This window comes from Agrobacterium sp. DE0009, from assembly GCF_007680755.1.
Classification (GTDB): domain Bacteria; phylum Pseudomonadota; class Alphaproteobacteria; order Rhizobiales; family Rhizobiaceae; genus Agrobacterium; species Agrobacterium tumefaciens_B.
In genome coordinates this window covers 1-53,873 of the sequence record NZ_VEIU01000001.1, presented here as the reverse complement: position 1 = coordinate 53,873, position 53,873 = coordinate 1, and the positions used below count along the sequence as shown (strand labels likewise).

The 53,873-nt window shown below is 59.3% G+C and carries 65 protein-coding genes, 1 pseudogene and 1 riboswitch (1 of these 67 running past the window's edge); of the genes and pseudogenes, 12 read left to right on the top strand and 54 right to left on the bottom strand.

Annotated elements, in window-relative coordinates; translation table 11 throughout:
- Nucleotides 1-394: the 3' portion of a class I SAM-dependent methyltransferase gene (locus tag FS804_RS00330; protein ID WP_144573937.1), read on the top strand. Its footprint begins 431 nt before the window's first position; 394 of the gene's 825 nt are visible here — the last part of the coding sequence; the start codon falls outside the window, past its left edge; its stop codon occupies nt 392-394.
- Nucleotides 395-635: 241 nt separating this feature from the next.
- On the opposite strand, the gene FS804_RS00325 is transcribed toward FS804_RS00330, so the two are convergent.
- The 4 genes from FS804_RS00325 to FS804_RS00310 form a co-directional block, all read right to left on the bottom strand.
- Entirely contained in the window at nt 636-1,601 is a 966-nt protein-coding gene (locus FS804_RS00325; RefSeq protein WP_144573936.1) for an aliphatic sulfonate ABC transporter substrate-binding protein, read from the bottom strand.
- A 285-nt stretch (nt 1,602-1,886) separates the two neighbouring features.
- Complete coding sequence (locus FS804_RS00320; protein WP_003507846.1) at nt 1,887-2,375, bottom strand: Lrp/AsnC family transcriptional regulator; 489 nt, start codon at nt 2,373-2,375, stop codon at nt 1,887-1,889.
- 70 nt (nt 2,376-2,445) lie between these two features.
- Nucleotides 2,446-3,099, bottom strand: coding sequence for a uracil-DNA glycosylase family protein (locus FS804_RS00315; protein WP_186376617.1), 654 nt, complete (start codon nt 3,097-3,099; stop codon nt 2,446-2,448).
- Nucleotides 3,092-3,685 (bottom strand): thermonuclease family protein, encoded by a 594-nt coding sequence (locus FS804_RS00310; RefSeq protein WP_186376616.1) that lies wholly within the window; start codon nt 3,683-3,685, stop codon nt 3,092-3,094. The genes FS804_RS00315 and FS804_RS00310 overlap by 8 nt, the downstream gene beginning before the upstream one ends.
- A gap of 109 nt (nt 3,686-3,794) precedes the next feature.
- Between FS804_RS00310 and FS804_RS00305 the strand changes: the two genes are divergently transcribed.
- Nucleotides 3,795-5,330 carry a HAMP domain-containing sensor histidine kinase gene (locus FS804_RS00305; RefSeq protein WP_144573935.1) on the top strand — a complete coding sequence of 512 codons (1,536 nt, stop codon included), beginning with the start codon at nt 3,795-3,797 and terminating at the stop codon, nt 5,328-5,330.
- 13 nt (nt 5,331-5,343) lie between these two features.
- Here FS804_RS00305 and FS804_RS00300 read toward each other — a convergent pair whose 3' ends face one another.
- Together FS804_RS00300 and cobT are read right to left on the bottom strand one after the other, a co-directional pair.
- On the bottom strand, nt 5,344-5,748 hold the full coding sequence (locus FS804_RS00300; RefSeq protein WP_063948651.1) for a diacylglycerol kinase: 405 nt from the start codon (nt 5,746-5,748) through the stop codon (nt 5,344-5,346).
- Between the two features lie 8 nt (nt 5,749-5,756).
- On the bottom strand, nt 5,757-6,791 hold the full coding sequence (gene cobT / locus FS804_RS00295; protein ID WP_063948649.1) for a nicotinate-nucleotide--dimethylbenzimidazole phosphoribosyltransferase: 1,035 nt from the start codon (nt 6,789-6,791) through the stop codon (nt 5,757-5,759).
- Nucleotides 6,792-6,943: 152 nt separating this feature from the next.
- Between cobT and FS804_RS00290 the strand changes: the two genes are divergently transcribed.
- From FS804_RS00290 to ribB, 4 genes are all read left to right on the top strand, one after another.
- Nucleotides 6,944-7,729, top strand: a complete 786-nt coding sequence (locus FS804_RS00290; RefSeq protein WP_144573934.1) for an adenosylcobinamide-GDP ribazoletransferase — start codon at nt 6,944-6,946, stop codon at nt 7,727-7,729.
- An 18-nt stretch (nt 7,730-7,747) separates the two neighbouring features.
- Nucleotides 7,748-7,939: a DUF1289 domain-containing protein gene (locus FS804_RS00285; protein WP_063948646.1), complete on the top strand. Its 192-nt coding sequence runs from the start codon at nt 7,748-7,750 to the stop codon at nt 7,937-7,939.
- Complete coding sequence (locus FS804_RS00280) at nt 7,936-8,643, top strand: TIGR02281 family clan AA aspartic protease (protein ID WP_144573933.1); 708 nt, start codon at nt 7,936-7,938, stop codon at nt 8,641-8,643. Before FS804_RS00285 ends, FS804_RS00280 begins: the two co-directional genes overlap by 4 nt.
- 151 nt (nt 8,644-8,794) lie before the next feature.
- Nucleotides 8,795-8,944, top strand: a riboswitch (FMN riboswitch).
- A gap of 120 nt (nt 8,945-9,064) precedes the next feature.
- A complete protein-coding gene (ribB, locus tag FS804_RS00275) occupies nt 9,065-9,706 on the top strand; it encodes a 3,4-dihydroxy-2-butanone-4-phosphate synthase (protein WP_144573932.1) in 642 nt (213 codons plus the stop codon).
- A gap of 78 nt (nt 9,707-9,784) precedes the next feature.
- On the opposite strand, the gene FS804_RS00270 is transcribed toward ribB, so the two are convergent.
- From FS804_RS00270 to FS804_RS00255, 4 genes are all read right to left on the bottom strand, one after another.
- Nucleotides 9,785-10,546, bottom strand: a complete 762-nt coding sequence (locus FS804_RS00270) for an ABC transporter permease (protein ID WP_063948640.1) — start codon at nt 10,544-10,546, stop codon at nt 9,785-9,787.
- A complete protein-coding gene (locus FS804_RS00265) occupies nt 10,543-11,469 on the bottom strand; it encodes an ABC transporter ATP-binding protein (RefSeq protein ID WP_144573931.1) in 927 nt (308 codons plus the stop codon). The genes FS804_RS00270 and FS804_RS00265 overlap by 4 nt, the downstream gene beginning before the upstream one ends.
- 105 nt (nt 11,470-11,574) lie before the next feature.
- Entirely contained in the window at nt 11,575-12,396 is an 822-nt protein-coding gene (locus tag FS804_RS00260; RefSeq protein WP_063948638.1) for a sulfite exporter TauE/SafE family protein, read from the bottom strand.
- Nucleotides 12,397-12,534: 138 nt separating this feature from the next.
- Nucleotides 12,535-13,056 carry a DUF2244 domain-containing protein gene (locus tag FS804_RS00255; RefSeq protein ID WP_063948636.1) on the bottom strand — a complete coding sequence of 174 codons (522 nt, stop codon included), beginning with the start codon at nt 13,054-13,056 and terminating at the stop codon, nt 12,535-12,537.
- Between FS804_RS00255 and nth the strand changes: the two genes are divergently transcribed.
- Nucleotides 13,055-13,837, top strand: coding sequence for an endonuclease III (gene nth / locus FS804_RS00250; protein ID WP_144573930.1), 783 nt, complete (start codon nt 13,055-13,057; stop codon nt 13,835-13,837). The two genes, FS804_RS00255 and nth, sit on opposite strands and share 2 nt — an antisense overlap.
- Here nth and FS804_RS00245 read toward each other — a convergent pair.
- Nucleotides 13,799-14,536 carry a sulfate transporter family protein gene (locus tag FS804_RS00245; RefSeq protein ID WP_144573929.1) on the bottom strand — a complete coding sequence of 246 codons (738 nt, stop codon included), beginning with the start codon at nt 14,534-14,536 and terminating at the stop codon, nt 13,799-13,801. The genes nth and FS804_RS00245 overlap by 39 nt on opposite strands.
- A gap of 293 nt (nt 14,537-14,829) precedes the next feature.
- On the opposite strand from FS804_RS00245, the gene FS804_RS00240 reads away from it, so the two are divergent.
- Nucleotides 14,830-15,663, top strand: coding sequence for a MurR/RpiR family transcriptional regulator (locus tag FS804_RS00240; protein ID WP_144573928.1), 834 nt, complete (start codon nt 14,830-14,832; stop codon nt 15,661-15,663).
- A 63-nt stretch (nt 15,664-15,726) separates the two neighbouring features.
- Here FS804_RS00240 and FS804_RS00235 read toward each other — a convergent pair whose 3' ends face one another.
- The 10 genes from FS804_RS00235 to FS804_RS00185 all read right to left on the bottom strand — a co-directional run bounded on the left by FS804_RS00235 (nt 15,727) and on the right by FS804_RS00185 (nt 28,653).
- Nucleotides 15,727-17,301 (bottom strand): FGGY-family carbohydrate kinase, encoded by a 1,575-nt coding sequence (locus FS804_RS00235; protein WP_186376718.1) that lies wholly within the window; start codon nt 17,299-17,301, stop codon nt 15,727-15,729.
- A gap of 60 nt (nt 17,302-17,361) precedes the next feature.
- A complete protein-coding gene (locus FS804_RS00230; protein ID WP_144573926.1) occupies nt 17,362-18,081 on the bottom strand; it encodes an HAD family hydrolase in 720 nt (239 codons plus the stop codon).
- A gap of 7 nt (nt 18,082-18,088) precedes the next feature.
- Nucleotides 18,089-19,573, bottom strand: a complete 1,485-nt coding sequence (locus FS804_RS00225) for a mannitol dehydrogenase family protein (RefSeq protein WP_144573925.1) — start codon at nt 19,571-19,573, stop codon at nt 18,089-18,091.
- Between the two features lie 118 nt (nt 19,574-19,691).
- The gene (locus FS804_RS00220) at nt 19,692-20,690 is read right to left on the bottom strand and encodes an ABC transporter ATP-binding protein (RefSeq protein ID WP_063948622.1); all 999 of its coding nucleotides are present in this window, start codon (nt 20,688-20,690) and stop codon (nt 19,692-19,694) included.
- A 12-nt stretch (nt 20,691-20,702) separates the two neighbouring features.
- A complete protein-coding gene (locus tag FS804_RS00215; RefSeq protein WP_004445255.1) occupies nt 20,703-21,527 on the bottom strand; it encodes a carbohydrate ABC transporter permease in 825 nt (274 codons plus the stop codon).
- An 11-nt stretch (nt 21,528-21,538) separates the two neighbouring features.
- The gene (locus tag FS804_RS00210) at nt 21,539-22,411 is read right to left on the bottom strand and encodes a carbohydrate ABC transporter permease (RefSeq protein WP_063948620.1); all 873 of its coding nucleotides are present in this window, start codon (nt 22,409-22,411) and stop codon (nt 21,539-21,541) included.
- Nucleotides 22,412-22,653: 242 nt separating this feature from the next.
- Complete coding sequence (locus FS804_RS00205; protein ID WP_144573924.1) at nt 22,654-23,967, bottom strand: sugar ABC transporter substrate-binding protein; 1,314 nt, start codon at nt 23,965-23,967, stop codon at nt 22,654-22,656.
- Between the two features lie 144 nt (nt 23,968-24,111).
- Entirely contained in the window at nt 24,112-25,065 is a 954-nt protein-coding gene (locus tag FS804_RS00200) for a sugar-binding transcriptional regulator (RefSeq protein WP_144573923.1), read from the bottom strand.
- An 82-nt stretch (nt 25,066-25,147) separates the two neighbouring features.
- Nucleotides 25,148-26,431: an extensin family protein gene (locus FS804_RS00195; protein WP_144573922.1), complete on the bottom strand. Its 1,284-nt coding sequence runs from the start codon at nt 26,429-26,431 to the stop codon at nt 25,148-25,150.
- A gap of 407 nt (nt 26,432-26,838) precedes the next feature.
- Nucleotides 26,839-28,653 (bottom strand): methyl-accepting chemotaxis protein, encoded by a 1,815-nt coding sequence (locus FS804_RS00185; RefSeq protein ID WP_144573920.1) that lies wholly within the window; start codon nt 28,651-28,653, stop codon nt 26,839-26,841.
- A gap of 238 nt (nt 28,654-28,891) precedes the next feature.
- On the opposite strand from FS804_RS00185, the gene FS804_RS00180 reads away from it, so the two are divergent.
- Nucleotides 28,892-29,203: a DUF1883 domain-containing protein gene (locus tag FS804_RS00180; protein WP_063948611.1), complete on the top strand. Its 312-nt coding sequence runs from the start codon at nt 28,892-28,894 to the stop codon at nt 29,201-29,203.
- 112 nt (nt 29,204-29,315) lie between these two features.
- Here FS804_RS00180 and FS804_RS00175 read toward each other — a convergent pair whose 3' ends face one another.
- A complete protein-coding gene (locus tag FS804_RS00175; RefSeq protein ID WP_063948609.1) occupies nt 29,316-30,632 on the bottom strand; it encodes a replication-associated recombination protein A in 1,317 nt (438 codons plus the stop codon).
- Nucleotides 30,629-32,035 (bottom strand): DegQ family serine endoprotease, encoded by a 1,407-nt coding sequence (locus FS804_RS00170; protein ID WP_144573919.1) that lies wholly within the window; start codon nt 32,033-32,035, stop codon nt 30,629-30,631. The genes FS804_RS00175 and FS804_RS00170 overlap by 4 nt, the downstream gene beginning before the upstream one ends.
- Before the next feature lie 214 nt (nt 32,036-32,249).
- Between FS804_RS00170 and FS804_RS00165 the strand changes: the two genes are divergently transcribed.
- A complete protein-coding gene (locus FS804_RS00165; protein WP_144573918.1) occupies nt 32,250-32,600 on the top strand; it encodes a lysozyme inhibitor LprI family protein in 351 nt (116 codons plus the stop codon).
- Between the two features lie 12 nt (nt 32,601-32,612).
- Here the strand turns inward: FS804_RS00165 and FS804_RS00160 are convergent, their stop codons facing one another.
- Together FS804_RS00160 and ilvD are read right to left on the bottom strand one after the other, a co-directional pair.
- On the bottom strand, nt 32,613-33,614 hold the full coding sequence (locus FS804_RS00160) for a serine hydrolase (RefSeq protein WP_144576270.1): 1,002 nt from the start codon (nt 33,612-33,614) through the stop codon (nt 32,613-32,615).
- 427 nt (nt 33,615-34,041) lie between these two features.
- A complete protein-coding gene (gene ilvD / locus FS804_RS00155) occupies nt 34,042-35,877 on the bottom strand; it encodes a dihydroxy-acid dehydratase (RefSeq protein WP_063949084.1) in 1,836 nt (611 codons plus the stop codon).
- A 307-nt stretch (nt 35,878-36,184) separates the two neighbouring features.
- Here ilvD and msrP point away from each other — a divergent pair, with 307 nt between their 5' ends.
- Both msrP and msrQ read left to right on the top strand, forming a co-directional pair.
- On the top strand, nt 36,185-37,126 hold the full coding sequence (gene msrP / locus FS804_RS00150; RefSeq protein WP_144573917.1) for a protein-methionine-sulfoxide reductase catalytic subunit MsrP: 942 nt from the start codon (nt 36,185-36,187) through the stop codon (nt 37,124-37,126).
- A 2-nt stretch (nt 37,127-37,128) separates the two neighbouring features.
- Nucleotides 37,129-37,794 carry a protein-methionine-sulfoxide reductase heme-binding subunit MsrQ gene (gene msrQ / locus FS804_RS00145; protein ID WP_063948604.1) on the top strand — a complete coding sequence of 222 codons (666 nt, stop codon included), beginning with the start codon at nt 37,129-37,131 and terminating at the stop codon, nt 37,792-37,794.
- Nucleotides 37,795-38,220: 426 nt separating this feature from the next.
- Here the strand turns inward: msrQ and rplQ are convergent, their stop codons facing one another.
- From rplQ to tuf, 29 genes and pseudogenes are all read right to left on the bottom strand, one after another.
- A complete protein-coding gene (gene rplQ, locus FS804_RS00140; protein ID WP_003521014.1) occupies nt 38,221-38,646 on the bottom strand; it encodes a 50S ribosomal protein L17 in 426 nt (141 codons plus the stop codon).
- Nucleotides 38,647-38,764: 118 nt separating this feature from the next.
- Nucleotides 38,765-39,775, bottom strand: a complete 1,011-nt coding sequence (locus FS804_RS00135) for a DNA-directed RNA polymerase subunit alpha (RefSeq protein WP_003495228.1) — start codon at nt 39,773-39,775, stop codon at nt 38,765-38,767.
- A 195-nt stretch (nt 39,776-39,970) separates the two neighbouring features.
- Entirely contained in the window at nt 39,971-40,360 is a 390-nt protein-coding gene (gene rpsK / locus FS804_RS00130) for a 30S ribosomal protein S11 (RefSeq protein ID WP_003495225.1), read from the bottom strand.
- 138 nt (nt 40,361-40,498) lie between these two features.
- Nucleotides 40,499-40,867 (bottom strand): 30S ribosomal protein S13, encoded by a 369-nt coding sequence (rpsM, locus tag FS804_RS00125; RefSeq protein ID WP_003516122.1) that lies wholly within the window; start codon nt 40,865-40,867, stop codon nt 40,499-40,501.
- A gap of 302 nt (nt 40,868-41,169) precedes the next feature.
- On the bottom strand, nt 41,170-41,760 hold the full coding sequence (locus FS804_RS00120) for an adenylate kinase (protein WP_003507790.1): 591 nt from the start codon (nt 41,758-41,760) through the stop codon (nt 41,170-41,172).
- Nucleotides 41,757-43,097 (bottom strand): preprotein translocase subunit SecY, encoded by a 1,341-nt coding sequence (gene secY / locus FS804_RS00115; protein WP_063948602.1) that lies wholly within the window; start codon nt 43,095-43,097, stop codon nt 41,757-41,759. The genes FS804_RS00120 and secY overlap by 4 nt, the downstream gene beginning before the upstream one ends.
- Entirely contained in the window at nt 43,042-43,209 is a 168-nt protein-coding gene (locus FS804_RS24840; protein WP_155737506.1) for a hypothetical protein, read from the bottom strand. The genes secY and FS804_RS24840 overlap by 56 nt, the downstream gene beginning before the upstream one ends.
- A 218-nt stretch (nt 43,210-43,427) precedes the next feature.
- The gene (gene rplO / locus FS804_RS00110; RefSeq protein WP_063948600.1) at nt 43,428-43,907 is read right to left on the bottom strand and encodes a 50S ribosomal protein L15; all 480 of its coding nucleotides are present in this window, start codon (nt 43,905-43,907) and stop codon (nt 43,428-43,430) included.
- Between the two features lie 16 nt (nt 43,908-43,923).
- Nucleotides 43,924-44,130, bottom strand: a complete 207-nt coding sequence (gene rpmD, locus FS804_RS00105) for a 50S ribosomal protein L30 (protein ID WP_003495212.1) — start codon at nt 44,128-44,130, stop codon at nt 43,924-43,926.
- An 11-nt stretch (nt 44,131-44,141) separates the two neighbouring features.
- The gene (rpsE, locus tag FS804_RS00100) at nt 44,142-44,711 is read right to left on the bottom strand and encodes a 30S ribosomal protein S5 (RefSeq protein ID WP_003495208.1); all 570 of its coding nucleotides are present in this window, start codon (nt 44,709-44,711) and stop codon (nt 44,142-44,144) included.
- 119 nt (nt 44,712-44,830) lie between these two features.
- The gene (rplR, locus tag FS804_RS00095) at nt 44,831-45,193 is read right to left on the bottom strand and encodes a 50S ribosomal protein L18 (protein WP_003521008.1); all 363 of its coding nucleotides are present in this window, start codon (nt 45,191-45,193) and stop codon (nt 44,831-44,833) included.
- Nucleotides 45,194-45,205: 12 nt separating this feature from the next.
- Nucleotides 45,206-45,739 carry a 50S ribosomal protein L6 gene (rplF, locus tag FS804_RS00090; protein WP_063948598.1) on the bottom strand — a complete coding sequence of 178 codons (534 nt, stop codon included), beginning with the start codon at nt 45,737-45,739 and terminating at the stop codon, nt 45,206-45,208.
- A 43-nt stretch (nt 45,740-45,782) separates the two neighbouring features.
- Nucleotides 45,783-46,181 carry a 30S ribosomal protein S8 gene (gene rpsH, locus FS804_RS00085; protein WP_003521007.1) on the bottom strand — a complete coding sequence of 133 codons (399 nt, stop codon included), beginning with the start codon at nt 46,179-46,181 and terminating at the stop codon, nt 45,783-45,785.
- A gap of 12 nt (nt 46,182-46,193) precedes the next feature.
- Nucleotides 46,194-46,499: a 30S ribosomal protein S14 gene (gene rpsN / locus FS804_RS00080; protein ID WP_063948596.1), complete on the bottom strand. Its 306-nt coding sequence runs from the start codon at nt 46,497-46,499 to the stop codon at nt 46,194-46,196.
- A gap of 33 nt (nt 46,500-46,532) precedes the next feature.
- Complete coding sequence (gene rplE / locus FS804_RS00075; protein ID WP_003495201.1) at nt 46,533-47,087, bottom strand: 50S ribosomal protein L5; 555 nt, start codon at nt 47,085-47,087, stop codon at nt 46,533-46,535.
- A complete protein-coding gene (gene rplX / locus FS804_RS00070; RefSeq protein ID WP_003495200.1) occupies nt 47,080-47,388 on the bottom strand; it encodes a 50S ribosomal protein L24 in 309 nt (102 codons plus the stop codon). The genes rplE and rplX overlap by 8 nt, the downstream gene beginning before the upstream one ends.
- Nucleotides 47,389-47,400: 12 nt before the next feature.
- Nucleotides 47,401-47,769, bottom strand: coding sequence for a 50S ribosomal protein L14 (rplN, locus tag FS804_RS00065; protein WP_003495199.1), 369 nt, complete (start codon nt 47,767-47,769; stop codon nt 47,401-47,403).
- Between the two features lie 234 nt (nt 47,770-48,003).
- A complete protein-coding gene (gene rpsQ / locus FS804_RS00060) occupies nt 48,004-48,240 on the bottom strand; it encodes a 30S ribosomal protein S17 (RefSeq protein ID WP_003495195.1) in 237 nt (78 codons plus the stop codon).
- 11 nt (nt 48,241-48,251) lie between these two features.
- Nucleotides 48,252-48,452, bottom strand: a complete 201-nt coding sequence (gene rpmC / locus FS804_RS00055; protein ID WP_003495193.1) for a 50S ribosomal protein L29 — start codon at nt 48,450-48,452, stop codon at nt 48,252-48,254.
- A 12-nt stretch (nt 48,453-48,464) separates the two neighbouring features.
- Nucleotides 48,465-48,878, bottom strand: a complete 414-nt coding sequence (rplP, locus tag FS804_RS00050) for a 50S ribosomal protein L16 (RefSeq protein ID WP_003495190.1) — start codon at nt 48,876-48,878, stop codon at nt 48,465-48,467.
- Nucleotides 48,879-48,916: 38 nt separating this feature from the next.
- Entirely contained in the window at nt 48,917-49,648 is a 732-nt protein-coding gene (rpsC, locus tag FS804_RS00045) for a 30S ribosomal protein S3 (protein ID WP_004442600.1), read from the bottom strand.
- A complete protein-coding gene (gene rplV / locus FS804_RS00040; protein ID WP_006313972.1) occupies nt 49,648-50,037 on the bottom strand; it encodes a 50S ribosomal protein L22 in 390 nt (129 codons plus the stop codon). Before rplV ends, rpsC begins: the two co-directional genes overlap by 1 nt.
- A gap of 2 nt (nt 50,038-50,039) precedes the next feature.
- On the bottom strand, nt 50,040-50,318 hold the full coding sequence (gene rpsS, locus FS804_RS00035; RefSeq protein WP_003507772.1) for a 30S ribosomal protein S19: 279 nt from the start codon (nt 50,316-50,318) through the stop codon (nt 50,040-50,042).
- 15 nt (nt 50,319-50,333) lie between these two features.
- Nucleotides 50,334-51,170: a 50S ribosomal protein L2 gene (rplB, locus tag FS804_RS00030; protein WP_063948594.1), complete on the bottom strand. Its 837-nt coding sequence runs from the start codon at nt 51,168-51,170 to the stop codon at nt 50,334-50,336.
- Between the two features lie 43 nt (nt 51,171-51,213).
- A complete protein-coding gene (locus FS804_RS00025; RefSeq protein WP_063948592.1) occupies nt 51,214-51,507 on the bottom strand; it encodes a 50S ribosomal protein L23 in 294 nt (97 codons plus the stop codon).
- Nucleotides 51,504-52,124, bottom strand: coding sequence for a 50S ribosomal protein L4 (gene rplD / locus FS804_RS00020; RefSeq protein WP_063948590.1), 621 nt, complete (start codon nt 52,122-52,124; stop codon nt 51,504-51,506). The genes FS804_RS00025 and rplD overlap by 4 nt, the downstream gene beginning before the upstream one ends.
- A 12-nt stretch (nt 52,125-52,136) precedes the next feature.
- Nucleotides 52,137-52,778 carry a 50S ribosomal protein L3 gene (gene rplC, locus FS804_RS00015; protein ID WP_003507769.1) on the bottom strand — a complete coding sequence of 214 codons (642 nt, stop codon included), beginning with the start codon at nt 52,776-52,778 and terminating at the stop codon, nt 52,137-52,139.
- 204 nt (nt 52,779-52,982) lie between these two features.
- Nucleotides 52,983-53,291, bottom strand: coding sequence for a 30S ribosomal protein S10 (rpsJ, locus tag FS804_RS00010; protein WP_003507767.1), 309 nt, complete (start codon nt 53,289-53,291; stop codon nt 52,983-52,985).
- 312 nt (nt 53,292-53,603) lie between these two features.
- A pseudogene (gene tuf / locus FS804_RS00005) lies at nt 53,604-53,873 on the bottom strand (elongation factor Tu); the annotation flags it as partial.

Genomic DNA, 53,873 nt, shown 5'->3' with positions numbered 1-53,873 from the left:
GATCGCCCATGAGAAGGACCTCTACGAGACGCTTTACGTCGCCGAAGTCGAGGATTTCCTTGAGGACAATGACGACGAGTCCTTCGACATCATCACCGCCACCGATGTGCTCCCCTATCTCGGCGCGCTGGAGCCGCTGTTTTTCGGCGCCGCCGAAAACCTCAATGCCGGCGGCCTGCTGATCTTCTCCTCGGAAACCCTGCCCGACGAGATCATGGCCGGGCGTCCCTACATGGTCGGCCCGCACCAGCGTTTCGCCCATTCCGAAACCTATGTCCGCGAAAGACTGGCGGCGACCGGCTTCGAGGTCGTTGAAGTCACCGACATCAATGTGCGCATGCAGGACGGCAATCCGACACCCGGTCATCTCGTGATTGCGAAGTTCAAGGGCTGAGCCTCCGTCATGGCGGCAGATTTCTTCTCCCCGCCGGGGAGAAGGTGGCCCGAAGGGTCGGATGAGGGGGCAAGCTCTCGGTTTATCTTGACCCTTGCCCCCTCATCCCGCTGCCGCGGACTTCTCCCCGGCGGGGAGAAGAAACAAGGGGCACCGGCTCGCCCCACTGTTTAGAAACATGCCTGAATCAACCTCTGAGCAACATCCGCCAGCCGGTTGAAGAGACTCCACTTTCCGCCCATCAAATCGCCTTCGGCCGCCAGACGATATCCGCCACCTTGAGCTTCTTAGGAACGATCTTCAGATCGTAAAACTCGTCGGCAAGCGCCTGTTGATAGGCAATGGCTTCATCCGAAACCACTGACACGCGACCGAGATCGGCACCCGGACGGGTCAGCGAGACTTTCGTAACATCCTCGGGAACACCGGTGATGGCGGCGAGCGACTTTGCAGTCGCCTCGATGTTCGCCTGCGCCTTTGCGCCTACATTGGCCAGTTCTTTCAGGATCAGCGGCACGAGATCGGGATTGGCCTCGACGAAATCACCATTGCCGAGGAAGTAGCTCCACGGATCGACGATGCCTTCGGCTGTCGAGAGCACCCGGGTCGTTGGCTCCTTTTCCGCCACCGCAAAGTAGGGATCCCAGATCGACCAGGCATCGATATTGCCGCTTCGGAAGGCGGCCGCCGCATCCGGTGGGGCGAGATCGACGGGCGCGATGTCGGCCAACGTCAGCCCCGCCTTTCGCAGCGCCTTGACGGTGACATTATGGGCGCTGGAGCCGCGCTTGAAGGCGACCTTTTTGCCCTTCAGGTCTTCGAGCGTCTTCAGCGGCGAATCCTTCTGCACGAGAATGGCCGATCCGCCCGCCGCCGCCTTATAGGTGCCGACATAACGCAGATTACCACCGGCGGCCTGCGCGAAAAGTGGCGGCACATCGCCGGTCGGGCCGATATCCAGCGCACCAGCACCCAGCGCTTCAAGAAGCGGCGGCCCGGAGGAAAACTCCGACCACTTCACCTCAATGCCGCGATCCTTCAGCAAAGCTTCAAGCGCACCCTGGCTTTTCGCGAGCGCAACCACGCCGTTTTTCTGCCAGCCGATGCGCAGCGTCGTCGTTGCGGCACTTGCCCGCCGGATATGCGGCAGAAACAACGCTCCCGTCGCACCTGCGATCAGCCCCAATGTTCCGCGTCTTGTGATCATATCGGTATCCTCGCTGTTGCCATCACCAGATACCAAAAGCGTAGATATTCGACAGATTTTATCAAATTCTCACGTTGCGCGGAGACGGCGCAGAGAGAATTGAATGTGCTAATTTGCTTGATAGGGCGGAATAAGATTGTCGCGCCTTGGCCGTGCATACCGGCTGGACCTTCCGGCAAGGCCATACCCTAACGGCCAGATCGATGGGGAAAGGCAATCCCCAAATAAATATGCCCTCCCCGGCGGCCGGAAAGGGCATCGTTCAGCGATAGGATAGACCGCGGATCACTCTTCGCCGGATTTCGGATTATCCAGCAACATGTAATCGAGCGGCAGTTCCGTCGTATATTTGATCTGCTCCATCGCGAAGGCGGAGGACACGTCGCGGATTTCGATCTTCGCGATCATCCGCTTGTAGAAGGCGTCATAGGCCGCAATATCTGGCACGACGACGCGCAGCAGATAATCGACGTCACCGCTCATGCGATAGAACTCGACCACCTCAGGGAACTCGGAAACCACTTCGGAAAAGCGCTTCAGCCATTCGATGGAATGCGAGGCGGTGCGAATGGAGACGAAAACCGTGACCTTGGTATTGACCTTGACCGGATCGAGCAGGGCCACACGCCGGCGGATGACGCCGTCTTCTTCCATCTTCTGGATACGCCGCCAACAGGGCGTTGTGGAAAGGCCAACCTTTTTCGCCAGATCGGCAACGGCCAGCGTGGAATCCTCTTGCAGAATGCGCAAAATCTTACGGTCTAGGCGATCCAATGCGTCTACCCTCCTGAATTAATTTCCTTTCAATACACTATTTTTTGCGAAAAAACAGAAAATTGTTTCACTAAATCCGCATTTCCACATGTTGCCGCAGAACCGGAAGCAGCTCCGCAGTGAACCACGGGTTCTTTTTCAGCCATCCTGTATTGCGCCAGCTCGGATGCGGAAGGGGCAAGATGCCGGGACCGGCGTTGACGTGCAGGTAGCTGCGCCAGTTTTGCACCGTCTCCGTCATGGTTTTCGCGCGTTTTTCACCGAGGTGAAAGGCCTGCGCATATTGGCCGACGGCGAGGACAAGCTCCACCTGGGGCATTGCCGCGATAACCCGCTGCCGCCAGTGCGGGGCGCATTCGCGCCGCGGCGGCAGGTCGCTCCCCTTGTCGTCGTACCCGGGGAAACAGAAACCCATGGGTACGATGGCGAAACGGTCAGGATCATAAAACGTCGGTCTATCGACATTCAGCCACTGCCGGAGCCGGTCGCCCGAGGCATCGTCGAAAGGCAGCCCCGATTCATGAACGCGCAGCCCCGGCGCCTGGCCGGCAATCAGGATGCGCGCTTTTCGCGAGATGACCACCACCGGTCGGGGTTCGTGCGGCAGGCGATCCGCGACGCCCTTGAGCGGGCCGTCGCGACAGAGACGACAGCGGGCAATTTCGGCACGCAGGCCGCCCATCGCATCCTGGTCCATCGGCGCGGTCCTTTCTCTTTCAGCCATGCCCCCACCCCAGCAGATGACGAACAATGGTCAGGAAACCGGTTGCGGGGGTATCGAGATCCGCCGCTCGGTGTTCGCGACGCCATTGCGACGGGTTTTCAAATTCTCCCACCCAGATACCGCGCGCCTGCCGACGGGCTTCTGCCTGTTCGCTGGAGAACTGAAAATAACCGGACGCCACTGCAAAGCCCGCAGACACCATGTCCGACGAGACATCCCTGCCGCCCGCGGAACAATAGACGAGCAGCCGGCCATATCGATCTCTCGAACCCCCCGAGCAGGAAAAATCCGCAGCGCTTGCCAGCCGCTGCAGGGCACGGCGCGCTTCCTCGCCGCATGGCCAGCTTTCGCTGCCGCGAAGACATGTCTGCGCAAGCTCGGGCGCATCAATGCCGAGCAGCCGGAAACGGTCGCCGCCCTTTGCCAGCGTATCACCATCGATCACAAAAAAGCGGCCGCGGTGGGTTTCGCTGTTGAACTGATCGAGCCTCGCGGCGATGAGGATGCCAAGAAACACGGTGGCGAGGAAAAGCCCGCCGTCGCGCAGCAGCGAAAAGCCCCTGCCCTTGCCTCCATTTCGTCTCATGTCACAACAAACCCTTGTCAGAAATGGCAAACAAATCCTTTCACGGCAGCATCTTCTTAAGATTTTGGGCGTAGTCTGCAAGGGTTCCTGTCACCCCTGCGTTGTAACAATGAGTAGAAGCGTCAGCACGTCCACCGACAAGATCATCGTCGACCGCTCGAAAAAACACCGCAACAAGGCGGTGTTCGACACGGTGAAGACGACGCGTGAACGCCTGCAGCAGGGACCCGGCGCAAGCGACGCCTATGAGCGCGAAATGCTGACCATGCACATCGCCGAGGCCCATCAGGGCGCGATGATCATGCCGCTTTTCATCGTTCTTGCCTCCGTCATCGGCCTTTACATCACCCGCGACATCAGCCTGATCCTCTGGTCGCTGACCGCACTCAGCTTACATGCGTTTTCGCTGCTGCTGGCCAAGCGAGCGGCGAAACAGGACATCACCGCCGACAATATCCAGCACTGGAAAAACCTTTTCCTCGGCATGCAGATCCTGACCGGCTTTGCCTGGGCGATGTTTGCGCTGGCGGAGCCCACCCGCCACGATCCGACGCTCATTCTTTTCTTCAAGGGCTCGACGCTGCTGATCGCGCTTTCCTTGACCGCCATTGCCAATTTCATGCTGCGGCGGGCGATTTCCCTCACTTTTCTGCCAGTGCTCGCAGCGCTTGGCATGACGGCAGCCATCTCGCGAAATCCATTCGATGTCGGCCTCGCTCTGATGTTCGGCATGGCCATCCTTTTTTGCCATCGCATCACCAACCGGCTCTACCAGACCAGCGTCAAGCTCCTGTCGTCCCAGACCGAAAAGGACGACCTGATCGCCGAACTCGAAGTCGCCAACTCAGTCTCCGACGAAGCGCGGCGTCGCGCGGAGGAGGCCAACCTCGCCAAATCCCGCTTCCTCGCCTCCATGTCGCACGAACTGCGCACACCGCTCAACGCCATCCTCGGCTTCTCCGAGGTCATGTCGTCGGAGGTACTCGGTCCGCTCAACAACCCGCTCTACAAGGAATATTCCGGCGATATCCACCGCTCCGGCCAGCATCTGCTCGATCTCATCAACGAAATCCTCGACCTGTCGCGCATCGAGGCCGGTCGCTACGATCTCAACGAAGAATCCATTTCCATGCTCGAAATTGCCGAAGACTGCATCGGCATGATCCAGCTGCGCGCCCGCGCCAAGAATATCCGCATTTCCCAGCAGTTCGAAGCCAGCCTGCCGCAGGTCTGGGCCGATGAGAAATCGATCCGGCAGGTTATCCTCAACCTGCTCTCAAACGCCGTGAAATTCACGCCCCAGGGCGGCGAAATCCTCGTCAAGGCCGGCTGGACGGCGGGCGGCGGCCAATATGTATCGATCAGGGATAACGGTCCCGGCATCCCAGAAGACGAAATTCCGATTGTGCTGTCGGCCTTCGGTCAGGGCTCCATCGCGATCAAGAGCGCCGAACAGGGAACAGGGCTCGGCCTCCCCATCGTTCAGGCGATCCTGGCCAAGCATGATGGCCAGTTCATCCTCAAATCGAAGTTGCGCGAGGGCACCGAAGGCATCGCCATTCTGCCGGCGAAGCGCGTGTTACAGAGTCTGCCAGCGGTGGAAGAGACCCACGCCATCCAGCCGCGGCGCCGGTCATTTGCCTGAACCCGCGGAAATCTCAGAAAAATAGCGTCGTCACCAGCGAATACAGCACGAAAAATCCGTTCGCCATCAGCAGGCAGAAGACGGCGAACGAGCCGAGATCCTTGGCATGGCGTCCGACCGAAGAGATTTCCGGCGAGATGCGGTCCACCAGCTCCTCGATGGCCGTATTCAGCGCTTCAACCGAAAACAGAAGCAGCATCAGCACCGTGAAGACGAGAAGATGTGCAAATGGCGAACCGACGACCAGCAAAAGGGTGAGCCCCGCGCCAAAAGCGAGAACCTCGTGGCGAAACGCCGCTTCCTGCCACAGCCGGCCAAGCCCCTGCAGGGAATAGCGGGCGGCGGCAAAAAGATGCCTCCAGCCCTTCTCCTTGCGGAAGGCCGGTTCTGGCGGCGGCATGTGCGGCGTCGCTTCCATCTTCAGCCTCAATGATTGGTGGGCGGGGCGATGCGGGTGTCTACCCCCGCTGCCTCGAAGGTCGCCATGCCGGAATGGCAGGCGGCAGCGGCCTTGACGATGCCAGCCGCAAGAGCTGCACCTGTACCCTCGCCGAGCCGCATGCCGAGCGCCAGAAGCGGTGTCTTGCCCAGCTTCTCAATCGCCGCAAGGTGGCCAGGCTCCCCCGAGACATGGCCGATGAGGCAATGGTCGAGCGCAGAGGAATTGGCAGCCTTCAGCAGCGCCGCAGCGGCCGTTGCCACATAGCCATCGATCAGCACGGGAATGCGTTGCACGCGCGCAGCAAGAATCGCACCGGCGATCGCCGCGATTTCGCGCCCGCCGAGACGGCGCATGATTTCCAGCGGGTCCGACAGGTGATCCTTGTGGAAGTCCACCGCCGCCTTCACCGCCGCGATCTTGCGCGCCATGACGTCCCCTTCCGAACCGGTGCCCGGACCGGTCCACTCCTCCGCCGTGCCGCCGTAAAGCGCGAGATTGATGGCAGCGGCAATCGTCGTATTGCCGATCCCCATTTCGCCGACACAGAGAAGATCGGTGCCACCGGCAATCGCCTCCATGCCAAAGGCCATGGTCGCGGCGCAGTCGCGCTCCGAAAGCGCCGGCTCACAGGTGATATCGCCGGTCGGATAGTCCAGCGCCAGATCGAAAATCTTCAGGCCGAGATCATTGGCAACGCAGATCTGGTTGATCGCCGCACCGCCAGCCGCGAAATTTTCCACCATCTGCTGTGTGACCGAGGTCGGATAGGGCGTGATACCATGCCGCGTAACGCCGTGATTGCCGGCAAAGATCGCCACCAGCGGACGGTTGACGGCAGGCGAACGGCCGGACCAGGCGGCCAGCCACATGGCGATCTCTTCGAGACGACCGAGCGAACCGGCAGGCTTCGTCAGTTGCGCATTGCGCTCCTTTGCCGCCACAAGCGCATGGGTATCCGGGCCGGGAAGCTCGCGCAGCAGCGCGCGAAAATCGTCGAAGGGCAATCCGCTCATGCTCATGATATCAATCTCTTTCGTCGCCGCACTGGCTTTCGCATCGGCTCATGCGTCCGGAACTTGTGTTTTCCGGCAAATCGGTCTTTGTTGCGCCTCTCATAATCGCGGATGCGCCGCGGAACAACCGGAAATGCAGAGACTGCAGCGGAGAGAGCATGAAGGCCGGGGATTTTATAACAGATGTCATGCATTCCCTCGCCTTTCTCAGCCGCCTGCCTGTCCCCTCGCGGTTTTTCGAGAACGCCGACGCCATATCGATGAGCCGCACCGCCCGCGCCTTTCCCGCTGCCGGTCTGTTGATCGCCCTGCCCGGCGCCGTCCTTGTTGTCGTGTGTGCTGCCTTTGACGCCTCACCACAACTGACCGGCTGGCTGATCATCGGCATCACCGCACTCATGACCGGCGCTTTGCATGAAGATGGGCTCGCCGACACGGCCGACGGCTTCGGCAGCGGCAAGGACAAGGCGCGCATGCTGGAGATCATGAAAGACAGCCGAATCGGCAGCTATGGCGCCATCGCCATGGTTCTGTCTTTCGCGCTGCGCGCTACCGCCCTTGCCTCACTGGTCGAGACGTTGCCGGCAAAAGCTGCCGCCGCCGCCTTCATCGCCGCGCTGGTCCTCAGCCGCGGCGTGATGGTGTGGCATTGGCAGACGCTGCCCGCTGCAAAAACCTCCGGCCTCGCCGCCGGTGCCGGGCAACCCGGCACCGGCGAGCGCAACATCGCGCTGGCAATCGGTGTGCCGCTCTTCCTCCTCTTTACGCTGCACGCCCTGCCAGCCGCCTCGATCGTGCTGGTGCTCGCAGCAGCATGCCTGGCAACGATGCTGTTTGGCAGGCTCTGCGATAGCAGGATCGGCGGCCATACCGGCGATACGATCGGCGCCTGCCAGCAGATCACGGAGATCGTGACCCTTGTCGCCCTTGCCCTCGCGGCCTGACCGATTGATATAGAGCCCATGGAAACACCCTGCATCCACATCTGCCAACTTGAGCGAACCAACAGCCTCTGCATCGGCTGCGGCCGCACGCTGGAAGAAATCGGCGGCTGGGCCGGCTATAGCGACGAGATTCGCCGCGACATCATGCGGCGGCTGCCGCAAAGACTGAGCAATCTGCCAAAGACCGCCAAGGAGACACAGACCACATGAACAGGCTGACCATCGTTCTCCTTCTGCTCGCCGTTGGCCTTGGGCTCCTTCTCATCAATCACGATGGTGGCCGAGCGCTTGGCATCGACAATGACCGGTTCGCGCATGTTCTCTATCTTCTGCCGATTGCGGGCCTGTTATCAGCGGGCATTCTGGCCGGCAGGCGCGGCAGTCTCGGCACCGTCATCCGACAGCTCGCCGTCTGGCTGGTCATCATACTCGGGCTTGTTTCGATCTATCTCTACCGCTTCGACCTGCAATCCTTCGGTGACCGGCTGCTCGGCGGGCTGATGCCCGGCCGCGCCGTAGTGGTGACGACACCAGGCGGCGAGCAAGAAATCGTGCTGCACAAATCGATAAGCGGCCATTTCGAGGCGAATGTGAATGTCGAGGGAAAATCGATCCACATGCTGGTCGATACCGGCGCAAGCTCCGTCGTGCTCGCCAATGACGACGCAACCGCTGTCGGCATCGATACGACGGGTCTGCGATATACCGTGCCGGTCATGACGGCAAACGGACGCACGGCCGCCGCTCCTGTGACACTCACGGAAATCGCCATCGGCCCAATCGTCAGGCGCAACATTCCAGCCCTTGTGGCGCAGGACGGTCAATTGGGCCAGAGCCTGCTCGGCATGAGCTTCCTGTCCACGCTCGGTTCGTTGCAGATGCAGACGGATGAATTGCGGTTGCGTGATCGCTAAGCGGCACCCTCCTCCGCCTCAAACCCGGCACATTAGCATCCACAGAATGAAATACCCGGTTTACCCAGCAATCGGGTTGTCCGTTTCGCGCAGGCAAATTGTTGCGAAACATTGCCCCCTTGATTTTGCCCCGTTTGATAATCTAAGTTGAGATTGTTCTCAGGGCGGGGTGCAATTCCCCACCGGCGGTATCGGGATTTTCCCGGAGCCCGCGAGCGCTTCCGGTCTCCAAAGCCGGGAGGTCAGCAGATCCGGTGAGAGGCCGGAGCCGACGGTATAGTCCGGATGGAAGAGGACAAGGCATAAGACGTTCGCGCATGCGCGGGCTTCGCATTGCATTGTTCGCCCAAGGGATATTTGGCGCTTTCCGAAGCGCGAAAATGCCGCAAAACGGCATAACCCTTGAAAGGCTTGAAAGAAAATGACCATTGCTAAGATCGAAGACGCAATCGACGCTATTTCCCGTGGCGAGATGGTGATTGTGGTCGATGATGAAGACCGCGAGAATGAGGGCGACATCATTGTCGCTTCAGACAGCATCACCCCGCAACAAGTCGCCTTCATGATGAACCATGCGCGTGGCCTGATCTGCGTCGCCATGCCGGGCGAACGTCTCGATGCGCTCGATATTCCCTTGATGGTGTCGCGCAACACGGAATCGCTGAAGACGGCCTTCACCGTTTCGGTGGATTACATCCCCGGCACGACGACAGGCATCTCCGCAGCCGACCGCGCAAAGACCGTGCGAGCGCTCGTTTCGGAAGGCTCGCGCGCGGAAGATTTCGCACGCCCGGGCCACATCTTTCCGCTGCGCGCCAACCCGAAGGGCGTTCTCGGCCGTACCGGCCACACGGAAGCGGCCGTTGATCTCTGCCGTCTCGCCGGCAAATTCCCTTCCGGCACCATTTGCGAAATCGCCAATGACGATGGCACCATGGCCCGCCTGCCGCAGCTTGAAGTCTTTGCCGAACGCCATGGCCTGTTGATCGTGACGATCAAGGACCTCGTGTCCTATCTGGAAGGCGAGGTCTTTGAAGAAGTGGCGCAAAAGCAGGTTGCATAATCGCGACCCTGCCCATTTCCCCGATCAAAAAACGCCCGGTAAAACCGGGCGTCATCGTTTCCAGAGATATAGCTCGGATCAGTTGCGCAGCCGGTATCCGGTCTTGAACATCCAGCCCACAATCCCGAGGCATACTGCCAGAAACAGCGTGATCATCGCCAGGCTGATCACCGGGTTGACGTCGGCGATCTCATAAAAGCTCCAGCGGAAACCGCTGATCAGGTAAAGCACGGGGTTGAAGTGGCTGACCGTTTGCCAGAACGGCGGCAACATGTCGATCGAATAGAAGCTGCCGCCGAGAAAGGTCAGCGGCGGAACGACCAGCATGGGAATGAGGTTCAGCTGTTCGAAATTCGACGCCCAGATGCCGATGATGAAGCCGAAGAGGCTGAAACTGACCGCCGTCAGCACGAAAAACAGGATCATCATGAACGGATGGGCGATGCTGATATCGACGAAGAACGAGGCTGTGATCAGGATGATCGTGCCGATCATCAGCCCCTTTGTCGCCGCCGCGCCGACATAACCGGCGAGTATTTCCGTCATTGCGACAGGTGCCGAGAGAATTTCATAGATCGTGCCGGTGAACTTCGGGAAATAGATGCCGAAGGAGCCGTTGCCGATACATTGCGTCAGAAGCGTCAGCATGATGAGGCCGGGCGTTATGAACGCGCCATAGGAAACGCCGCCAACCTCCTGAATCCGCGACCCGATCGCGGTTCCGAAGACGATGAAATAGAGGGAGGTCGAAATGACTGGCGACACCACGCTTTGCAACAGCGTGCGGCGCGTACGCGCCATTTCGAACAGATAGATGGACTTGACGGCTTCGAAATTCATTTCTGGCCTCCGACCAGCGAAACAAAAATATCCTCAAGCGAGCTTTGCCGCGTCGAGATATCCTTGAAATGGATGTTGGCAGCGAACAGGGCACCGAGGACATCGGCGATGCGTCCCTGCTCGCCATTGTCCTCGATTTCGTACGTGATCGTTGTGCCATCTTCTGAAAGCATGAGGCCAAACGGCGCGAGGCTCTCCGGCAAGGCGTCGATCGGCTGCGAAAGCTCGAGGAAAAGCTGTTTTCGCCCCAGCTTTTTCATTAGCGCCGCCTTTTCCTCCACAAGCAGCAGTTCGCCGCCATTGATGACACCCACACGATCGGCGATTTCTTCCGCCTCCTCAATGTAATGCGTCGTCAAAATGATGGTGACGCCTCTGGCGCGCAGCTCCGAAACGACATTCCACATGTCGCGGCGCAACGCCACGTCAACGCCAGCGGTGGGTTCGTCGAGGAAGAGAACCTTGGGCTCATGGGCAAGCGCCTTGGCAATCAACACCCGTCGCTTCATGCCGCCGGAAAGCTCGCGCAGCATGTTGTCTTTCTTGTTCCAGAGGGACAGGGATTTGAGGATACGCTCGATGAGTTCCGGGTTCTTCTTCTGCCCATGCAGACCGCGCGAGAAGCTGACAGTATTCCACACCGTCTCGAACTGGTCCGTGGTAAGCTCCTGCGGCACGAGGCCGATCAGCGCGCGGGTCTGGCGGAAGTCCTTCACCACATCATGCCCGCCGACCATGACGGAGCCTTCACCGGGATTGACGAGACCGCAGACAATCGAAATCAGCGTCGTCTTGCCAGCCCCGTTCGGGCCGAGAAGCGCCAGGATTTCACCCTCCCGGATATCGAGGCTGACACCCTTCAGCGCCTGAAAGCCATTGGCGTAGGATTTTGTCAGATTCCGGATGGAGACAATGGCATTCATGGCGAACTCTTTCGAAAAACCGAGCAAGATGAACGCCATATAGGCCGCAGAAGTTGCAAAAGCCAGCCCGATGGGCTGAACACAGCGTTCGGCCCAGGCGAAAAATCAGCCGAAGACGCTATAGAAAAACTGCGCGGCGACAACAACCAGAAACAGCCCGAAGGCGCGCTCCAGCTGCTTCTTGCTGAGCGCATGCGCCAGCCTGGCACCATAGGGCGCAACCAGCAGCGTGATCGGGATCAGCAGGATGACGGCGATCCAGTTGATGAAGCCGGTCGAGAAAGGCGGCAGGCCCGCGTCCCCCCATCCCGCCCAGATATAACCGGCAAGACCCGGTAACGAAATCAGCACGCCGACGCCGGATGACGTTGCGACAGCCTGATGGATGCTCCGTCCGTAAAGCGTCATGAAGGTGTTGTTCATCACGCCGCCGCCCACGCCCATCAGGCCGGAGAAGAGGCCGATACCGGTGCCCACCAGAAAGCGCCCCGGGTTGCGCGGCAGGTCGGAGCCGAGATGCCAGCTCGCCCGGTTGAAAATCATACGGAAGGCGAGCAGGAGGGCGATAAACGCAAATATCAGTCGCAGCGCCACGCTGGAGGCATAAGCGGCGACCACGGATGCGAGGATGGTGCCAAGCGGCACGGCGATGATCCAGCCCTTAAGGAGGTCGATATCCACGGCGCCTTTCTGACGATGGGTCAGAAAAGAACGGATGGACGTCGGAACGATGATGGCGAGCGATGTTCCAAGCGAAAGATGCATGCGCACCGCCTCGGGCACATCCAATAATCCGAAGACATGGTAGAACACCGGCACCAGAACCGCGCCACCACCGATGCCGAACAACCCGGCCAGAAGACCGGCGACAACACCCGCTGCCGCAAGCGCCGCTGCAAACACGATAATCTCAGAAACAGGGGGCATGGAATGGCTCCGGAAGGCCGTTGTCGCAACGGGTGCCACTCTTAGCGCATCAGGAACGGGCAGCAAGCCGCTTCGCCGCCGCACGGTACGCTGCGCGTGTCTTTCGCCGCTAATCCTCGCGCTCTCGGACGATTGGTCTCACATCCGACGCCTGACGGTTGCGAGCGCCGAGCCGAACGCCTTCGCGAAGCTCTCACGATCGTCGGGATTGAGGAAGGAGCCGATATCGGTTGCCCTGCCCTCACCCGTCACGTGCATCGAAACGATACCGATTTCATCATGTCGCCTGACCCGGAAGCGGGCCCAGAAGGGATTGAAGCGGTGCTCCACCATGCGTCCGGCGGGAGAGAACTTGCGAATGGAGAGGCTGGTCCGCGAGACGCTGACTTCCTCGCGCGCCTTTGCGGCCCGGTAGTTCGCGCGAAAAGCCACGTAAAGCAGCAGAAAATCGAACCCGAAGAAGAGGCCGATCGGCCAGGCCCCCGTTGCGAAAAAAAAGCCGCCATAGACAAGGCAGGCGAGCCCGGAAAAGAGGAGCAGCAGGCGAAAACCCCTTCGGCCAAGCGAACGGTGCGGAACGAGTTCCGCCGCGAAAATCGGCTGGTCGTTGAGCGTATCCACGTTGCGTTCCTCTGGGCGGGCTGGATATAGATAGTCCATGACAATCGCCAAGACACGATCCAGCACCCAAACATTGAAAAAGTCAAATCCGTCGCCGCGGCGCAAGCCTGCGCGGGTGAAGACCGCCTATTCGAAGGATGAGCTGACGGAAATCTTCCGCCGCTTCTCCATTCAACGGCCCGAACCGAAGGGCGAACTGGAACACACCAATCCCTTCACCCTGCTGGTCGCCGTTGCGCTCTCCGCCCAGGCGACCGACGTAGGCGTAAACCGTGCCACACGCGCGCTGTTCCAGGTGGCAGACACGCCAGAAAAAATGCTGGCGCTGGGCGAAGAACAACTGATCGGTTACATCAAGACCATCGGCCTTTATCGCAACAAGGCAAAAAATGTCATTGCGCTGTCGCAGATGCTGATCGACAATTTTGGCGGCGACGTGCCGAAAACCCGCGACGAACTGGTGACGCTGCCGGGCGTTGGCCGCAAGACCGCCAACGTGGTCATGTCCATGGCCTTCGGCATACCCACGCTTGCTGTCGATACCCACGTCTTCCGCATCGCAAACCGGCTCTGTCTTGCGCCGGGCAAGACCCCTGACGAGGTCGAAGACCGGCTCATCCGCATCATCCCCGAGCAGTATCTCTTCCACGCCCATCACTGGCTGATCCTGCATGGGCGCTATTGTTGCAAGGCGCGCAAGCCGGAATGCGAACGCTGCGTAATTGCCGATATCTGCAAATCGCCGGAAAAGACTTTTGATATTCCAGCGCCGCTCGTGGAATTACCCGCGCAGCTGTTCGGTGCGGCCAGCGGCGAATGAAGGATCTCGGCGGCTGACAGCCTTATGCAGATGCACCATCATCGAGGCGGCAAAAAGCGGCGTCAGCAGGTTGAGAAACGGGACAGCGAGAAAAGCAGCGATCACCAGTCCCGCCATGAACACGGTGGTGCGATGCTTCACCCGGAACAGCCGCGCCTCAGCGGGTGAGCGAAACCGCATCGCCGCGAATTCGAAAAATTCCCGGCCGAGCAGATAACCGTTCACCAGAAAAAACGCGATGAGGTTGATGCCCGGTACAAGCAAGAGGAAAAGCGCGATCAGGTTGCCGGCTATCACAACGCCGAAAAACTTGATCGACGACACCACCGCCTCGCCCATTGGCATCGCGGTGCCCGGGGGATCGTCGGGATAGCTCCTTTTCTCCACAACTTCGGCAACGTCATCCAGAAACAGACCGGCAATGACGGCGGTGACCGGCGAGATGAGCAGAGCCAGCGCCAATGCGAGGCCTATGCCTGCAAATATGGCGAAAACGAATGTCAGCCAGCCCGCCCAATCCGGCACGCCGGGTATGAGCGTGTCGATCCACGGAAGGGCGAAGTAGATAAAGATCGAACGGATCGCAAACCACAGGGCCGCAAGCACGAGGAGCGTCAGCCCCAGCACCTTCCAGAACACGGACCGCGTCTCTGCGGCAAAGAGATTTTGGAAGGCAAGCCGCGCCGCATCAAAAATCATCAGAAACTCCTCGATACGCCCACGGTTTGGTCTCTCTTTCACATCGGAGATAGGAGATGACAGCAAACCCTGCAAGACAGTCGTTACAACGACTTTTGCGGATTTAAACCGGCGATGGAATTTCCCTTGAATAAAAGATATCCCTAAAATATAATAAACCATCTATTAAAATTCGCACTGGGGAATTCGACGGAGGAGAAGCCAGGACAAGCAGTCGCTACCCCAAAGCGCGGTTAGCACGCCCGTCTGCGCGCACAAGCATCATCGTTCAATAAAGATACAAGAATGAGGCGTTGGTGGAAAAGCTGCTGTTGAACCTTACGCGCGCGATGAAGGCCGGTACGCCCTCAGAACGTAAGATTGCCAAATATCTGATCGAACATCTCGACGAATTGCCCTTCGAGACGGCGCAGACGCTTGCTGCTAAACTTGGCCTCAGCCCGATGACGGTCGGCCGGTTTCTACGGTCGCTGGGATACCGGCAATTCAGCGATATCCGCGCCGATTTACGCCACGCTGAAGAAGCAGCCATCGCGGACAGGCCCTTCCCGACCGACGCCGGCGACCGTCACGCCAACCCATTTTCACAGCTATTGTCACAACAGATTCAGGCCATCCAGACGTCGTTCGACATGACGACGCAGTCGATCTGGCATATTGCCATGACTGAAATCGCCGAAGCCACGGATGTTTTTCTCGCAACGTCACCCGAAGGTCTGGAGGCCGGGCGGCATTTCTACGGCAGGCTGCTGGAAAGCCGGGGCCACACGCATTACCTCGGCACCGACAGCGCGACCTATGTCGCGTTGTGGGATTTCGACCCCGCCCGGACGCTGCTCGTGATCACGGATTGCGGCGGCAACCTCGCGCCGCTGCAACGCCTGGCGGCAATGGCGCGCAAGAGCGGTTACAGGACATTGCTGATCACCACCCGTTTCTATGAGTGGGGCCCGGAAAGCGTCGATCTCTGTCTTGCCATGCCGCAGACGCAGAATGGCAGTCAGGGCCTGCTGCAACTCGTCTCGCTGCTGGAATTCACGCTCTGCGCGCTTGGCGCTGGTGCCGATGACGCCGGCAGGGCACGGACAAAAAACGTTGCCGCTCTGAAACGCTCGCTTCGCGGCTGATTGCGATTTGCCGGCAGCCAGGATCGAGCGGCACCCAACCGGCCTACTGTTTCAGTAAAAAAATCACAGGCTCTCCAGTTCCTGGCGATGTCGGTACATGGCGAGAAAACGCTGGTAGTCCCGCTCGTAAGCGGGAGCGAGCGCAGGATTGCCTGAAATCTCTGCATTGCCCGGATACATGGCGGCGCCGGCATCCGCGAGGCTTTGATGCACGCCGCCGGCTGTCGCAGCCGTCATGGCTGTGCCCAGAAGCACAGCGTCGGCGGTGGCGGGAACGACGATCCGCTTGCCCGTCACGTCGGCATAAAGCTCCATCAAAAGCGGGTTTTTCACATGTCCACCAGTAACATGAAGCGTTTCCACGTCATAGCCGAAACACTGCATGGCATCGAGCACATGGCGGGCCCCAAGCGCAATCGCCACGGCGGTACGCCAGTAGAGGCGGCAAAGGCTGTCGAAAGACGTATCGAGAGTGAGGCCGCTGATGACGCCCACCGCATGCGGGTCAGCATGAGGCGAACGGTTGCCGTGGAAATCCGGCAACACATGCAGACGCTCGGCGAAGGATGCTCCCTCGACCGCGCGCAATTCGGTGACGCGTGTGACGATCCGGGCATGCAGAGCCGTATCTGGCTCACCACCCGCGGCATGCATGCGCACGATGTGATCGAGCAGCGCCCCCGTCGCCGACTGTCCGCCCTCCACCAGCCAGTGGCCGGGCAGCACCGCCTGCCAGTAAGGTCCCCAGAGACTATGGCCCGGCATCGGCTGCTCGGACATGGCAACGAGACAACTCGACGTTCCCGCGATCAACGCCACATGTTTGCCGACGTCGTCGGAAAGGCATCCGCCGAGCGCCCCGAGAGCGCCGGCATAGGCATCGATCATGCCCGCCGCCACCTGACAGCCGGTATCGAGACCGAGTTCCCCGGCAGCCTGGGCCGAGAGCGGACCGATGGCTCCGCCAGGCATGACGGTCGTTTCGGGCAGCCCTGCCCGCGCCTTCAAATCTTCCAATCCGGCGATAGCCAGGTAGTCCGCCTGCCAACCCGGATTTTCCTGCGCCAGAAAATTCCACTTCGCGGTCTGCGTGCAGTTTGATCGCCGCGCTGAGCCGGTGGCCTTCCATGTCAGGAAATCCGCGAGATCAAAGGCGAAAGACATGCGTGCCCAGCTTTCCGGCAGATGGTTCTTCAGCCACATCAGCTTTGGCATCTGCATCTCCGGCGAGACGCTGTTACCGGCAAAATCCAGCACCCGGTGACCTGAACCCGTCAGGCGGTCCGCCTCCTTTATCGCGCGATGATCGAGCCAGACGATCGTATCGAACCGGTCTTCACCGGTAACGGAAACGGAGACGGGTTCCCCCTCGTGATCGCGAATGACAAGTGAACAGGTGGCGTCAAAGCCGATCGCGCCGATGCTCTGCGGCAGAATGCCGGCGTCGGCGAGTGCGGCTTTCACCGCTGTGCAGACTGCATTCCAGATATCACCGGAATCGTGTTCGGCGTGATTTTCACGCGGCCGCTGCATGATGATGGGATGCGTGGCACGCGCAAGCAGCCGGCCGCTTGCATCAAAAATCCCGGCACGGGCGCTCGCCGTACCGACATCGACAGCGACGAGATTTTGACGCATCAAGATTGCAATTCCATCCCTTGCGCGATGATCCGACGGCGGCAGACGACCGGACTGAGATCAGCCTCCATCACGTTCCATCCGCCTGCCAAGACCGCCCCTCCCCACGTAGCTGTCCACAAGTTGAACCAAATCCGGCATCGCGTCAAACACGGCATCGGCTCCGAGCCCGGCTATCTTTTCGCGGAATGCGGGAAAGCGGGCGTGCGAGCCGCCGGTAAAGGCAAAAACCCCCATGCCGGCAGCCTTTGCGGCGGCTATCCCAGCCGGACTGTCTTCGATGACGATGCAGTGATGAGGATCGGCCTGCATTGCCTGGGCCGCATGCAGGAAGAGATCGGGGGCCGGCTTGCCGTTCTTCACCATGGTGGCGCTGAAGACGTAAGGCTCGAACTTCTCGATGAGCCCTGTCAGCCCGAGGGAATAACGGATCCGCTCGGGCTGGCTGGACGATGCAACGCAACGTCTGATCGCGGTGAGGCTGTCCAGTGTTTCGGCAATGCCGTCGATGGGCTGCAACTCGTTCCTGAAGCGCTCGAACAATGTCGCGCGCATGTGCTCGAGAAAGTCGATGTCCGTCTCGACACCATAGTCTTCGAACAACGTCCTTGTCATGCTTGCGACGCTGCGGCCAAGAAAGCGCTCGTAGGCCTCCTCCTCCCCCATTGTCACACCGAGATGGGAAAGCATATCCAGAAGAACGGAAATGGAGACCGGCTCGCTGTCGACGAGAACGCCGTCACAATCGAAAATCAACAGTGGCTCAGTCTCGCCTTCCATTATCCAGTCACTCTTCAGCCAGCTTGTCATCCAGATAAAGCTTTAGGGTTTTTACCGTGCCCTCTTGCCACAGCGTTTTCAGCGCGTGGGCGAAGCGTTTACGGAAAAGCGCCGATTCGGCAACAGCGCCAAAGATGTCATCAAGCGCGAGGAATGCCATCGGGTCATCCTTGGCCTTGATGGCCGCGGCCTGCAGTCGTTCGGCACTGGCATCGTTGAACACGATCTCCTTACCGCTATCGGACGTGCCGTGGAAATAGCGGCACCACAGTGCCGAAACCAAGGAAAGACCGACAATATCCTCTCCGCGCTGAAGACGATCTGCGGTCGAAGGAAGGATGAATTTCGGCTGGCGGTTGGAACCGTCCTGCGCCAGACGCGGAATGGTGTCGCCAATCTTGGGATTGAGAAAGCGCCGCTCGATCAGCGCGAAATACTCATTGAGGTCCGTATCCGGCACCGGCGGAATGACCGGGATGATCTCTTCCTTTTCGAGCTTCGCCAGAAATGCGCGGATCAGCGGATGCTCCATCGCTTCATGGACGAAATGAATGTCGAGCAGCGCCGCAGGATAGGCGATTGCCGCATGGCCGCCATTCAGAATGCGGATTTTCATGTGCTCATAGGGCGCAACATCGGACACGAACTGCACGCCCGCCTTCTCGAGAGCCGGTCGGCCAGCCGGGAAGTTGTCCTCCATCACCCATTGCTTGAACTCTTCACAGAAGACCGGCCAGTTGTCGTCGATGTTGAAGTCGTCGCGGGCGATGTTGCGTTCGCGATCGCCGGTAGCGGGCGTGATGCGGTCGACCATGGAATTCGGGAAAGCGACGTTCTCACCGATCCAGTTGGCGAAGGCCGGATCGGACAGCGCCGCCAGCCCGACCACAGCATTTTTGGTCACCTTGCCATTGTGGGGGATGTTATCGCAGGACATGACGGTGAAGGGCTGCGCACCCTTCTCCCGCCGCACCTTCAGACCGGCGACGATGAGGCCAAACACGGTTTTCGGCGACGTCGGGTTCTTGCCGTCTTCGGCTATGGCCGGATGCTGCGGGTTAAAGGAACCGGAGGCATCGATGAAATAGCCACCTTCGGTAATCGTCATCGAAACGATACGGATCTTTGGATCGGCAAGCCTATCGATGATGGCACCGGTGTCGCCGACCTTCAGAATATCGATCATCGGCCCGGTGACGCGCGCGCCGGTGCGGTTATTGTCCTGCTCGACAACGGTCGTCAGGAAATCCTGTGCGGCAAGCTTTTCGCGCATGACGGCATCGGACGGCAGAACGCCTGCGCCGATGATCGCGAAGTCATGGTCCGCTCCGGTGTTGAACAGATCGTCGAGGTAAACCGCCTGATGCGCGCGGTGGAAATTGCCAACGCCGAAATGCACGATGCCGGCAGAAAGATCGTCCCGGCTGTAGGACGGAACCGCCGCCGTCTTCTTTGCTTCGTCAAGCGTTGCGAGTGAAAGTTTGCATGTCATGTCATGATCCTCGAAGGGAAACGGTGGTCTTGCCAATCGCCCTGTCGCGGGCATTCGGACTGTCTGCAAACGGCCGCCACCGAATGGCGAGCCGCTGCGTCGTTAGGGCCAGCCCCGCCTAGATCGCTTTGCCCTTGTCATCGAATCTGTGGATTTTGGTATCGTCGGGCGTGATGAAGACAGTGTCGCCGTGCTTGCAGGCAAATTCGCCGTCCGCGCGGGCGGTAATCGGGCCGATGCCTGGGACATCGATATGCAGGAAAGTGTCGGAGCCAAGATGTTCGGCGACCGTGACCTTGCCCTGCCACAGCCCGCTTTCCTTGGACAGGAGCAGATGTTCCGGCCGCACGCCGGCGGTGGTGGCGCCCTTGCCGCGCGCGTAATCGCCGGTGATGAGATTCATACGCGGCGAGCCGATGAAGCCGGCGACGAAGAGGTTGGCAGGCGAACGGTAAAGCTCCATCGGGGAGCCGACCTGCTCGATGTTGCCGCGGTTCAGGACAACGATCTTGTCGGCCATGGTCATGGCCTCCACCTGGTCGTGGGTGACGTAGATCATCGTCGTTTTCAGCGTGTTGTGCAGCTCGGAGATTTCCAGCCGCATGGTGCCGCGCAGCGCCGCATCGAGGTTGGAAAGCGGCTCATCAAACAGGAAGGCAGAGGGTTCACGCACAATGGCGCGGCCAATCGCCACGCGCTGGCGCTGGCCACCCGAGAGCTGCGAAGGCCGGCGCTCGAGATAATCGGTGAGGTTCAGCACGCGGGCCGCATCCTCCACCTTCTTGTCGATGACCGCCTTGTCGAGCTTGGCCATCTTCAGCGGAAAGGCGATGTTGTTTCTCACACTCATATGCGGATAAAGCGCATAGGACTGGAACACCATGGCAAGACCGCGCTCGGCGGGCGCGCGCTCGGTCACATCCTTGCCGTCGATGACGATCTTACCGCCGGAGACGTCTTCGAGCCCGGCGATCAGGCGCAGAAGCGTGGACTTGCCGCAACCCGACGGGCCGACGAAGACGACGAATTCGCCGTCGTGGATATCGAGATCGATCGACGGGATGACTTTTGCCTCACCGAAGACCTTGGACACGTTCTGAAGGGAAATGCTGCCCATGTTTGTCGTTCCTTATTTCACGGCGCCAAAGGTCAGGCCGCGCACGAGTTGCTTCTGCGAGAACCAGCCAATGACGAGAATGGGGGCGATCGCCATCATCGAGGCGGCCGAGAGTTTTGCCCAGAACAGCCCCTGCGGCGAGGAAAAGGAGGCAATGAAGGCCGTCAGCGGCGCTGCATTGGTGGTCGTCAGCCGGATGGTCCAGAAGGATTCGTTCCAGGCAAGAATGACGTTGAGGAGCAGCGTCGAGGCAATGCCGGGCACCGCCATTGGCGTCAGCACGTGCACGATCTCGTTCCACAACGACGCGCCATCCATGCGCGCGGCTTCCAGGATCTCGCCCGGGATTTCCCGGAAATAGGTGTAGAGCATCCAGATGACGATCGGCAGGTTGATGAAGGTGAGCATGATGGTGAGCCCGATGCGGGTATCGAGCAGGCCGGCATTGCGGAAGATCAGATAGATCGGCACCAGCACGGCGACCGCCGGCATCATCTTGGTGGAAAGCATCCACATCAAGATGTCCTTGGTGCGCTTGGTCGGCGAAAACGCCATGGCCCAGGCGGCGGGAATGGCGATGATCAGCGCGATGATCGTCGAGCCGAGCGACAGCACGACCGAGTTCATGAAGGGCTTGAAGTAATCGCGCTGGGTCTGGACCGTCACGTAATTTTCAAGCGTGCCCGAGGGAATGAGGCTGAAGCCTGCAATGGCCTCAGGCTCGGTTTTGATCGAGGTGAGGAAGGCGTAGAGGATCGGAAAGAACAGCAGGAGCGCGACGATCCAAGCAGCGATGGAGAAGCCGATCTTTGCGCGAGTGGTTGTCTTGCGTGCCATGATCGGTCTCCTTAACGGTCGAGGTTCTTGCCGACCGCGCGCATCAGGAAGATGGCGACGATATTGGCGAGGATGACGGCGATGATACCGCCGGCCGAAGCGCCGCCGACGTCATAACCCAGAAGTGCGGTGCGATAGATGAGGAAGGCGAGGTTGGTGGACGCATAACCCGGGCCGCCATTGGTCGTGACGAGGATTTCCGCGTAGACGCCGAGCAGGAAGATCGTCTGGATCAGAATGACGACCGTGATGGCGCGGGAAAGATGCGGCAGCGTCAAATAGATGAAGCGGTTGACGAAGTTGGCGCCATCCATCTCGGCGGCTTCCTTCTGCTCGCCATCGAGCGATTGCAACGCGGTGAGCAGGATCAGCGTCGCAAAGGGCAGCCATTGCCAGGCAACGATAATGATGATCGAAAACAGCGGGTACTGCGCGAACCAGTCGACCGGCTGAAAACCGAAGAACCGCGAAAGATCGGCGAGCACGCCGTAACCGGGATGCATGATCATGTTCTTCCACACCAGTGCTGCGACCGGCGGCATGACGAAAAACGGCGAGATGATCATGATGCGCACGATGCCCTGGCCGAAAATGTCATTGTCGAGCAGCAGCGCAATCGCAATACCGCCGATGACGGTGATCAGAAGCACGCCGCCGACGATCAGAAGCGTATTCCAGATGGACTGGAAGAAGGCCGGATCGGTGTAGAAATACTGGTAATTGAACAGGCCCGCAAAGCTGACATTGGCCGGGTTCAGAAGATTGTAATTCTGAAACGAGAACCACAGGGTCATCGCCAGGGGCACGATCATCCAGACCAGAAGCAGCAGCACCGAAGGCGCCATCATCAGCCGGGCCAGCCCGCTCGTGTTTCGCGTCGCCATATGCATCCCTCCATCAGTGGCCAAAGGGCCGGGCATTGTTCGCGCTGCCAAAAGGCGGCCAGGGGCAGCGCCCAAGGGTGGGAAAGGGTCGGAAAAGGGGCGCAACACCCTGTTTCAGCGGATGTTGCGCAGCGATTGCCAGACCACATTGTTCTTATTGAAAACGCCGAACCATGCCGGCTGCCGGACTTGCCGGGATGTTCGCTGCCCGGCCTCGTACCGGGCAGCGAACGTCGGGAGGATTACTTGATGTAACCGGCGCGGGTCATTTCGCGCGTTGCAGTCGACTGGGCGCTGGCGAGCGCATCATCGACGCTGGACTGACCGGCAACGACCGCCGAGAACAGCTGACCGACCGTGGTGCCGAGCGCCTGGAACTCAGGGATCGCCACGAACTGGCCGCCGGTGTAAGGCACGGGCTTTACAGTCGGCTTGGTGATGTCGGCGGCATCCATGGCAGCAAGCGTCGGCTTGGCGAAGGCGGCCGCCTTTTCATAGTCGGCATTCTTGTAAAGCGAGGTGCGGGTGCCCGGAGGCACGTTTGCCCAGCCTTCCTTGGAAGCGACGAGTGCGGTGTAATCCTTGCTGGTTGCCCAGGAGATGAACTTTTCAGCGGCTTCCGCCTTCTGCGAGCTCTTCGGGATCGCCAGGTTCCAGGACCACAGCCAGTTGCCATGGTTCTTCAGCTCACCATGCGTCGGGAACAACGCATAACCGACCTTGTCGGCAACGGTGGAATCCTTCGGGTTGGACACGAAGGAGGCTGCCACCGTGGCATCGATCCACATGCCGCACTTACCCTGCTGGAACAGCGTCAGGTTCTCGTTGAAGCCGTTGGAGGAGGCACCGGACGGGCCGGCATCCTTCATCAGGTCGACGTAGAACTGCAGCGAGCTCTTCCATTCCGGCTGATCGAACTGCGGCTTCCAGTTTTCATCGAACCAGCGACCGCCGAAGGAATTGTTGAGTGCGCTGATGAAGGCCATGTTTTCGCCCCAGCCGGCCTTGCCGCGCAGGCAGATGCCGTTGATGTCGGCCTTCCGATCCGTGATCTTGCGGGCCGCATCGCCGATGAATTCCCAGGTGGGGTTATCGGACATCTTCAGACCGGCTTTTTCAAACAGGTCCTTGCGATACATGATCATGGCGGATTCGCCATAGAATGGCGCTGCGTAAAGCTTGCCGTCGGCGGAAAGGCCGCCACGGATCGCCGGCAGAATGTCGTCGACGTCATATTTGTCGCCGAGCTTTTCGAGCGGCAGCAACCAGCCCTGCTTGGCCCAGATCGGAACTTCGTAGTTACCGATGGTCATGATGTCGTATTGGCCGCCATTGGTGGCGATATCGGTCGTCACGCGCTCGCGGAGAACGTTTTCCTCGAGCGTGACCCATTCGACCTTGATGTCAGGGTTTTTGGCGGTGAAGTCGGAGGTCAGACCCTGCATGCGGATCATGTCGCCGTTGTTCACGGTCGCGATGGTCAGCGTTTCGGCGGAAGCAAGGGTCGAAAAGGCGAGTGCCGAGCATGCGCCCAGCAAAATGGTCTTCAATGTCATATCTTCCTCCCAGAAGAAAAATGATGAGCATTCGCTTTGCTCTGGGGCATTTACTCACTTTGGCGTGAGAAAAGTCAAGCGACATCCTGTGCTGCGACGCACATGAAAAAACCAAGCCACTGATTTTACTTATCTAATTTTTGCTCAATGCGTGAGCAAATATTCACCTGTCGCTTCGTCGGTGATGAGGCCGTTCAGCAAACCGCCCCTCAGCGCCGCCAGAATCGAAGCGTGTTTGCGGGCTCCCTGCGCCATGCCGATGACGGTGCAGGTGTCTCGTGAAGGAATGGGAACAGAGGCGACACGCTCGTTGACGGGGTGCTCGAAAATGCGACCGTCGGCGTCATACATCCAGCCGCAGATTTCACCGACGGCGCCTCCCGCCATCAGGGCCCTCATCTCGTCGACACCAAGGAAACCATCAACGCAGAGGGGCGCGTTTTCGCCGAGTTCACCGACACCGACGAAGGTGACATTGGCGGCCGCGCCAAGCGCCAGCGTGGAGCGGACCATGGACTGGTCGTGCAAAAGCTCCCGCTCTTCGGCCGACGAGCAGAGCACCGGCAACGGCATCGGAAAATGCCGGGCCTTGATGGCATCCGCCATACTGAAGATGACGTTGTAATAAGCGGCCGATCCATCCGGCCCGATATTGCCGGTCAGCGACACGATGCGATGTTGGGGACATTCCATCGGCGGCAGCTGATCGACGGCGGCCTTCAATGTACGGCCGGTGCCGATGGCGAGCACGATGGGATCGGCATTCTTCAGCCAGCGTTCGATTTCCGCCGCCCCCGCCTCGGCAATTCCGACGGTGGAAGACACGCCGGCCGGGTCGCTCGGCACCACCTCGATATATTTGAGGCCGAATCTGTCCTTGAGGCGCTCTGCTTTTTCGAGACAGGCGGCGATGGGATGGTCGAGCCGGACCTTGATCAGCCGCTCGGCAACGGCCAGCGACACCAGCCGCTGTGCGGACTGGCGTGAAATACCCATGGCGGCAGCAATTTCGTCCTGGGTGCGTCCGGCAACGTAATAAAGCCAGCCGGCGCGGGCCGCATCATCCAGCCGTCCCTGTGCTTCGTTTCGTCTGGCCATGCCGCTGCCCTTCGTGAATTGCCTCTGCGCATTTGCTGGCATTTTTTTGCGGCGGCTGTCAAACGGGCAGCGTGGTTACGCCTCAGTCACAATGTCTGTAACCGGACTTTCGCGTGCGCAGGTCGAAGTGAAAGTGGTTCCAGTGGTTCGGGTCGCTGCCGGGGCCGAGGACGGTCGAGAAATACTTACAGCTGTCCGAGCGGACCGCCTTCAGCAGAGCCTTTTCGCGAAAGGCGAAAAAACTCTTGGTGCGCACATCGATTTCCTTGCCGTTCTTCAGCGTGATGGTGCCGATGTCGATGGCGTTGCCGCGCGCATGTTCAGACCACGGATTGCTGGAGCGCGAGTTCATCTTGCGGCACGAATATCCACCCATCGGCGTGATGCGGCCGACACCGGACAGATAACGGAAGCGTGAGGATGGCACGAGTTCGAACTTGACCCATTTGGCGAAGGCAAGCGTCACCTGACAATTGAGTTTCACAGCCGGGCGGATGGCAACGCCGCTCGCAAGGCCGCTGAGCTCGATCGGATAATCGATGCCGCAGGTCGGGCCATCAGCGATGCGGGCAACGTCACGGAAGGCGACACCGAGGCGGCGCAACTCGGCGCGGCAGGCAACCTCGGAGGATGGCATGACACCGGGCGGCATGATGCGGCTGCTTTGCGGTCCGCCACGCGCCATCGGATCGTTGGGCATGAGCATGGCAACTTCCTCGACCGGCTGGCGCCGGCCGGAGGACCCTGGCGGTGGCGGCGGAATGAGGCGAGACTGGCTGGCTGCCGGCTGCCGACGGGCAGGTGAAATCGCCACCGGATTGTCCGTGCCGATCCCATCTACAACCGGCTGCGCGGACGCGCCTTCGGCAATATCCGCATCCTGTTCCTCGGCAAGGCCGCGCACCGGTTCGACACCCAGCATGGAATCCATGTTCACGCCACCCTCGCCTTCGGCGATCTGGTTGCTGGCCAATTGCTGCTGTGTATCGGGCTGGTTCTGACTGGCCTGCGGTGCCATGACGGAATGACCGCTGGCCGCCATGCGCGCCTGATGCTGCGATTCGAGTGTAGAATAACCCTGTGCACCCTGCGGCGATTGCAACAGCGGATCCTGCGATGCATAGGCCTCGGGCATTGGCTGCGAAACAACGCCGGCGTAGTCGTCTGGTTGTTGCACGCGCGCGGCCTGGTGGACGGCACCGGCGGGCGCACTGTAGCCCTGTTGCCGCGAGGACCTGATGGCGCTGACACGGGTCGTGCCATCAACCTCAGCCGGGGGTACGAGACCCTCCGCCGAGCATGACACCATGACCGTGGAAATCATCAGCAACGTCACAAGACGACGCGGAAGGGAAACATACGCCATACGAGAACCTGTACCTTCAGCGGCCGCAATCGCGGCAATACAGGATAAATTTTAAAGAAATGAGGTAAACGAAACCTTATTGGTGCCGGGAAATAACGAACCCGGCAGTTCTCAGGTATCCGGAAAGCGAAAAGGCACGACCAGATAACGTCCGTCATTCCGGCCATGCGCCGGAATCCATCCAACTCGCGTCTGCGCGGCGACAAGAATGCTTTCAGCCAAGGACGGGGGATGGCCACATACCGGCTAAAGGCTGACATGGCGGGCGGAAAAAACTCGGCGAGACAATAGCCGCTGGAATGCGCGAAATGCTGTGCGAAAATGTCAGAGAGAGGCCTAAATCAAGCCTCAACGAAAAAAGGGCGCAGCCAGGCCGCGCCCTCCAACGTCACTCAAACCACCTGAACTCACGCCGCCCGGGCAGTCTCCCGGCTCGCACCATGTCCCAGTTCAAAACGGGAGAGCAGCGCCCGCAACTGCTGGCTTTCCTCTGCCAATGTCTGGCTGGCCGCGGTGGTTTCTTCCACCATGGCAGCGTTCTGCTGGGTCATCTGATCCATGTGGTTGACGGAAGTGTTGATCTCCTGCAGCCCCGTCGCCTGTTCGCGTGCTGCGGTCGCGATGGAGTTGACGTGGCCTTCCACCCGGTTGACCAGAGCCACGATTTCCTCCAACGCATCACCGGTCGAGCGCACCAGCGCAACGCCGCCGCCCACTTCTTCCGCCGAGCGGTTGATAAGCGTTTTGATTTCCTTGGCTGCGTTGGCAGAGCGTTGCGCAAGTTCACGCACCTCCTGTGCCACGACCGCAAAACCCCGGCCCGCCTCGCCTGCCCGTGCTGCTTCGACGCCGGCATTCAGCGCAAGCAGGTTTGTCTGAAAGGCAATTTCGTCGATAACCGAGATGATCTGCCCGATGCGTTTCGAGGACTCTTCGATACGGCCCATCGCGTCGACGGCATTGCGCACAATCTCGCCCGATCGACCGGCGCTGGACTTGGTATCCTGCACCATCTGCCGGGCCTCGTTTGCCCGGCCGGAGGCGGTACGCACGGTGGCGGTGATCTCGTCGAGAGCTGCCGCCGTCTCTTCCAGCGCTGCCGCCTGCTGCTCGGTGCGGCGCGAAAGATTGCCGGTCGCGCCGCTGATATCGGACGCGCTGTCATTGACAACGTGGCCGGTTCTCGCAATCGCTTCGATCGCGCCATGCAGGGCGCCGACGGCGCGGTTGAAGTCCAGCCGCAGCTTTTCGTAATCCGTTCCGATATCGGTCAGAGACACGGTCAGGTCACCATCGGCGAGCGCCTCGAGCGCGCTGCCGAGCTGCTCCATGGCATGTGCCTGCCTGTCGGACGCGGAACGCAGCACCATTTCATTGCCGCGCCGCTCTGCCTCCAGCGCCCGCTGCTGGTCTGCCTGGCGCGCTTGCAAGGCGCTGCGCTCATTGACGCTGTCACGCAACACCAGCAGCGTCTTCGCAATCGCGCCGATTTCATTACGACGGTCGGCGAACTGGATATCCGCCTCGCCATCGCCATCCGCGATCCGCCGCATGCTCTGGCGAATGAGATCGATGGGCCGGGTAACGCTGCGAACCACCAAGGCGGCAATGCCCACCACAACAAGGCCAACCGCGATGCAAAGGCCGCCGTTGAAATAGGCGTCGCGCCAGAACACGGCTTCAAGATCGTCGACATAAACCCCGGTGCCGACAATCCAGCCCCAAGGGGCGAAACCGGCCACATGCGAGAACTTCTCGACCGGGTCCGGCGCGCCGGGCTTCGGCCAGTAATAATCGACAAAGCCCTGGCCGCCCGCTTTGACCGTTTTTACGAACTCAACGAACAGCGCCTTGCCATTCGGATCCTTGTTGCCCGTGAGGTCGGTTCCGTTCATTTCAGGCTTGATCGGATGCATCACCATGGTCGGATGCATGTCATTGATCCAGAAATAACCGCTGCCATTGCCGTAACGCATGGCCGCAATCGTTGTCTTTGCCTGTTGTTGCGCCGCCTCCCGCGTCAGGCTTCCGCCCTGCTCCAACTGGTAATATTGCTTGAGAATGGCAACGGCGGTCTCGTTCATCGCCGCAAGTCCGGCTTTCCGCTCCCGCTCCATCTCGTGGTAGCTTTCAAACAGGCTGAATGTGAGAGCGGCAGCCAGTATCGCCAGAAACAAGGCGACAAGCGCGTAAAGGCGCATGGATATTGTGACGTTTTTCATCTTCCCCCCAAGTCGATGACAGCAATTCGACCAGCCGATGTTAGGAGCAAGAAATTGATTATTATTAAATGCGAATATTATACGTTCGTATTATTCGCCTATGGCTGAAGGCGTCTCGTCGCGGGTTCCGCGGGCCATGTCAGGGAGGGATTTTCGGACTGACTGGCCGCATCTAAAGATAGCGTTAATCGTAGGCGCTTATCCTTGCTGACCAAAATGACGTTGAGGGAGACGCGCGATGGCCCGGCCCAATTTTCGCTACACACATTATGACCTGAAGGAGCTTAGAGCCGGTACGGTCATCGAGGTATCCCTGTCGGCGATCAATAACGTTCGCCTGATGACGGGTGCGAATTTTCAGCGCTTCACCGAGTTGCTCGATTTCAAATATCTCGGCGGCGTGGCGAAAAAATCCCCGATCCGTCTCGCCATCCCAGAGACATTGCACTGGCATCTGATCATCGATGCCGAAGGCCATGGCGCTCTGGCGGAATCCTCGGTCAAGATGCTGCCTGCACAGCCGCAGGCGATGCACCGAAAAGCATCCTGATCGCGGTTTAGAAACAGTCACTTACGGCCATTTGGCGAATCATTTTACCAGCGACCTGAATCTCTTTCTCAAGACCGCCCGAGGCACGATTTCCGGCCGGGCGCCGCAAACGCTAGCGCGTCGAGCGCTCGCGGCGCAGCTTCGCCCACCAGTCGAGGCGCTTGCGTATTTCCCTTTCGAAGCCACGATCCGGCGGATCATAAAATGTCGTGCGCCCCATCTTCTCGGGGAAGTAATCCTGCCCTGAAAAAGCATCGGGCTCATCATGGTCATAACGGTAGCCGTCACCATAACCCTCACCCTTCATGAGCTTTGTAGGGGCGTTCAGAATATGTTTCGGCGGCACCAATGAGCCGTTTTCTTTCGCTGCGCGCATCGCCGCCTTGAAGGCGGTGTAGACGGCGTTGGATTTCGGCGCGGTTGCGAGATAGACGCACGCCTGGGCGAGCGCCAGCTCCCCTTCCGGAGAGCCCAGATAGTCATAGGCATCCTTGGCCGCATTGCAGATCGAAAGCGCCTGCGGATCGGCAAGACCGATATCCTCGACCGCCATGCGTACCAGCCGGCGTCCGATGTAGAGCGGGTCTTCGCCTGCATCGAACATCCGGGCGAGGTAATAAAGCGCCGCATCCGGGTCAGACCCTCGCACCGACTTATGCAGCGCCGAGATCAGATTATAATGACCGTCCTGGCTCTTGTCGTAGACCGGCGCACGCCGCTGCACGATGCGTGTCAGCCCTTCCGTATCGAAAATCTCATCCTTGCGCGCCGCGCGCCACACCTCTTCGGCAAGCGTCAGTACGGCGCGGCCGTCGCCGTCGGCCATGCGGATCAGGCTCGCGCGCGCCTCCTCCGTCAGCGGAAGCTGTTTCTCCTCCGCCTGCTCGGCACGCTTCAACAGCTCGCTGAGGCTCTCTTCGTCATGCGAGCGGAAGGTCAGCACACGCGCCCGCGACAGAAGAGCGGCATTGAGCTCAAACGACGGATTTTCGGTGGTGGCGCCGACGAGAATAATGGTACCGTCTTCCATGACGGGCAGAAAACTATCCTGCTGCGCCCGATTGAAGCGGTGGATTTCGTCGACGAACAGCAGCGTCTGGCGACCGTTCATGCGGCGCGTGCGCGCCGCCTCGAATACCTTCTTGAGATCGGCGACACCGGAGAAGATCGCGGAAATCTGCTCGAAGGCGAGGCCCGCTTCGCCGGAAAGCAGGCGGGCAACCGTGGTTTTGCCAGTGCCGGGCGGTCCCCAGAAAATCATTGAGCCCAGCGATCCACTGTCGATCATCCGGCGCAGAACGCCCTCTTCGCCCGTCAGATGCTCTTGCCCGCTCACCTCCGCCAGCGTTTTCGGCCGCAGACGATCGGCAAGAGGCCGCCGGTTGGCGACCTCCACGGGCACTTGCGGGGCGAAGAGGTCATCGCTCATCGCAGGAACTGCCGGATCCGCTGCCCGTCACGCAGGATTTCCACGCGCCAGAAACCGGGATTGTCATCAAGCGCCTTTTCGACAGCGGCGGTCGATCCGATATCCGCGCCGTTAAGGGACAGGATGACGTCCTTGGGCTGGAAGCCGACGCGATAGGCCGGCGACCCACGCTTGACATCGGTAATGACGACGCCCGTTACCTGCGACGGCATGCGCAATTCATCCGCAAGCTTGGGCGAGAGATTGGCAACGGTCGCACCGGCGAAAGGATTGCGCCCCTCGATCAGACGTTCGTCCCTCGGCGCCGTTTCCGGCGCTGTGTCCAGCGCAATCGTCAGCTTCTTTTCCTTGCTCTTCTCCACGACAGTCAGTTCGGCGGATTTACCGATGCCGGCAGTCGTCAGGCGATAACCGAGCGCATCGGGGTGCTCGACCTCGAAGCCATTGACGGCGGTCACCACCTGACCGGGCTCGATGCCCGCCTTTTCTGCCGGACCGCCCTTGGTGACGCTGACGACGAGCGCGCCGCGGGCACGGTGCAAGCCAAGCGCCTCGGCGACATCCGAAGTCACGGGATCGAACGTGGCGCCGATATAGGGCCGCTGGAAGTTCGCATCGCCTCTTTCGGCGGCAGCCACGAACACCCGTACCAGATTGGCAGGAATGGCAAAACCGATGCCGTTCGAGCCACCCCCCTTGGAGAATATCGCCGTATTGATGCCGATCAGCTCACCCGCCATGTTCATCAGCGCACCGCCGGAATTACCGGGGTTGATGGACGCATCTGTCTGAATGAAGAAGCCGAAATCACCCTGCGTCACCTGATTACGCGCAAGGCCGGAAACGATACCGCTCGTAACGGTCTGGCCGACACCGAAAGGGTTACCGATGGCGAGCACCAGATCACCGACTTCGATCCTGTCGGAATTACCGAGCGACAGCACCGGGAACTGCTCCTTGGCGTCAATCTGCAGCACGGCCAGATCGACCCGATCATCCTTCAGCAGCACCTTTGAGGAAAACTCACGTCCATCGGCCAGAGCCACCTTGATGTCGTCGGCACCATCGATGACGTGATTGTTTGTCACGATCAGCCCGCCGGCGCTGACAATCACACCCGAACCCAGCGACGACTGCTTTTCCGTGCGGTTCGGCATCTGCTGGCCAAAGAACTGCTCGAAGAAGGGATCGCCGGCAAAGGGCGACAAACGCCGCTGGACGACGCGCTCGGCATAGACGTTGACCACAGCACCCGCCGTGCGCTTCACCAGCGGCGCGAAGGAGAGCTGCATTTCCGTGTGGCTTGCCGGCACGGTTTTCGTGTCCTGCGCGCCCGCGCCACCGGGCAGGAGAACAAGCGCGGCGAGAAAGCCGGTAGACAGATACTTCAACACGCTTCGCATGTGATTCCTCATCGTCATCAGTATGATGGAGTTATAACGCCAAAGCCTGTAAAGCAAAGAGCGGCAAGATGATGGCTATCGTTTCGACGGCATCTTTTAGACGACCACACTTTTCCAATCCCCGCTTTTTCCTGTGTCTCGGCTCCGGCGACATGGAACCGGTGAGCGGGCTTTCCGGTTTCCTCCGAACACGAATTTCTCAAAGAGACCCGTCATGGATTTGAAAAAGCCTCTCCTCGCCTGCGGCCTGCTCCTCGCCTCCTCTCTTTCCTCGCCCGCCGCCGCGGCAAGCTTCGACTGCGCAAAACCCGATCTGGCAGCCGACGAGAAAGCCATCTGCGACAATCGCGCCCTCAACGATCTGGATGTGAAGATGGCCACCACGTTTGATATCCTCACCCAGCTGATGGCCATGGGCGCGCGCGACACGCTGCGTGACGAGCAGAGCAAATGGCTGAAGAAACGACAGGAATGTGCGGCGGACGTGGCGTGCTTGTCGAGCGCGTATGACGAGCGAATGAATAAGCTTGGCGAGGCTTTCCAGAGCATCAACCGGCCGCTCTGATATCAGCGATGATCAGACTGCCCGGATGATGTCTGTCATCAGCCCGTGTAGCTGGTCCCGGTATCCGGTCCTTGCCGATGGCGCGTCCTCGCGCGAGGTCATGACCACGGAGAGCCTTCTGGACGGAACAATGTAAAGCATCTGGCCGCCATAGCCCCAGGCGTAAAACACCTTTTCTCCGCCCATCTCCTTGATGAACCAGCAATATCCGTAACCATCTCCGTTAAAGACGGAGTTGGTGCGCTGTTGCCAGGACTGGTCGATCCACGCCTGGGAAATCAGTCGCTGCCCGTCCGGCGTTACGCCGCCGCGCCGGTACAGTTCTCCAAAGGCCAGAAGTGAGCGAGCGGTCATCGCCATCTGGTTTCCGCCGAGATAGATGCCCTGCGGATCACGCTCCCAGCCACCGATCGCAAAACCCTCAAGTGGACGAAACCAATCTCGCGCCAAGGCAAGTGTCGAGCGGCCGGAGGCCTTGGTCAAGATCGCCGAGAGCAGATGCGTGGACGCCGTGGAATACAACATGCCACCACCCGGCTCCCCGGCAAAACCGGAGCCGAGCGCCATCCGAACCCAGTTTCGACTTGCCACCCAGCGCCCGTAATTCGGCCCCGACATGCGCTCCAGTCCCGATTGCATGGACAAAAGATTGCCGATGGTGATCCGCTCCAACCGCGGATCGGGATTCTGCGGAAAATCGCTGCGCAGGATGGTCGCGATCGGCTGGTCCGCGCTCTCGATGACCTTGCGATCGATGGCCATTCCGACCAGCGCCGAAATGATCGATTTTGACGCCGATTTGATATTGGTGGAGCAGTTAAGACCCGCGCCATGATAAGCGCGGCTTGCAACCTCCTCGCCCTCGATGCTGATGATGACTGCCTTGAGACTGGAAAGCGCGTCCGCATCCCGTAGCAACGGTTCGAAACGAGCCGCACCGCCGGCAGTCTGCGCGCGGGCAATGGAGGCGAAAGGTAGCGACACCATGAAGGCGAGTGCGGTTCGTCTTTTCATGGTGATGAAGGTAGTCATCGCTGCGTTCTGGAAAAGGGTCGCTGGACGAACATCACTCCAATGTGACTACGAGATAGGAAACAGCTGTAAGTCGTTTCGTATTAGCGATGGAAAAACAGAATGTTGAAGGCCGTCGAAGAATCACCCTGTGAGGCGCTTCAATCTATTTGTGAGCTGGGCTTCGCACTCAATTCAGACAGTAAAAAGCCGCACCAGGGCGCGGCTGATCGAATTGCAGATCGAACATCACTCTCGACGTATCCTCGGGCCTGTCCCGAGGATCTATCCACATCGCGTAGTATTGGTCGGTTGCAGATGCTCGGGACAAGCCCGAGCATGACGGAAGAGAGCTTATCGTTTCCGATCAGCAAGCTCCAGCCATCGCGCAAGGCTGCGGCCAGTACTTCGCCGCCCACTGCCGACAGGATTACTCCGGCAAAATCCGCACTGCGCCCTTATCCGCGCTCGATGCGAAGGCCGCATAGGCCTTCAGCGCTGTGGTGACATTGCGCTTGCGCGGTGCTTCCGGCTTCCAGCCCTTTTCTTCCTGCTCGGCGCGGCGCGCGGCCAGTTCCGCATCGGAAACCTTCAGGTTGATCGTGCGGTTCGGAATATCGATCTCGATCAGGTCACCCTGGCGCACCAGGCCAATGGCGCCGCCCTGCGCCGCTTCCGGCGAGGCATGACCGATGGAAAGGCCTGACGTGCCACCGGAGAAGCGACCATCGGTGATAAGCGCGCAGGCTTTGCCAAGGCCCTTGGATTTCAGGTAGCTGGTTGGATAAAGCATTTCCTGCATGCCCGGCCCGCCCTTCGGACCTTCATAACGGATGACGACCACGTCGCCCGCCTTGACCTCGTTGCCGAGAATGCCCTTCACGGCCGCGTCCTGGCTTTCGTAAACGACCGCCGGGCCGTTGAATTTCAGGATGGATTCATCAACGCCCGCCGTCTTAACGATGCAACCGTCTAGCGCGATGTTGCCGTAAAGCACGGCAAGGCCGCCATCCTTAGAGAAAGGCTTTTCGACCGAACGGATGACGCCGTTGTCGCTGTCGGTATCCAGATCGTCCCAGCGCGAGGACTGGCTGAAGGCAACCTGCGTCGGCACGCCACCGGGCGCTGCCTTGAAGAATTCACGCACCGTCTCGCTGTTAGTGCGCGTGATGTCCCAACGGTCGATGGCGTCGCCAAGCGTCGCCTCATGTACCGTATAGGTATCGCGGTTGATGAGACCGCCGCGCTCCAACTCGCCGAGAATGCGCATGATGCCGCCGGCGCGGTGAACGTCTTCCATGTGAACGTCCTGCTTGGCGGGCGCGACCTTGGAAAGGCAGGGCACCTTACGAGACAGCCGGTCGATGTCTTCCATGGTGAAATCCACCCCGCCCTCGTGCGCGGCGGCGAGGATATGCAGCACCGTGTTGGTGGAGCCGCCCATGGCGATATCCAGCGACATGGCGTTTTCGAACGCCGCCTTGTTGGCGATGGTGCGTGGCAGAACGGTTTCGTCTTCCTGCTCGTAATAACGGCGCGCCAGATCGACGATCAAATGACCGGCCTCCACGAACAGGCGTTTGCGATCCGAATGGGTCGCGAGCGTCGAGCCGTTGCCGGGCAAGGACAAGCCGAGCGCCTCGGTCAGACAGTTCATCGAATTGGCGGTGAACATGCCGGAACAGGAACCGCAGGTCGGGCAGGCAGAGCGCTCGATGACCTTGACGTCCTCATCGGAGATCTTGTCATCGGCAGCAGCCACCATGGCGTCAACCAGATCGAGCGCAACGGTCTTGCCGTGCAGAACCACCTTACCCGCTTCCATCGGACCGCCAGACACAAAGACGGCGGGAATGTTGAGGCGCATGGCAGCATTCAGCATGCCGGGAGTGATCTTGTCGCAGTTGGAAATGCACACCATCGCATCGGCGCAATGGGCGTTGACCATGTACTCGACCGAGTCCGCAATGATCTCGCGCGACGGCAGGGAATAAAGCATGCCGTCGTGACCCATGGCGATGCCGTCATCGACCGCGATGGTGTTGAATTCCTTGGCGACACCGCCAGCCGCTTCAATCTCGCGGGCCACGAGCTGACCGAGATCCTTCAGGTGCACATGGCCGGGCACGAACTGCGTGAAGGAATTGACGACAGCGATGATCGGCTTGCCGAAATCGCTGTCCTTCATGCCGGTGGCGCGCCAAAGGCCGCGCGCGCCCGCCATGTTGCGGCCGTGGGTTGTCGTTCTGGAGCGATAGGCTGGCATGGTGTTTTCCTCGATCTCTGGCCAGAAGCGCGTCCCGCGAAAGCGGCAAGATGGCTCCTTCCCTATTTTGCGGTGTTTCTAGCGCAAACCGCGAGCGCTGTCACTGTCACCTTCGCTCAAAACAGTACGGTCCGGTACGGTACGCCCCTGAATTTGACCTGCCATAAAGGGCCGGGCATCACAAATGCGCGATTGCGAGCCGCCGGCCCTATTTTTCATCGCGACGCTGAAACATATCTGTGCAGCGACCGTATTGGCTATCATAATCGATTTATCGCCGATGCACCCGGCTTTTGTGGAGGTTACCATGCCCGCCTATCGTCCGCCTCATATTGCGTCTTCAGAAATCACGCCGAAGTCCTTCTATCTCTCCCGACGCAATTTCCTCGGAACGGCGGCAGGGCTCGCAGCCGTTGGCCTGGCGGGACGCGAGGCCGTCGCCGCACCGCTTTCGGCAAAGGCCAGTGCCTATAAGCTGGATGAAAAGCTCACGCCGCTCGACGCCGTCAGCAGCTACAACAACTTCTATGAATTCGGCGTCGGCAAATCCGACCCAAAGGAAAATTCCGGCAAGTTCAAGCCAACACCATGGACGGTAAAGGTGGACGGCCTCGTTTCGAAGCCGCAGGAATTCGGTATAGAGGAGTTGATGAAATATCAGCTTGAGGAGCGCACTTATCGCATGCGCTGCGTCGAGGGCTGGTCGATGGTCATTCCGTGGATCGGCTTCCCGCTTGCGAGCCTGCTCGACAAGGTTGAGCTCCTGGGCAGCGCCAAATATGTCTCCTTCGAGACCGTCGTTCGGCCCGAGGAAATGCCCGGACAGAGCGGCCTGTTCCAGCCTTTGTCATGGCCCTATGTCGAAGGACTGCGTCTCGATGAAGCGCGCCATCCGCTCACCATCCTCGCCGTCGGGCTTTATGGCGAAACGCTGCCGAACCAGAACGGCGCACCGATCCGGCTCGTCGTGCCGTGGAAATACGGCTTCAAGGGCATCAAATCCATCGTCCGGATCTCGCTCACCGAAAAACAGCCGGAAACGACCTGGAAAAACTCCAATGCCCGCGAATATGGCTTCTATTCCAACGTCAATCCGCATGTGGACCACCCGCGCTGGAGCCAGGCGACGGAGCAACGCATCGGCGAAGGCGGCTTTTTTGGTACGCAGAACCGTCCGACGCTGATGTTCAATGGTTACGAGGAAGTGGCGAGCCTCTATGCGGGTATGGACCTGAAGGCGAATTACTGACCATGGCCATTGCCCTGTCCCTTCCCTCGCTGCCGAAGCGTTACCAACCGGCAGCCATCTGGGCGCTCTATGTCATCGGCCTTGCTCCAGGTGTCTGGTATTTCTACCTCGCCGCAACGGGCGGCCTCGGCTTCAACCCGGTCAAGGATTTCGAGCACCTGCTCGGCATCTGGGCACTGCGCTTCCTCTGTCTCGGGCTGCTCGTCACGCCGCTGCGCGATCTCTTCAACCTCAACCTCATCGCCTACCGCCGGGCGCTGGGCCTGATCGCCTTTTATTATGTTCTGGCGCATTTCACCGTCTATCTGGTGCTGGATCGTGGCCTCGTCTTCAGCTCCATCGCCGGCGACATTCTCAAACGCCCCTACATCATGTTTGGCATGGCAGGGCTCATCATGCTCCTGCCTCTGGCGCTGACCTCGAACCGCTGGTCGATCCGCAAACTCGGCAGCCGCTGGAACACGCTGCACAAGCTCGTCTATCTCGTCCTCATCGTCGGCGTGCTGCATTTCGTGCTGGCGCGGAAATCGATCACGCTGGAGCCGATGTTCTATATCAGCACGATGGTGGTGCTGTTGGGCTATCGGCTGGTGCGCAAACCGATCCTCCAATACAAGCGCGCGCGCCAACCACGCCGTGCGCCTTTACACGCGCCGCCAAACGCATGAGCCCTCCCGAGAGACCGTCCCCGCTTCAACAAGCATGGCACTGTCTTCAGCAACTCAAGCCGCGTTGAGCGAGGTATTCCACATTATTGCGCGTGGCTCAGCATGCGAACCGACTCAAATTTGTAAAGGGTTAGATGTGAGGCAGCGGCAGGCATTGTCGCAACTCGCCGAACGCATTACGGAAGGCGACGTGGGGGAAGACGATCTGCAAACCCTCTGGGCAAAGCATTACACGGCCGACCGAGTGTATATTCTGCCCCTCCCCCTCACCGAAATTGTGAACCGGATCGCGCGACACCTGCCGCATCATAAACCCCGGCACGGGCAAAACCGCCGGTAACAGCAAACCCACTATCCGCAACAAAAAAGCCGGGCGATCTCTCGCCCGGCTTTTTTAACTCACGACGCCTTGAACGGCGTCAAACCTTATGCGGCTTCGGCAGCAGCAGCTTCAGCAGCAACGCGAGCCTTGTCGGCTGCGCCCTTGGCGTCAACGTCGCGCTCGACGAATTCGATGACGGCCAGAGCGGCATTGTCGCCCTGGCGGAAGCCGGCCTTCATGATACGCAGGTAGCCGCCGTTGCGGTTTGCGTAACGGGCTGCGATCGCGTCGAACAGCTTGCGAACAGCGTCCTGATCCTTGATCTGCGAAATCGCCTGACGACGAGCGTGCAGGTCGCCGCGCTTGCCGAGGGTGACGAGCTTCTCAACGATCGGGCGAATTTCCTTCGCCTTCGGAAGCGTGGTGACGATCTGCTCATGGGTGATGAGCGAAGCAGCCATGTTGGCAAACATTGCCTTGCGGTGGCTGGCGGTTCTATTGAGCTTGCGGCCTGAATTACCGTGGCGCATTGCTATTCTCCTTCTACGCAGGTTCCTTCTTTAAGGCCTGCCGTTTCCTGGCACATGCAGGTGACTTACCTGCTGTTTGACGGGGAAAGGCAGTCTTTGAGGTCTGCCTTCTTGTTTGTTAGTACTGGTCTTCGTAACGCTTGGCGAGATCTTCGATGTTCTCAGGCGGCCATGCCGGCACTTCCATGCCGAGGTGCAGACCCATGGAAGCGAGAACTTCCTTGATTTCGTTCAGCGACTTGCGACCAAAGTTCGGCGTGCGGAGCATTTCGGCTTCGGTCTTCTGGATCAGGTCGCCGATGTAAACGATGTTGTCGTTCTTCAGGCAGTTTGCCGAACGAACGGACAGCTCGAGCTCGTCGACCTTCTTGAGAAGCGCCGGGTTGAACGCGAGTTCCGTAACCGATTCTTCTTCTGCTTCCTTTTGCGGCTCGTCGAAGTTGACGAACACGCCCAGCTGGTCCTGAAGAATACGAGCGGCGAAGGCAACGGCGTCTTCGCCGGAAACCGAACCGTTGGTCTCGATCGTCATGATCAGCTTGTCATAGTCGAGAACCTGGCCTTCACGGGTGTTTTCCACCTTGTAGGACACTTTCTTGACCGGAGAATAGAGGCTGTCCACCGGAATGAGCCCGATCGGGGCATCTTCCGCGCGGTTGCGCTCAGCCGGTACGTAACCCTTGCCGTTGTTGACGGTGAATTCCATGCGGATTTCAGCGCCATCGTCGAGCGTGCAGATCACGTGGTCGGGGTTCAGGATTTCGATGTCGCCTACCGTCTGGATGTCACCAGCGGTTACGGCACCCGGACCCTGCTTGCGCACGACCATGCGCTTGGAATCATCGCCGTCCATCTTGATGGCGATTTCCTTGATGTTGAGCACGATATCCGTCACATCTTCCCGAACGCCGGGGATGGAGGAGAATTCGTGCAGGACACCGTCGATCTGCACGGCCGTAACAGCGGCGCCGCGCAGGGAAGACAACAGAACGCGACGCAGCGCGTTGCCGAGGGTAAGACCGAAACCACGCTCCAGCGGCTCGGCAACCAGTGTTGCCTTGGTGCGGCTGGACGAGGTGAACTCGACCTTGTTCGGCTTGATAAGTTCCTGCCAGTTCTTCTGAATCATCTTTAAACCTTCCGTTCGCCGCCACCATCCAATCGTGACGGACCGAGCATGAAAACACCGAGAGGAACCGAATTCAGTGGTTCATCGGTGGGTTCTTGAGCGCAAGTCCGCCGATCGAAATCGACGCGCACACGCCAGATACACGAAAATTCCGCCAGACCTGAGGTAAGGCGGAATTTCCGAACCACGGTCGCGTCAGACGCGGCGCTTCTTGCGCGGACGGCAACCGTTGTGCGGGATCGGCGTCACGTCGCGAATGGAAGTGATCATGAAACCGGCAGCCTGCAGAGCGCGAAGTGCCGATTCACGGCCGGAACCCGGACCGCAAACTTCAACTTCAAGCGACTTCATGCCGTGTTCCTGAGCCTTCTTCGCGCAATCTTCAGCAGCGATCTGGGCAGCGAACGGGGTCGACTTACGCGAACCCTTGAAGCCCTTGGCACCAGCGGACGACCAGGCGATAGCATTGCCCTGTGCGTCGGTGATGGTGATCATCGTGTTGTTGAAGGTCGAGTTGACGTGCGCGACGCCAGACGTGATATTTTTGCGTTCGCGACGACGGACGCGTGCGGCTTCCTTGGCCATTTTATACCTTTCATTGATCTCTCCACCGCCGTAACACCAGCGGCTACACCAGCAATCAGCCCGCGACCGAGCTTTTCGCCAAACTCAGAAAGGCTGGCGCGGACTGCACCAGCCTCCCCTTTCCGGAGAACCGGAAAATTACTTCTTCTTACCAGCGATAGCCTTCGCCGGACCCTTGCGGGTGCGGGCGTTGGTGTGCGTGCGCTGACCGCGGACCGGAAGGCCACGACGGTGACGCAGGCCGCGGTAGCAACCGAGGTCCATCAAACGCTTGATGTTCATCGACGTCTCACGACGCAGGTCACCTTCGACCTGGTAGTCGCGGTCGATGGCTTCGCGGATCTGAAGAACTTCAGCATCCGTCAGCTGATGAACGCGCTTGTCAGCCGGAAGACCGACCTTGTCCATGATTTCCTGCGCGAATTTCGGACCAATCCCGTGAATGTAGGTCAGCGCAATAACAACGCGCTTCGCAGTCGGGATGTTGACGCCAGCGATACGTGCCACGTCTTTTCTCCTTGGTTCCAGTTGCCATCCGGCAAGTGGTGATTCCATTTGAGCGGCCGAAAGACCGCCAGTTCAAATTGGTGTCCGTGACAAGTCAAAACGACCGAACCCGGATCTCCCTTCCCTAAGGGAAATCCGCGCCAGTCGCTTGGGATGTCGCGAGTTGGCGCGGTGTTTAACGGAATCAGCGCAAAAAAGCAACCGGCTCCGCCAAGATTCTTTTGCGATCCAAAGGATCAGCCGCCTTTCGGAAAAGGAATATGGGCAAGAACGCGACAGTCCTCACCCATTCATTCCTTCGATCAGGCAGAGGCCTTCTCGAGAACGCGCTCGATAGCCTCGGTGACGGCATCGACATCTGCCATGCCATCCAGCGTCACCAGTTCGCCCTGTTCGCTGTAATAAGCGGACAGCGGCGCAGTCTTTTCGCGATATTCCGTCAGACGCTTGCGGAAAGCCTCCGGATTGTCATCCGAACGGACAGTGCCGCCAGCAGCAATGGTCTCGGCGACGCGGTTTTCGATTCGGCGAATCAAAGCCTCTTCGTCCACTTTCAGCTCAATCACAGCGTCGAGAACGAGGTTCTTCTTGCGCATGTTGTCGGCAAGCGCCTTCGCCTGCGGAACGGTGCGCGGATAACCGTCGAGAATGAAACCCTTGGCACAGTCAGGAGCTTCGATACGTTCGGAAACGATCTGATTGACGATATCGTCGGATACCAGCCCGCCGGCGTCCATGACGGCCTTGGCGCGCTTGCCGATTTCGGTGCCCGCGCTGACCGCAGCGCGCAGCATGTCACCGGTTGAAAGCTGGGGGATCCCGTACTTGTCAGTCAGCCTCTTGGCCTGGGTTCCCTTGCCCGCACCCGGCGGACCCAAAAATATCAGTCTCATCGTCCCCTCTTTCCTCCACGCAACTTCGACTTCTTGATCAGACCTTCATACTGCTGGGCGATCAGGTGACCCTGAACCTGCGCAACCGTATCCAGAGTTACACTGACGACGATCAAAAGCGAAGTACCACCAAGGGCTAATGGGATGCCCGTGCGTGCGATAAGTGTCTCAGGAAGGATACAGACGAAGACCAGATAAATCGCGCCGACCACCGTGATGCGGGTCAGAACGTAATCGATGTACTCCGCGGTGCGCTCGCCCGGACGGATGCCGGGAATGAAGCCGCCATGCTTCTTGAGATTGTCAGCCGTATCCTTCGGATTGAACACGATCGCCGTGTAGAAGAAGGCGAAGAACGCAATCAGCAAGCCATAGAGTGCCATGAACAGCGGCTGGCCATGCTGCAGCGACGCGATGATCGAGGTTGCCCAGGTCGGCAGGTTGGTGTTACCGGCAAAGCCCGCAGCGGTTGCCGGCAGAAGCAGCAGCGACGATGCGAAGATCGCGGGAATGACGCCGGCGGTATTGAGCTTCAGCGGCAGGTGCGAGGTATCGCCCTGGAACATCCGGTTCCCGACCTGTCGCTTCGGATATTGGATCAGCAGACGGCGCTGCGCACGCTCAACGAACACGATGAGAGCAATGACACCGATTGCAACCACGACGACCGTCAGGATGAGCGGGGTCGAAAGCGCACCGGTGCGGCCGAGTTCCAACGTGCCGGCAAGAGCCTTGGGCAGACCTGCGGCAATGCCCGCAAAGATGATCAGCGAAATACCGTTGCCGATACCGCGCGAGGTGATCTGCTCGCCAAGCCACATCAGGAACATCGTGCCGCCGAGCAGCGTGATGACGGTGGAAATGCGGAAGAACCAGCCTGGATCGACCACGAGGCCATTGCCGCTTTCAAGGCCGACCGCAATGCCATAGGCCTGCAGCGTGCCGAGCAGCACCGTGCCGTAGCGGGTGTACTGGTTGATGATCTTGCGACCGGCCTCGCCTTCCTTCTTCAACGCTTCGAGCGAGGGCACGACCGAGGTCATGAGCTGCACGATGATCGAAGCGGAGATGTAAGGCATGATGCCGAGGGCGAAAATCGCCATGCGCTCGACAGCGCCACCCGCAAACATATTGAAAAGACCGAGAATACCGTTGGCCTGGCCACGGAAGGCCTGCGCATAGGCTTCAGGGTTCAGGCCCGGAAGCGGAATATGGGTGCCGAGACGGTAGACGAGAAGTGCGGCAAGAGTAAACCAGAGACGCTTTTTCAGATCCTCCGCCTTAGCGAAGGTCGAAAAATTCAGGTTCGAAGCCAGTTGTTCCGCTGCTGAAGCCATAAATTTCTCCGAATGACCCTTGCCAGCCAGCAATACCGGCCAATGCGGAAAGGTCTAAAAGATACTGGTCAAAACCGGGCTTCGGACGAATGCAGCTCTTGGCCGCCATCATGCCTCACCCTGTTTTTTATGTCCTATCCCCTCCCCTACGGAAGTTCAAGAACTGTGAGGCTCTCCCTGCGGCACTTTCTGCCGCAAGCGGGGCAAAGAAAGCACACCGCGAAGAGATTGCCCTGATGCTCTATAAATCGATTTAGATCGAAAGCAACAGTGGCCAGGGAGCGCAAACGCCCGGCGCGACATGCGGACCGGGCGTCTGAAGTTCATATATTACTCGGCGGCTTCCGCTGCAACAGCGAGAAGCTTGATCGAGCCGCCAGCCTTTTCGATCTTTTCAAGCGCGGGCTTGGAAGCGCCGGCAACTTCGAAAGAGACCTTGGACTTCAGCTCGCCGTCGGCGAGAATGCGCACGCCGTCCTTGGCGCGACGGATAACGCCGGCAGCCTTGAGAGCCGCAGCATCGATCGTGGCGGAAGCGTCAAGCTTCTTGGCGTCGATCGCGGTCTGAATGCGACCGAGCGACACGACAACATATTCAGAAGCGAAGATGTTGTTGAAGCCGCGCTTCGGCAGACGACGGTAGATTGGCATCTGACCGCCTTCGAAGCCGTTGATGGCGACGCCCGAACGAGCCTTCTGACCCTTGACGCCGCGACCACCGGTCTTGCCCTTGCCGGAACCGATACCGCGACCTACGCGGATACGATCCTTGGAGGCGCCTTCGTTATCTCTGATTTCATTGAGTTTCATGATAGGTTACTCCGTCTCACTTCTCGTCAACGACGCGAACGAGATGCTGGACCGCACGGATCATGCCACGAACCGCAGGAGTATCTTCCAGGGTGCGCTGACGATGCATCTTGTTGAGACCCAGACCGACCAGCGTCTGACGCTGGATTGCCGGGCGGCGAATAGGGCTGCCGATCTGTTCGACCGTAACAGTCTTCTTGGCTTCAGTAGTCTTCTTGGCCATGATCCAGCTCCTTATTCTTCAGAAGCGTTGCCGGAAGCGGCACGGCGAGCCTGAAGGGTCGCATACTTCAGACCGCGCTGTGCAGCGATGTCCTTCGGATGAACCTGATGCTTCAGAGCGTCGAACGTGGCGCGAACCATGTTGTACGGGTTCGACGAACCGGTCGACTTCGCAACAACGTCATGAACGCCGAGCGTTTCGAAAACGGCGCGCATCGGACCACCGGCGATGATACCGGTACCGGCCTTGGCCGAACGCAGCAGAACCTTGCCTGCGCCGTGACGGCCATTGACGTCGTGATGAAGCGTACGGCCATCGCGCAGCGGAACGAAAATCAGATCGCGCTTTGCGCTTTCAGTTGCCTTGCGGATCGCTTCCGGAACTTCACGAGCCTTGCCGTGACCGAAACCAACGCGGCCCTTCTGGTCGCCAACGACGACGAGAGCGGCAAAGCCGAAACGACGGCCACCCTTAACAACCTTCGCAACGCGGTTGATCGCGACCAGCTTGTCGACGAATTCGCTATCGCGCTCTTCACGATTCTGGCGATCGTCGCGAGAACCTCTTTTTTCCTGTGCCATTGTCCTTGTCCTTTTTCTTTTACGGGTGGAACGGCAAACGAAAAGACCAGCGGCCTCACTGAAGAGATCCGCGTGGTCCGGTGAAATTCCGCCCGGATCATTGTCCGGGCGGAAAAAGATCAGAAGTTCAGGCCGCCTTCGCGGGCAGCGTCTGCCAGGGCCTTGATGCGGCCGTGATAGATGAACGCGCCACGGTCGAATACGACATCCTTGACGCCAGCCTTGACGCCGCGCTCGGCAACCAGCTTGCCGACAACCGTTGCTGCTGCAACGTCGGCGCCAGTCTTGAGCGAGCCGCGCAGATCGGCTTCGAGCGTGGAGGCAGACGCAAGCGTCTTGCCAGCAACGTCATCGATGATCTGGGCGTAGATGTTCTTCGACGAGCGATGAACCGACAGGCGCGGGCGGCCGTTGGCAACCGCCTTGATCTGGCGGCGCACACGGCTCGCGCGACGTGCAAGTGCTTCTTTCCTGCTAGCCATTTCGCGTGATCCTTACTTCTTCTTGCCTTCTTTGCGGACAATACGCTCTTCAGCGTACTTCACGCCCTTACCCTTGTAGGGCTCGGGACCGCGGTATTCGCGGATTTCCGCGGCTACCTGGCCAACCTGCTGCTTGTTGATGCCGGAAACGATGATTTCCGTGGGCTTCGGAACGGCGATGGTGATGCCGACCGGCGGCTCATAAACCACGTCGTGGGAGAAGCCGAGAGCCAGCTGCAGGTTCTTGCCCTGCATGGCGGCACGGTAACCAACGCCGTTGATTTCGAGCTTGCGCTCGTAGCCGTCCTTAACACCCTTGAAGATGTTCTCGATCATCGTGCGGGACATGCCCCACTTTGAACGAGCTTCCTTGCTCTCATTCGCCGGCGTTACGGAAACGCCGTTATCTTCGAGCTTCAGCTGAATGTCGTCGTTAGCGACGAAAAACAGTTCACCCTTCGGGCCCTTCGCAGTGACCTTCTGGCCGTCGACATTGGCCGTCACACCTGCGGGAACCGGAACGGGCTTTTTACCGATACGAGACATTATTCAATCCTGTCTGTTCGTTATGGAGATCCTTGCTCGGGTCTTAGAAGACCGAGCAAAGAACCTCACCACCAACGTTCTGTTCGCGAGCCTGGTGATCGGCCATCACGCCCTTCGGGGTCGAAAGGATGGTGATGCCGAGGCCGTTCGCGACCTGCGGAATGGACTTTACCGAGACATAAACCCGGCGGCCCGGCTTGGAAACGCGGCCGATCTCACGGATCACGGACGCGCCTTCGTAGTACTTCAGCTCGATCGTGAACTCGGACTTGCCGTTTTCGAAATCGACCTTGGAATAACCGCGGATGTAGCCTTCAGCCTGCAGCACGTCGAGAACGCGTGCGCGGAGGCTGGAAGCAGGGGTGCTTACCGAAGACTTGCGGCGAGCAGCACCATTGCGGATGCGGGTGAGCATATCACCCAAAGGATCAGTCATGGTCATGTGCCCGTCTCCTTACCAGCTCGACTTGACAATGCCCGGCACCTTGCCGGAATTGCCCAGCTCACGAAGCGCGATACGCGACATCTTGAGCTTGCGATAGAACGCGCGCGGACGGCCCGTTACTTCGCAGCGGTTGCGGATACGCGTCTTCGAGCCGTCACGCGGCAGCGAAGCGAGCTTCAGAGTGGCCTTGAACCGTTCTTCGATCGGAAGGGACTGGTTCATCACGATCGCCTTGAGTGCAGCGCGCTTGGTGGCCTGCTGGGCGACCGACTTGCGGCGGCGCTTGTTCTTTTCAACTGCGCTTGTTTTCGCCATATCGGAGTTCCTTTTCTACGCTCGTCGTTACGGTTAGTGACGGAACGGGAAGTTGAACTCTGTCAGCAGAGCCCGAGCTTCGTCGTCCGACGTCGCCGTCGTGCAAACGATGATGTCCATGCCCCACATCTGATCAACCTTATCGTAGTTGATCTCAGGGAACACAATGTGTTCCTTGATGCCCATGGCGAAGTTGCCACGGCCGTCAAAGCTCTTCGGGTTCAGGCCCCGGAAGTCGCGAACGCGCGGCAGCGCGATGTTGACCAGACGATCAAGGAATTCGTACATGCGGGCGCCACGAAGAGTAACCTTCGCACCGATCGGCATGCCTTCGCGAACCTTGAAACCAGCGATCGAGTTGCGAGCGCGGGTAACGACCGGCTTCTGACCGGCAATCGCAGCCAGGTCACCGGCAGCAATCGTGGGCTTCTTGGAGTCGGCGGTTGCTTCGCCAACGCCCATGTTGATCACGATCTTTTCAAGCTTCGGGATCATCATGACGTTTGCGTAGGAGAACTTCTCCTGCATGGCGCCACGGATACGGGAAACGTATTCCGTCTTGAGACGCGGCTCGTACTTATCAGCCATCGATCACTTCTCCCGAACGCTTGGCCACGCGGACCTTCTTGCCATCCACAACCGAGAAGCCAACGCGAGTCGGCTTGCCATCCTTGTCGACGATGGCGATGTTGGAGATGTGCAAGGATGCTTCCTTGTTGATGATGCCGGCTTCCTGAGCCTGGGTCTGGCGCTGGTGACGCTTCACCATGTTCACGCCACGCACAACGGCACGGTCTTCTTTCGGCATTACCTGGATTACTTCGCCGGTACGGCCCTTGTCCTTACCGGTCAATACGACAACCTTGTCGCCTTTACGAATTTTCTGCATCGCAATCGCTCCTTACAGTACTTCCGGAGCCAGCGAGATGATCTTCATGTGGTTCTTGGCGCGAAGTTCGCGCGGAACCGGTCCGAAGATACGGGTGCCGATGGGCTCTTTCTTGTTGTCGATAAGAACGGCTGCGTTGTTATCGAAACGGATGACGCTGCCGTCAGCGCGACGGATGTCCTTGGCGGTGCGCACGACAACCGCCTTCATCACGTCGCCCTTCTTGACGCGGCCGCGCGGAATAGCTTCCTTGATGGAAACGACAATAATGTCGCCAACAGAAGCATATTTGCGCTTCGAGCCGCCCAGCACCTTGATGCACATGACACGACGTGCGCCGGAATTATCCGCCACGTCGAGGTTTGTTTGCATCTGAATCATGTCAGGTCGCCTTCTTGTTGTTACCAGAACGGTTGGGCAAACTCTCCCGAGCGAGCCCCCTGCCCCAGCTTATGAATATCTCTTTTTTTGCGCGGAAAAATCGTGACAGGGTGGTTTCCCGAAGGACCTTCCGTGCGCATCAAAGCAAAAGACGCCCGGGTCACGAGCGTCCTTGCGCTGCTTCATACAGGAATTCGCGCCAAGTGCAAGACACAAGGCGCGATTCTGATGAAATTAAGCCTGGGCGGAAACAACCGTCCAGCGCTTGTCCTTGGAGATCGGTGCGCATTCCTCGATGGAAACGACATCGCCGACCTTATACTGATTGTTTTCGTCGTGTGCCTTATACTTCTTCGAACGACGAACGGTCTTCTGAAGCAGCGGGTGAGCGAATCGACGCTCAACGCGAACTACGACAGTCTTCTCGTTCTTGTCGGACACAACGACGCCCTGCAGAATGCGTTTCGGCATATTATTCTTCCTTAGGCCTTGGCTTCTGCCGCCTTCTGGCGGGCAATGGTTTTTACGCGGGCGATATCCTTGCGGACTTCGTTGATGCGCGAGGACTTCTCCAGCTGACCAGTTGCCTTCTGGAAGCGCAGGTTGAACTGCTCCTTCTTCAGATCGGCGAGCTTGTCCTTGAGCTGGTCGGCGCTGAGGCCGCGAACTTCATCGGCTTTCATGTGCCTTGCTCCTTACTCTGCGATGCGCTGTACGAAGCGCGTCTTGACCGAGAGCTTGGCAGCGCCGAGACGAAGCGCCTCACGGGCGATCTCCTCGGACACACCGTCGATCTCGAACATCATACGACCGGGCTTGACCTTGCATGCCCAGTAATCGACCGAACCCTTGCCCTTACCCATACGAACTTCGGTCGGCTTGGCCGTAACCGGAACGTCGGGGAATACGCGGATCCACACGCGACCTGCGCGCTTCATGTAACGCGTGATCGCGCGGCGGGCCGCTTCGATCTCGCGTGCATTCACGCGGTTCGGTTCCTGCGACTTCAAGCCGAATTCACCGAATGCCAGGTCAAAGCCGCCCTTGGCGACGCCCTTGATGCGTCCCTTGAACTGCTTACGGTACTTAGTACGCTTTGGCTGCAACATTTTCTTACTTCTCCGAGCTTATCTTTCGCCAGCGTCAATCAAGCGTTTTCGCGACGACGATCGCCACGATCGCCACGCTCACGGCTTGCAGGGCCCTGTGCGTCGCCTTCGAGACCGCGACGCTCAGAGGCCATCGGATCGTGCTCAAGGATTTCGCCCTTGAAGATCCAGACCTTGATGCCGCAGATGCCGAATGCGGTTTCAGCTTCAGCCGTGCCGTAGTCGATGTCCGCACGCAGCGTGTGCAACGGGACGCGACCTTCGCGGTACCATTCGGTACGCGCGATTTCAGCACCGCCGAGACGGCCGCCGCAGGTGATCTTGATACCTTCGGCGCCAAGACGCATTGCGGACTGAACAGCACGCTTCATCGCACGGCGGAAAGCCACGCGGCGCTCGAGCTGCTGAGCGATCGACTGGGCAACCAGCGTCGCGTCGATTTCCGGCTTGCGCACTTCAACGATGTTGAGGTGCGTTTCGGAGTTGGTCATCTCGGAGAGCTTCTTGCGAAGCTTCTCGATGTCCGCACCCTTCTTGCCGATGATCAGACCCGGACGAGCCGAGTGGATCGTGACGCGGCACTTCTTGTGCGGACGCTCGATAACGACCTTGGCGATACCGGCCTGCTTGAGTTCCTTGATCAGGTAAGCCCGGATCTTGAGGTCTTCATGCAGCAGCTTGCCGTATTCTGCGGTGTCAGCGTACCAGCGGCTATCCCAGGTACGGTTGATGCCGAGACGGAAGCCGATCGGATTGATTTTCTGACCCATTATGCGGCCTCCCCTTTTTCCTCAACTTCACGAACAACGATCGTGAGGTGAGCGAACGGCTTTTCAATGCGGGAAGCACGACCACGGCCACGAGCGTGGAAACGCTTCATGGTGATGGACTTGCCAACATAGGCCTCGGCGACGACGAGAGCGTCGACGTCGAGGTCGTGGTTGTTTTCCGCATTGGCAATTGCAGATTCCAGCGTCTTCTTGACGGTGCCTGCAATGCGCTTGCGGGAGAATTCGAGCTCGGCGAGAGCGCGATCAACCTTCTTGCCACGGATAAGAGCGGCAACCAGGTTCAGTTTCTGGGGGCTGACGCGGAGCGTACGGGCAATGGCCTGAGCCTCATTGTCCTTCAGCCGGCGTTCGGTCTTAGCCTTCGCCATGATTACTTCCTCTTTGCCTTCTTGTCCGCGCCGTGACCGTAATAGGTACGGGTCGGAGAGAATTCACCGAACTTGTGGCCGACCATGTCTTCGTTGACCGAGACGGGCACATGCTTGCTGCCGTTGTAGACGCCGAACGTCAGACCAACGAACTGCGGCAGGATCGTGGAACGACGGCTCCAGATCTTGATTACTTCGTTACGTCCGCTCTCGCGCACCTTCTCAGCCTTTGTGAGAAGATAGCCGTCAACAAACGGACCTTTCCATACTGAACGAGCCATGAGTGACTACCTCTCTTACTTCTTACGCTGATGGCGCGAGCGCATGATGAACTTGTCGGTCGACTTGTTCGAACGGGTGCGCTTGCCCTTCGTGGGCTTGCCCCACGGAGTAACCGGGTGGCGACCACCCGACGTGCGACCTTCACCACCACCGTGCGGGTGGTCGACCGGGTTCATGACGACGCCGCGAACGTGCGGACGCTTGCCGCGCCAACGGGAACGACCGGCCTTGCCGTCGTTGATGTTGGCGTGGTCCGAGTTCGAAACAGCACCGATCGATGCGAGGCAGGAGCCGTGCACCAGACGCTGTTCGCCCGAGTTGAGACGCAGGATGGCCATGCCGGCATCACGGCCGACGAGCTGGACATACGTGCCGGCGGAGCGAGCGATCTGACCGCCCTTGCCCGGCTTCATCTCGACGTTATGGATGATCGAACCGACAGGAATGTACTGAAGCGGCATGGTGTTGCCGGGCTTCACGTCCACTGCCTTCTCGGAGGCGATCACCTTGTCACCAGCAGCGAGACGCTGTGGCGCGAGAATGTAAGCCTGTTCGCCGTCGGCATACGTAACCAGCGCGATGAACGCGGTGCGGTTGGGGTCGTATTCCAGACGTTCAACGGTGCCTTCAACGTCGAACTTGCGACGCTTGAAGTCAACCAGACGGTAGGTCCGCTTGTGACCGCCACCCTGGAAACGGACGGTGATCCGGCCCTGGTTGTTACGGCCACCCTTGGAGCTGAGGCCCTGGGTGAGAGCCTTTACCGGCTTGCCCTTGTAGAGCGAAGCGCGGTCCACGATAACCAGCTGACGCTGGCTTGGCGTGGTCGGATTGAAACTTTTCAATGCCATTTTCTTGTTCCCTTTTGGGTCTTTGCCCGCTTGGGCCTAACCTTTAGAGTCCGGTGGACACGTCGATGGATTGACCTTCGGCGAGCGTGACGACGGCTTTCTTGACGTCCTTCAGCTTACCGGCGAACCCACGGAAACGACGGGTCTTACCCTTGCGGATAAGCGTGTTCACAGCCGTGACTTTGACGCCGAAGAGAGCTTCCACGGCAGCCTTGATTTCAGGCTTGGAAGCGTCCTTGGCGACGTTGAATACGACCTGGTTCTGTTCGGATACCAGCGTCGACTTTTCCGTGATCGAAGGAGATACGATCACATCGTAGTGGCGAAGATCCGTCATTTGAACCGCTCCTCCAGAGCCTCTACAGCAGCCTTGGAAAGCACCAGCTTGCCACGGCGCAGGATGTCGTAAACATTGATGCCCTGAACCGGCAGAACGTCCACGTTCGGGATGTTCTGAGCAGCGAGCTTGAAGTTGCCATCAAGTTCGGCGCCGCCGATAACGAGAGCGTTGGTCAGGCCAAGCGAAGCGAAGCTGCCCAGCAGAGCCTTGGTCTTTGCTTCGGACGCGACGAGCTGATCGACGATGATCAGATCTTCAGCCTTCAGCTTTGCAGACAGGGCGTGACGCAGAGCGAGCGCACGAACCTTCTTGGGAAGGTCATGAGCGTGGCTGCGAACGACCGGGCCGTGGGCCTTGCCGCCGCCGCGGAACTGCGGTGCGCGAGCCGAATGGTGACGAGCGCGGCCCGTACCCTTCTGCTTGTACATCTTCGCGCCGGTACGGGAAACTTCCGACCGGTTCTTGGACTTGTGGGTTCCCTGCTGCTTCTTTGCAAGCTGCCAGCGAACCATGCGGGCCAGGATGTCCTGGCGGGGGTCGAGGCCGAAGATCTCATCCGACAGAGAAACCTTGCCGGCGTCTTTTCCCTCGAGGGTTTTGACGTTCAATTCCATGATAAGGCTCCCTTACTTCGCAGCCGACTTGACGGCGTCGCGGACGATGATCCAGGAACCCTTCGAGCCGGGAACTGCACCCTTCACGAGGATGAGGCCACGGTCTTCATCGGTCGAAACGACTTCGAGGTTCTGGGTCGTAACGCGCGTCTGGCCCATATGACCAGCCATGCGCTTGCCCTTCCAGACGCGGCCCGGATCCTGGTTGTTACCGGTCGAACCGTGTGCACGGTGCGATACGGAGTTACCGTGCGAAGCGCGGCCACCACCGAAGTTGTGACGCTTCATAGCACCGGCAAAACCTTTACCGATCGTGGTTCCAGTAACGTCGACCAGCTGGCCGGACTGAAAATGATTTGCGGTCAGTGTTGCACCGATATCGATCAGGTTCTCGGGGGAAACCCGGAACTCGACGAGCTTGGCTTTCGGTTCGACATTGGCGGCGGCAAAGTGGCCGCGAAGTGCCTTCGTCGTGTTCTTGACCTTGGACTGGCCGGCACCGAGCTGAACTGCGGTGTAGCCATTCTTGTCTTCCGTGCGCTGGGCAACGACTTGTACGTTATCCAGTCGCAATACTGTTACAGGGATATGTTCACCTGCGTCGTTATAGACGCGTGTCATACCCACTTTCTGTGCAATCACACCTGAACGCATTGGTTCATCCTCTTGCGAGCCTTGAAGGGAAAACCCTCTCTGGCCTTTGTTAAGGAGTGCCCTTCGACATCTCACGATGTTTCCGGTCTCCGGTTTGGAAGTCGTTGGATTGCTCCACGTACCTTCCTTGTTATTGGCCCCCACCCGAAAGTGAGGTCCGGCCTTGTTACTTCAGCCCTCACCTTGGACGGTGCGGGCCGGGTCTTAGAGCTTGATTTCCACGTCAACGCCAGCAGCGAGATCGAGCTTCATCAGAGCGTCGACAGTCTGCGGGGTGGGATCAACGATATCGAGAAGACGCTTGTGCGTCCGCATTTCGAACTGTTCACGGCTCTTCTTGTCAACGTGAGGAGAGCGGTTGACAGTAAACTTTTCGATGCGGGTGGGGAGCGGAACCGGGCCGCGAACGCTGGCGCCGGTGCGCTTTGCGGTCGACACGATTTCACGGGTAGAGGCATCGAGGATCCGGTGATCGAACGCCTTGAGGCGGATACGGATATTCTGGCCGTTCATTCGTCTTGTCCTTGTTCTTTGTTATTCGTTTCCGCACGCGGAAACACATGAACTTCTATTGATCGTGGCGCCGCAGATTTTCAAAAATCGAGAGGAATGCGCGTCGCACCCCAATCATTTCGTTAGTCTGTATTGCTAAAAACATCGCGTTTCGCAATCGCTTGCGAATCCAGCGGTGATTGTGAGTGCGCGTTTACGCGCTTTCACCGAATTTTTCAAGTCCTAAAAATGCAACGCCGCCAGGCATTTTATCAAAAGTCCGGCGGCGGTGTTTGTGACACCGCCGCCGGGCCAGAATTCTAAAAGTCTAAATTACTCGACGATCGAAGCGACGATGCCTGCGCCGACGGTACGGCCGCCTTCGCGGATAGCGAAGCGCAGCTTTTCTTCCATCGCGATCGGAACGATCAGCTCGACGTCAACCGTGACGTTGTCGCCAGGCATAACCATTTCCGTGCCTTCAGGAAGCGTCACGATGCCCGTCACGTCCGTGGTACGGAAGTAGAACTGCGGACGGTAGTTCGTGAAGAACGGCGTATGACGGCCGCCTTCTTCCTTCGTCAGGATGTAGGCTTCAGCCTT

What these genes read in the sequence shown, in the direction of transcription:
- FS804_RS00270 (WP_063948640.1), bottom strand. Translation starts at nt 10,546, where the DNA reads ATGAATTTCGAAGCCGTCAAGTCCATCTATCTGTTCGAAATGGCGCGT.
- rpmD (WP_003495212.1), bottom strand. Translation starts at nt 44,130, where the DNA reads ATGGCCAAGAAGACTACTGAAGCCAAGAAGACTGTTACGGTCGAACAG.
- msrP (WP_144573917.1), top strand. Translation starts at nt 36,185, where the DNA reads ATGCCCGCCTATCGTCCGCCTCATATTGCGTCTTCAGAAATCACGCCG.
- FS804_RS00230 (WP_144573926.1), bottom strand. Translation starts at nt 18,081, where the DNA reads ATGGAAGGCGAGACTGAGCCACTGTTGATTTTCGATTGTGACGGCGTT.
- rplN (WP_003495199.1), bottom strand. Translation starts at nt 47,769, where the DNA reads ATGATTCAGATGCAAACAAACCTCGACGTGGCGGATAATTCCGGCGCA.
- FS804_RS00170 (WP_144573919.1), bottom strand. Translation starts at nt 32,035, where the DNA reads ATGCGAAGCGTGTTGAAGTATCTGTCTACCGGCTTTCTCGCCGCGCTT.
- rplX (WP_003495200.1), bottom strand. Translation starts at nt 47,388, where the DNA reads ATGCAGAAAATTCGTAAAGGCGACAAGGTTGTCGTATTGACCGGTAAG.
- rpsK (WP_003495225.1), bottom strand. Translation starts at nt 40,360, where the DNA reads ATGGCCAAGGAAGCCGCACGCGTCCGTCGTCGCGAACGCAAAAATATC.
- FS804_RS00175 (WP_063948609.1), bottom strand. Translation starts at nt 30,632, where the DNA reads ATGAGCGATGACCTCTTCGCCCCGCAAGTGCCCGTGGAGGTCGCCAAC.
- rpsJ (WP_003507767.1), bottom strand. Translation starts at nt 53,291, where the DNA reads ATGAACGGCCAGAATATCCGTATCCGCCTCAAGGCGTTCGATCACCGG.
- FS804_RS00025 (WP_063948592.1), bottom strand. Translation starts at nt 51,507, where the DNA reads ATGACGGATCTTCGCCACTACGATGTGATCGTATCTCCTTCGATCACG.
- rplB (WP_063948594.1), bottom strand. Translation starts at nt 51,170, where the DNA reads ATGGCATTGAAAAGTTTCAATCCGACCACGCCAAGCCAGCGTCAGCTG.
- FS804_RS00260 (WP_063948638.1), bottom strand. Translation starts at nt 12,396, where the DNA reads ATGCCCCCTGTTTCTGAGATTATCGTGTTTGCAGCGGCGCTTGCGGCA.
- FS804_RS00215 (WP_004445255.1), bottom strand. Translation starts at nt 21,527, where the DNA reads ATGGCACGCAAGACAACCACTCGCGCAAAGATCGGCTTCTCCATCGCT.
- FS804_RS00255 (WP_063948636.1), bottom strand. Translation starts at nt 13,056, where the DNA reads ATGGACTATCTATATCCAGCCCGCCCAGAGGAACGCAACGTGGATACG.
- rpsH (WP_003521007.1), bottom strand. Translation starts at nt 46,181, where the DNA reads ATGACCATGACTGATCCTTTGGGTGATATGCTCACCCGCATCCGCAAT.
- ribB (WP_144573932.1), top strand. Translation starts at nt 9,065, where the DNA reads ATGACCATTGCTAAGATCGAAGACGCAATCGACGCTATTTCCCGTGGC.
- FS804_RS00160 (WP_144576270.1), bottom strand. Translation starts at nt 33,614, where the DNA reads ATGAAAAGACGAACCGCACTCGCCTTCATGGTGTCGCTACCTTTCGCC.
- rplC (WP_003507769.1), bottom strand. Translation starts at nt 52,778, where the DNA reads ATGCGTTCAGGTGTGATTGCACAGAAAGTGGGTATGACACGCGTCTAT.
- FS804_RS00305 (WP_144573935.1), top strand. Translation starts at nt 3,795, where the DNA reads ATGAGTAGAAGCGTCAGCACGTCCACCGACAAGATCATCGTCGACCGC.
- FS804_RS00245 (WP_144573929.1), bottom strand. Translation starts at nt 14,536, where the DNA reads ATGATTTTTGATGCGGCGCGGCTTGCCTTCCAAAATCTCTTTGCCGCA.
- msrQ (WP_063948604.1), top strand. Translation starts at nt 37,129, where the DNA reads ATGGCCATTGCCCTGTCCCTTCCCTCGCTGCCGAAGCGTTACCAACCG.
- FS804_RS00180 (WP_063948611.1), top strand. Translation starts at nt 28,892, where the DNA reads ATGGCCCGGCCCAATTTTCGCTACACACATTATGACCTGAAGGAGCTT.
- rplP (WP_003495190.1), bottom strand. Translation starts at nt 48,878, where the DNA reads ATGTTGCAGCCAAAGCGTACTAAGTACCGTAAGCAGTTCAAGGGACGC.
- FS804_RS00210 (WP_063948620.1), bottom strand. Translation starts at nt 22,411, where the DNA reads ATGGCGACGCGAAACACGAGCGGGCTGGCCCGGCTGATGATGGCGCCT.
- secY (WP_063948602.1), bottom strand. Translation starts at nt 43,097, where the DNA reads ATGGCTTCAGCAGCGGAACAACTGGCTTCGAACCTGAATTTTTCGACC.
- FS804_RS00205 (WP_144573924.1), bottom strand. Translation starts at nt 23,967, where the DNA reads ATGACATTGAAGACCATTTTGCTGGGCGCATGCTCGGCACTCGCCTTT.
- FS804_RS00165 (WP_144573918.1), top strand. Translation starts at nt 32,250, where the DNA reads ATGGATTTGAAAAAGCCTCTCCTCGCCTGCGGCCTGCTCCTCGCCTCC.
- rplV (WP_006313972.1), bottom strand. Translation starts at nt 50,037, where the DNA reads ATGGCGAAGGCTAAGACCGAACGCCGGCTGAAGGACAATGAGGCTCAG.
- rpsE (WP_003495208.1), bottom strand. Translation starts at nt 44,711, where the DNA reads ATGGCACAGGAAAAAAGAGGTTCTCGCGACGATCGCCAGAATCGTGAA.
- FS804_RS00310 (WP_186376616.1), bottom strand. Translation starts at nt 3,685, where the DNA reads ATGAGACGAAATGGAGGCAAGGGCAGGGGCTTTTCGCTGCTGCGCGAC.
- FS804_RS00265 (WP_144573931.1), bottom strand. Translation starts at nt 11,469, where the DNA reads ATGAATGCCATTGTCTCCATCCGGAATCTGACAAAATCCTACGCCAAT.
- rplE (WP_003495201.1), bottom strand. Translation starts at nt 47,087, where the DNA reads ATGGCTGATAAGTACGAGCCGCGTCTCAAGACGGAATACGTTTCCCGT.
- rplR (WP_003521008.1), bottom strand. Translation starts at nt 45,193, where the DNA reads ATGGCTAGCAGGAAAGAAGCACTTGCACGTCGCGCGAGCCGTGTGCGC.
- FS804_RS00325 (WP_144573936.1), bottom strand. Translation starts at nt 1,601, where the DNA reads ATGATCACAAGACGCGGAACATTGGGGCTGATCGCAGGTGCGACGGGA.
- FS804_RS00135 (WP_003495228.1), bottom strand. Translation starts at nt 39,775, where the DNA reads ATGATTCAGAAGAACTGGCAGGAACTTATCAAGCCGAACAAGGTCGAG.
- FS804_RS00200 (WP_144573923.1), bottom strand. Translation starts at nt 25,065, where the DNA reads ATGGCCAGACGAAACGAAGCACAGGGACGGCTGGATGATGCGGCCCGC.
- FS804_RS00185 (WP_144573920.1), bottom strand. Translation starts at nt 28,653, where the DNA reads ATGAAAAACGTCACAATATCCATGCGCCTTTACGCGCTTGTCGCCTTG.
- nth (WP_144573930.1), top strand. Translation starts at nt 13,055, where the DNA reads ATGACAATCGCCAAGACACGATCCAGCACCCAAACATTGAAAAAGTCA.
- FS804_RS00290 (WP_144573934.1), top strand. Translation starts at nt 6,944, where the DNA reads ATGAAGGCCGGGGATTTTATAACAGATGTCATGCATTCCCTCGCCTTT.
- rpsQ (WP_003495195.1), bottom strand. Translation starts at nt 48,240, where the DNA reads ATGCCGAAACGCATTCTGCAGGGCGTCGTTGTGTCCGACAAGAACGAG.
- FS804_RS00300 (WP_063948651.1), bottom strand. Translation starts at nt 5,748, where the DNA reads ATGGAAGCGACGCCGCACATGCCGCCGCCAGAACCGGCCTTCCGCAAG.
- FS804_RS00225 (WP_144573925.1), bottom strand. Translation starts at nt 19,573, where the DNA reads ATGACATGCAAACTTTCACTCGCAACGCTTGACGAAGCAAAGAAGACG.
- rpsS (WP_003507772.1), bottom strand. Translation starts at nt 50,318, where the DNA reads ATGGCTCGTTCAGTATGGAAAGGTCCGTTTGTTGACGGCTATCTTCTC.
- ilvD (WP_063949084.1), bottom strand. Translation starts at nt 35,877, where the DNA reads ATGCCAGCCTATCGCTCCAGAACGACAACCCACGGCCGCAACATGGCG.
- rpsN (WP_063948596.1), bottom strand. Translation starts at nt 46,499, where the DNA reads ATGGCGAAAACAAGCGCAGTTGAAAAGAACAAGCGCCGCCGCAAGTCG.
- FS804_RS00285 (WP_063948646.1), top strand. Translation starts at nt 7,748, where the DNA reads ATGGAAACACCCTGCATCCACATCTGCCAACTTGAGCGAACCAACAGC.
- FS804_RS00315 (WP_186376617.1), bottom strand. Translation starts at nt 3,099, where the DNA reads ATGGCTGAAAGAGAAAGGACCGCGCCGATGGACCAGGATGCGATGGGC.
- FS804_RS24840 (WP_155737506.1), bottom strand. Translation starts at nt 43,209, where the DNA reads ATGATGGCGGCCAAGAGCTGCATTCGTCCGAAGCCCGGTTTTGACCAG.
- FS804_RS00120 (WP_003507790.1), bottom strand. Translation starts at nt 41,760, where the DNA reads ATGAGACTGATATTTTTGGGTCCGCCGGGTGCGGGCAAGGGAACCCAG.
- rpsC (WP_004442600.1), bottom strand. Translation starts at nt 49,648, where the DNA reads ATGGGTCAGAAAATCAATCCGATCGGCTTCCGTCTCGGCATCAACCGT.
- rplD (WP_063948590.1), bottom strand. Translation starts at nt 52,124, where the DNA reads ATGGAATTGAACGTCAAAACCCTCGAGGGAAAAGACGCCGGCAAGGTT.
- rplF (WP_063948598.1), bottom strand. Translation starts at nt 45,739, where the DNA reads ATGTCTCGTATCGGTAAAAAGCCCGTTCCGGTTCCCGCAGGTGTGACG.
- FS804_RS00220 (WP_063948622.1), bottom strand. Translation starts at nt 20,690, where the DNA reads ATGGGCAGCATTTCCCTTCAGAACGTGTCCAAGGTCTTCGGTGAGGCA.
- FS804_RS00280 (WP_144573933.1), top strand. Translation starts at nt 7,936, where the DNA reads ATGAACAGGCTGACCATCGTTCTCCTTCTGCTCGCCGTTGGCCTTGGG.
- FS804_RS00195 (WP_144573922.1), bottom strand. Translation starts at nt 26,431, where the DNA reads ATGGCGTATGTTTCCCTTCCGCGTCGTCTTGTGACGTTGCTGATGATT.
- cobT (WP_063948649.1), bottom strand. Translation starts at nt 6,791, where the DNA reads ATGAGCATGAGCGGATTGCCCTTCGACGATTTTCGCGCGCTGCTGCGC.
- rplO (WP_063948600.1), bottom strand. Translation starts at nt 43,907, where the DNA reads ATGAAACTCAATGAAATCAGAGATAACGAAGGCGCCTCCAAGGATCGT.
- FS804_RS00235 (WP_186376718.1), bottom strand. Translation starts at nt 17,301, where the DNA reads ATGCGTCAAAATCTCGTCGCTGTCGATGTCGGTACGGCGAGCGCCCGT.
- rplQ (WP_003521014.1), bottom strand. Translation starts at nt 38,646, where the DNA reads ATGCGCCACGGTAATTCAGGCCGCAAGCTCAATAGAACCGCCAGCCAC.
- rpmC (WP_003495193.1), bottom strand. Translation starts at nt 48,452, where the DNA reads ATGAAAGCCGATGAAGTTCGCGGCCTCAGCGCCGACCAGCTCAAGGAC.